General features: G+C 60.7%; 47 protein-coding genes (2 of these 47 cut by a window edge). 19 read left to right on the plus strand and 28 right to left on the minus strand.

All coding sequences use genetic code 11. The annotated features are described in order from the left end of the window. The 5 genes from ABAC402_RS27155 to ABAC402_RS27170 form a co-directional block, all read right to left on the minus strand. A protein-coding gene (locus tag ABAC402_RS27155; protein WP_023448857.1) for an NAD(P)/FAD-dependent oxidoreductase crosses the window boundary here: on the minus strand, positions 1 to 622 show its 5' portion. 392 nt of this gene lie to the left of the window's left edge; 622 of the gene's 1,014 nt are visible here — the first part of the coding sequence; it begins with the start codon at positions 620 to 622; its stop codon lies beyond the left edge, outside the window. A gap of 1 nt (position 623) precedes the next feature. Then, positions 624 to 914 (minus strand): twin transmembrane helix small protein, encoded by a 291-nt coding sequence (locus tag ABAC402_RS0119945; protein ID WP_023448858.1) that lies wholly within the window; start codon positions 912 to 914, stop codon positions 624 to 626. 69 nt (positions 915 to 983) lie between these two features. After that, positions 984 to 1,415: a BLUF domain-containing protein gene (locus ABAC402_RS27160; protein ID WP_031235351.1), complete on the minus strand. Its 432-nt coding sequence runs from the start codon at positions 1,413 to 1,415 to the stop codon at positions 984 to 986. Positions 1,416 to 1,422: 7 nt separating this feature from the next. Further along, the gene (gene folE, locus ABAC402_RS27165; protein WP_023448860.1) at positions 1,423 to 2,136 is read right to left on the minus strand and encodes a GTP cyclohydrolase I; all 714 of its coding nucleotides are present in this window, start codon (positions 2,134 to 2,136) and stop codon (positions 1,423 to 1,425) included. Between the two features lie 244 nt (positions 2,137 to 2,380). Then, on the minus strand, positions 2,381 to 4,525 hold the full coding sequence (locus ABAC402_RS27170; RefSeq protein ID WP_031235352.1) for a S46 family peptidase: 2,145 nt from the start codon (positions 4,523 to 4,525) through the stop codon (positions 2,381 to 2,383). Positions 4,526 to 5,086: 561 nt separating this feature from the next. Here ABAC402_RS27170 and ABAC402_RS41185 point away from each other — a divergent pair. After that, positions 5,087 to 10,924 (plus strand): polysaccharide lyase family 7 protein, encoded by a 5,838-nt coding sequence (locus ABAC402_RS41185; RefSeq protein WP_162148510.1) that lies wholly within the window; start codon positions 5,087 to 5,089, stop codon positions 10,922 to 10,924. A gap of 39 nt (positions 10,925 to 10,963) precedes the next feature. Here the strand turns inward: ABAC402_RS41185 and ABAC402_RS27175 are convergent, their stop codons facing one another. Beyond that, positions 10,964 to 11,518, minus strand: coding sequence for a DUF924 family protein (locus ABAC402_RS27175; RefSeq protein WP_023448863.1), 555 nt, complete (start codon positions 11,516 to 11,518; stop codon positions 10,964 to 10,966). 194 nt (positions 11,519 to 11,712) lie between these two features. On the opposite strand from ABAC402_RS27175, the gene ABAC402_RS27180 reads away from it, so the two are divergent. Beyond that, the gene (locus tag ABAC402_RS27180) at positions 11,713 to 12,324 is read left to right on the plus strand and encodes a D-Ala-D-Ala carboxypeptidase family metallohydrolase (RefSeq protein WP_023448864.1); all 612 of its coding nucleotides are present in this window, start codon (positions 11,713 to 11,715) and stop codon (positions 12,322 to 12,324) included. A gap of 162 nt (positions 12,325 to 12,486) precedes the next feature. Here ABAC402_RS27180 and ABAC402_RS27185 read toward each other — a convergent pair whose 3' ends face one another. Then, positions 12,487 to 13,455, minus strand: coding sequence for an alpha/beta hydrolase (locus ABAC402_RS27185; protein ID WP_082179877.1), 969 nt, complete (start codon positions 13,453 to 13,455; stop codon positions 12,487 to 12,489). 403 nt (positions 13,456 to 13,858) lie between these two features. Here ABAC402_RS27185 and ABAC402_RS27190 point away from each other — a divergent pair, with 403 nt between their 5' ends. The 3 genes from ABAC402_RS27190 to ABAC402_RS27200 all read left to right on the plus strand — a co-directional run bounded on the left by ABAC402_RS27190 (position 13,859) and on the right by ABAC402_RS27200 (position 17,831). Further along, the gene (locus ABAC402_RS27190; RefSeq protein ID WP_031235356.1) at positions 13,859 to 15,358 is read left to right on the plus strand and encodes a TolB family protein; all 1,500 of its coding nucleotides are present in this window, start codon (positions 13,859 to 13,861) and stop codon (positions 15,356 to 15,358) included. Positions 15,359 to 15,408: 50 nt separating this feature from the next. Beyond that, a complete protein-coding gene (locus ABAC402_RS27195) occupies positions 15,409 to 16,407 on the plus strand; it encodes a hypothetical protein (RefSeq protein ID WP_023448867.1) in 999 nt (332 codons plus the stop codon). A 188-nt stretch (positions 16,408 to 16,595) separates the two neighbouring features. Continuing rightward, the gene (locus ABAC402_RS27200; protein WP_023448868.1) at positions 16,596 to 17,831 is read left to right on the plus strand and encodes an ROK family transcriptional regulator; all 1,236 of its coding nucleotides are present in this window, start codon (positions 16,596 to 16,598) and stop codon (positions 17,829 to 17,831) included. Between the two features lie 136 nt (positions 17,832 to 17,967). On the opposite strand, the gene ABAC402_RS27205 is transcribed toward ABAC402_RS27200, so the two are convergent. From ABAC402_RS27205 to ruvC, 5 genes are all read right to left on the minus strand, one after another. After that, positions 17,968 to 18,606, minus strand: coding sequence for an NrsF family protein (locus tag ABAC402_RS27205; RefSeq protein WP_023448869.1), 639 nt, complete (start codon positions 18,604 to 18,606; stop codon positions 17,968 to 17,970). Continuing rightward, positions 18,599 to 19,153 (minus strand): sigma-70 family RNA polymerase sigma factor, encoded by a 555-nt coding sequence (locus ABAC402_RS27210; protein ID WP_023448870.1) that lies wholly within the window; start codon positions 19,151 to 19,153, stop codon positions 18,599 to 18,601. The genes ABAC402_RS27205 and ABAC402_RS27210 overlap by 8 nt, the downstream gene beginning before the upstream one ends. A gap of 454 nt (positions 19,154 to 19,607) precedes the next feature. Beyond that, complete coding sequence (ruvB, locus tag ABAC402_RS27215) at positions 19,608 to 20,642, minus strand: Holliday junction branch migration DNA helicase RuvB (RefSeq protein ID WP_031235358.1); 1,035 nt, start codon at positions 20,640 to 20,642, stop codon at positions 19,608 to 19,610. Between the two features lie 2 nt (positions 20,643 to 20,644). Next, positions 20,645 to 21,250: a Holliday junction branch migration protein RuvA gene (ruvA, locus tag ABAC402_RS27220; protein WP_023448872.1), complete on the minus strand. Its 606-nt coding sequence runs from the start codon at positions 21,248 to 21,250 to the stop codon at positions 20,645 to 20,647. Next, complete coding sequence (gene ruvC / locus ABAC402_RS27225) at positions 21,250 to 21,792, minus strand: crossover junction endodeoxyribonuclease RuvC (RefSeq protein ID WP_031235359.1); 543 nt, start codon at positions 21,790 to 21,792, stop codon at positions 21,250 to 21,252. Before ruvC ends, ruvA begins: the two co-directional genes overlap by 1 nt. 231 nt (positions 21,793 to 22,023) lie before the next feature. Here ruvC and ABAC402_RS27230 point away from each other — a divergent pair, with 231 nt between their 5' ends. From ABAC402_RS27230 to ABAC402_RS27240, 3 genes are all read left to right on the plus strand, one after another. Further along, positions 22,024 to 23,787: a M48 family metallopeptidase gene (locus ABAC402_RS27230; protein WP_023448874.1), complete on the plus strand. Its 1,764-nt coding sequence runs from the start codon at positions 22,024 to 22,026 to the stop codon at positions 23,785 to 23,787. A gap of 104 nt (positions 23,788 to 23,891) precedes the next feature. Next, complete coding sequence (locus ABAC402_RS27235) at positions 23,892 to 24,323, plus strand: response regulator (protein WP_023448875.1); 432 nt, start codon at positions 23,892 to 23,894, stop codon at positions 24,321 to 24,323. A 102-nt stretch (positions 24,324 to 24,425) separates the two neighbouring features. Next, positions 24,426 to 24,602 (plus strand): hypothetical protein, encoded by a 177-nt coding sequence (locus tag ABAC402_RS27240; RefSeq protein WP_155847340.1) that lies wholly within the window; start codon positions 24,426 to 24,428, stop codon positions 24,600 to 24,602. 64 nt (positions 24,603 to 24,666) lie between these two features. On the opposite strand, the gene ABAC402_RS27245 is transcribed toward ABAC402_RS27240, so the two are convergent. Beyond that, positions 24,667 to 25,122, minus strand: coding sequence for an Lrp/AsnC family transcriptional regulator (locus ABAC402_RS27245; protein ID WP_023448877.1), 456 nt, complete (start codon positions 25,120 to 25,122; stop codon positions 24,667 to 24,669). A gap of 110 nt (positions 25,123 to 25,232) precedes the next feature. Between ABAC402_RS27245 and ABAC402_RS27250 the strand changes: the two genes are divergently transcribed. Continuing rightward, a complete protein-coding gene (locus ABAC402_RS27250) occupies positions 25,233 to 26,513 on the plus strand; it encodes a S41 family peptidase (RefSeq protein ID WP_023448878.1) in 1,281 nt (426 codons plus the stop codon). Positions 26,514 to 26,610: 97 nt separating this feature from the next. Here the strand turns inward: ABAC402_RS27250 and ABAC402_RS27255 are convergent, their stop codons facing one another. Next, on the minus strand, positions 26,611 to 27,585 hold the full coding sequence (locus ABAC402_RS27255; RefSeq protein ID WP_031235361.1) for a DNA polymerase beta superfamily protein: 975 nt from the start codon (positions 27,583 to 27,585) through the stop codon (positions 26,611 to 26,613). A 170-nt stretch (positions 27,586 to 27,755) separates the two neighbouring features. Here ABAC402_RS27255 and ABAC402_RS27260 point away from each other — a divergent pair, with 170 nt between their 5' ends. From ABAC402_RS27260 to ABAC402_RS27275, 4 genes are all read left to right on the plus strand, one after another. After that, the gene (locus ABAC402_RS27260; RefSeq protein ID WP_031235362.1) at positions 27,756 to 28,100 is read left to right on the plus strand and encodes a PadR family transcriptional regulator; all 345 of its coding nucleotides are present in this window, start codon (positions 27,756 to 27,758) and stop codon (positions 28,098 to 28,100) included. Positions 28,101 to 28,102: 2 nt separating this feature from the next. Further along, the gene (locus tag ABAC402_RS27265) at positions 28,103 to 28,663 is read left to right on the plus strand and encodes a DUF1700 domain-containing protein (RefSeq protein ID WP_023448881.1); all 561 of its coding nucleotides are present in this window, start codon (positions 28,103 to 28,105) and stop codon (positions 28,661 to 28,663) included. Between the two features lie 21 nt (positions 28,664 to 28,684). Next, on the plus strand, positions 28,685 to 29,461 hold the full coding sequence (locus ABAC402_RS27270; RefSeq protein ID WP_023448882.1) for a GIN domain-containing protein: 777 nt from the start codon (positions 28,685 to 28,687) through the stop codon (positions 29,459 to 29,461). 173 nt (positions 29,462 to 29,634) lie between these two features. Then, on the plus strand, positions 29,635 to 29,919 hold the full coding sequence (locus ABAC402_RS27275; RefSeq protein WP_023448883.1) for a hypothetical protein: 285 nt from the start codon (positions 29,635 to 29,637) through the stop codon (positions 29,917 to 29,919). A 267-nt stretch (positions 29,920 to 30,186) separates the two neighbouring features. Here ABAC402_RS27275 and ABAC402_RS27280 read toward each other — a convergent pair whose 3' ends face one another. The 3 genes from ABAC402_RS27280 to ABAC402_RS27290 form a co-directional block, all read right to left on the minus strand. Further along, positions 30,187 to 30,930 (minus strand): DUF1961 family protein, encoded by a 744-nt coding sequence (locus ABAC402_RS27280; RefSeq protein ID WP_023448884.1) that lies wholly within the window; start codon positions 30,928 to 30,930, stop codon positions 30,187 to 30,189. Between the two features lie 511 nt (positions 30,931 to 31,441). Next, positions 31,442 to 32,767: an L-rhamnose catabolism isomerase gene (gene rhaI, locus ABAC402_RS27285; protein ID WP_023448885.1), complete on the minus strand. Its 1,326-nt coding sequence runs from the start codon at positions 32,765 to 32,767 to the stop codon at positions 31,442 to 31,444. 160 nt (positions 32,768 to 32,927) lie between these two features. Then, positions 32,928 to 35,021, minus strand: coding sequence for a bifunctional rhamnulose-1-phosphate aldolase/short-chain dehydrogenase (locus ABAC402_RS27290; protein WP_023448886.1), 2,094 nt, complete (start codon positions 35,019 to 35,021; stop codon positions 32,928 to 32,930). 435 nt (positions 35,022 to 35,456) lie between these two features. On the opposite strand from ABAC402_RS27290, the gene ABAC402_RS27295 reads away from it, so the two are divergent. The 3 genes from ABAC402_RS27295 (at position 35,457) to ABAC402_RS27305 (ending at position 38,122) form a co-directional block, all read left to right on the plus strand. Then, the gene (locus ABAC402_RS27295) at positions 35,457 to 36,845 is read left to right on the plus strand and encodes an FGGY-family carbohydrate kinase (protein WP_023448887.1); all 1,389 of its coding nucleotides are present in this window, start codon (positions 35,457 to 35,459) and stop codon (positions 36,843 to 36,845) included. Between the two features lie 150 nt (positions 36,846 to 36,995). Continuing rightward, entirely contained in the window at positions 36,996 to 37,838 is an 843-nt protein-coding gene (locus tag ABAC402_RS27300) for a DeoR/GlpR family DNA-binding transcription regulator (RefSeq protein WP_023448888.1), read from the plus strand. A gap of 44 nt (positions 37,839 to 37,882) precedes the next feature. Further along, a complete protein-coding gene (locus ABAC402_RS27305; protein WP_023448889.1) occupies positions 37,883 to 38,122 on the plus strand; it encodes a hypothetical protein in 240 nt (79 codons plus the stop codon). Positions 38,123 to 38,484: 362 nt separating this feature from the next. Here the strand turns inward: ABAC402_RS27305 and ABAC402_RS27310 are convergent, their stop codons facing one another. After that, complete coding sequence (locus ABAC402_RS27310; protein ID WP_023448891.1) at positions 38,485 to 39,888, minus strand: HlyD family type I secretion periplasmic adaptor subunit; 1,404 nt, start codon at positions 39,886 to 39,888, stop codon at positions 38,485 to 38,487. Beyond that, complete coding sequence (locus ABAC402_RS27315) at positions 39,888 to 41,648, minus strand: type I secretion system permease/ATPase (RefSeq protein ID WP_162148511.1); 1,761 nt, start codon at positions 41,646 to 41,648, stop codon at positions 39,888 to 39,890. Before ABAC402_RS27315 ends, ABAC402_RS27310 begins: the two co-directional genes overlap by 1 nt. A gap of 553 nt (positions 41,649 to 42,201) precedes the next feature. Here ABAC402_RS27315 and ABAC402_RS27320 point away from each other — a divergent pair. The 3 genes from ABAC402_RS27320 to ABAC402_RS27330 all read left to right on the plus strand — a co-directional run bounded on the left by ABAC402_RS27320 (position 42,202) and on the right by ABAC402_RS27330 (position 46,378). Next, entirely contained in the window at positions 42,202 to 43,110 is a 909-nt protein-coding gene (locus tag ABAC402_RS27320; RefSeq protein WP_023448893.1) for a peptidylprolyl isomerase, read from the plus strand. 352 nt (positions 43,111 to 43,462) lie between these two features. Then, positions 43,463 to 44,122, plus strand: a complete 660-nt coding sequence (locus ABAC402_RS27325; RefSeq protein WP_023448894.1) for a methyl-accepting chemotaxis protein — start codon at positions 43,463 to 43,465, stop codon at positions 44,120 to 44,122. 300 nt (positions 44,123 to 44,422) lie between these two features. Further along, positions 44,423 to 46,378, plus strand: a complete 1,956-nt coding sequence (locus tag ABAC402_RS27330) for a bifunctional diguanylate cyclase/phosphodiesterase (protein WP_023448895.1) — start codon at positions 44,423 to 44,425, stop codon at positions 46,376 to 46,378. A 164-nt stretch (positions 46,379 to 46,542) separates the two neighbouring features. Here the strand turns inward: ABAC402_RS27330 and ABAC402_RS27335 are convergent, their stop codons facing one another. The 9 genes from ABAC402_RS27335 to murF form a co-directional block, all read right to left on the minus strand. Next, the gene (locus ABAC402_RS27335) at positions 46,543 to 47,046 is read right to left on the minus strand and encodes a DUF805 domain-containing protein (RefSeq protein ID WP_031235370.1); all 504 of its coding nucleotides are present in this window, start codon (positions 47,044 to 47,046) and stop codon (positions 46,543 to 46,545) included. Positions 47,047 to 47,101: 55 nt separating this feature from the next. Further along, positions 47,102 to 48,736, minus strand: coding sequence for a long-chain fatty acid--CoA ligase (locus ABAC402_RS27340; RefSeq protein WP_235079923.1), 1,635 nt, complete (start codon positions 48,734 to 48,736; stop codon positions 47,102 to 47,104). Positions 48,737 to 48,816: 80 nt separating this feature from the next. Beyond that, positions 48,817 to 49,920 (minus strand): AI-2E family transporter, encoded by a 1,104-nt coding sequence (locus ABAC402_RS27345; RefSeq protein WP_023448898.1) that lies wholly within the window; start codon positions 49,918 to 49,920, stop codon positions 48,817 to 48,819. Positions 49,921 to 50,360: 440 nt separating this feature from the next. After that, positions 50,361 to 51,512: an undecaprenyldiphospho-muramoylpentapeptide beta-N-acetylglucosaminyltransferase gene (murG, locus tag ABAC402_RS27350; RefSeq protein ID WP_023448899.1), complete on the minus strand. Its 1,152-nt coding sequence runs from the start codon at positions 51,510 to 51,512 to the stop codon at positions 50,361 to 50,363. A gap of 84 nt (positions 51,513 to 51,596) precedes the next feature. Continuing rightward, positions 51,597 to 51,890 carry an antibiotic biosynthesis monooxygenase gene (locus ABAC402_RS27355; RefSeq protein WP_023448900.1) on the minus strand — a complete coding sequence of 98 codons (294 nt, stop codon included), beginning with the start codon at positions 51,888 to 51,890 and terminating at the stop codon, positions 51,597 to 51,599. Between the two features lie 53 nt (positions 51,891 to 51,943). Beyond that, entirely contained in the window at positions 51,944 to 53,101 is a 1,158-nt protein-coding gene (locus tag ABAC402_RS27360; RefSeq protein ID WP_023448901.1) for an FtsW/RodA/SpoVE family cell cycle protein, read from the minus strand. A gap of 545 nt (positions 53,102 to 53,646) precedes the next feature. Then, positions 53,647 to 55,074 (minus strand): UDP-N-acetylmuramoyl-L-alanine--D-glutamate ligase, encoded by a 1,428-nt coding sequence (gene murD, locus ABAC402_RS27365; RefSeq protein WP_023448902.1) that lies wholly within the window; start codon positions 55,072 to 55,074, stop codon positions 53,647 to 53,649. Between the two features lie 14 nt (positions 55,075 to 55,088). Further along, the gene (gene mraY / locus ABAC402_RS27370; RefSeq protein WP_023448903.1) at positions 55,089 to 56,204 is read right to left on the minus strand and encodes a phospho-N-acetylmuramoyl-pentapeptide-transferase; all 1,116 of its coding nucleotides are present in this window, start codon (positions 56,202 to 56,204) and stop codon (positions 55,089 to 55,091) included. A 281-nt stretch (positions 56,205 to 56,485) separates the two neighbouring features. Continuing rightward, positions 56,486 to 57,671 carry the 3' portion of a UDP-N-acetylmuramoyl-tripeptide--D-alanyl-D-alanine ligase gene (gene murF / locus ABAC402_RS27375; protein WP_031235372.1) on the minus strand. It continues 200 nt past the right edge of the window, so only the last 1,186 of its 1,386 coding nucleotides appear in the window; its start codon lies off the right edge, out of view — the gene reads right to left on this strand; its stop codon occupies positions 56,486 to 56,488.

Genomic DNA, 57,671 nt, shown 5'->3' on the forward strand with positions numbered 1-57,671 from the left:
CACCGCGATAGGTGTCGAGCGAAAACGCCAGCGGCGACTCCCAGACCGCCATGACCGTCCAGCAAGGCTCCGATCGGGTGGCCTGAATCCGTTCGAAAAGGGCCGGATCTACGAGGCATTGATCTGACACTCCGTCAATGTCGGCAAGCAATCCGGCGGCCTGTTCCGCAGGGGCTGCGATAACGACCTGGGCGTAGGGCCCGGAATCGACGCCCTCGCCGTTCAGTCGCCAGCCTGACGGGTCGCGTCTCAGCCCCGACACATGGGCCTGAAACGTCACGTCCAGTGCCGTACAGAGGGTCGCAACCGGGCGGTTCATGGCGGGGGTGCCGACCCAGGCCCCGGCACCGGCTGCCGGCCACGGTGCCACAATGCCGCGCGCGTGCCAGGCCGCGACCTGGGCACGGAATCCACTGTTTCGGGCGGTGAAATACTGCGCACCATGGTCGAACCGCACGATATCCTCCCCGACGGTTACGCTCCGGGCCGACATACGACCGCCGGGCCCGCGTCCTTTGTCGAACAGGCTGACCGATCGGCCAACGGCTTGCAGCGCAGTGGCACACGCCGCACCCGCCATGCCGGCGCCAATGACGGCGATGCGAGCGGTGGCGAATTCCACGTCAGACGCCAGACGTCCGGGTCTTCAGCCACATGCTGATCAGCAAGACGGCAATGGCGACGACCTGGGTTTTCACCCGCCACGCCATCATGCGGTTCAACAGCGCGCCGGCCTCCTTGCCGTTGCGCGCGAAGGCGAACATGCCGATCACAAATGTCGCCACGACCGCGAGCAAGGACACGGCGATCAAAACCGTCAGCAGAATATCCATAAAAGACCCGCCTTCAAACTGCGCAAATTGCTGCGGCCCTGCGGTGGCAAAAGCCGTCTTGTCCGAGATGGACACCCGCATTACGTCCCGTTGCGCCAAGGCGATCACGATAATGTCCGCAAAGTCCCGTGACAGGTTGACGCAGTCGAGCTAGCGCTTTGCCTGGCAGCCAATGGCACCGGTAGCGATCAGTTCCAGCAGCAGCGACATGGCGCTTTCGCCGGAACCGGCCTCGGGGTCAAACTTGGGACGGTTGGAATAGCGCAGCAGCAGGCCAGGGTTGACCGCGTCGACATTGACCTGCCCCATCGACCAGCCGGCAAAACTGCGCTCCTTGATCTCCTCGTAAACCAGGAGCGTAACGTTGCGGTGCCGCGTATCGCGCATCAGCCGCCCCAACAGTTCCGAGACCTCCGCCCGCCCGCCCTCAAGCACCTGGGCGAACACCTCACTGGTATGGCACAACAGACCTGTGATGCCGCGCGGCGGATTGTTGACGCGCGATTGCTCCAATATGCCGGCCAGGAGCGCGGGGCTCATGGGCTCGGCGACGTGACTTGTGTAAAGGCAGCGGACGAGCATGAAAGCCTCAGCGGTTAAGGTTGATAAGCGACAGGAATTCCCGGCGCAGGGCCGGGTCCTTGAGAAACGAGCCCCGCATGACGCTGTTGATCATCTTGGAGGATGTGTCCTTGACCCCACGCCAGTGCATGCAAAAATGGTCGGCCTCCATGACGATCGCCAGGCCGTCGGGCTTGACCTGATCCATGAAGCGTTCTGCCAGAAGGGTAACAGCCTCTTCCTGGATTTGCGGGCGTGACATGATCCATTCGGCGATCCGGGCATATTTCGACAGGCCAATCAGATTAGAGTGGCCGTTGGGCATGACCCCGATCCACAACCGGCCCATGATCGGGCAAAAATGGTGGCTGCAGGCGCTGCGAACAGTGATCGGGCCGATGATCAGCAGCTCATTCAGACTGGAAATATTGGGGAACTCGGTGACATCGGGCGCCGGGCGATAGCGGCCGGCAAAGACTTCCTGGATGTACATCTTGGCCACACGGCGGGCTGTGTCGCGGGTATTGTGGTCGTTGTTGATGTCGATGACCAGGCTTTCCAGTACGGCAGCAAATTTCTCCGCGACTTCGCTTTCCAGAGCTTCAGCGTCGCCAGGCTCCAGAAACGCCGAAATATTGTCGTTGGCCAGAAAGCGCGCCCGCGAATCTTGAAGGCGTTTGCGGATTCGCACAGATACGGGGTCGTCTTCGGTATCCGGAGCCGGCGTCAATGCGTCAGGCATGTTTGAGGTCTTTCGCAAGAGCGCAATCCGACAAAGTGTGCAGCACCCGCACGGGCGCTCCCGTTTTCGGTCAAATTGCGCGACAAAACAAAATTTAGCACAGATTCAGCCTGACGGCAGGACGCAGGTCGTTTTCAGCCTTATACGCTGCTGCTTAGGGTCTGGATGGCCAGGATACGCGACATAAATCTGTTCGAAACCGGCTTCGAACGCTTTGTCACCCCTGGCTTGATACCTTACCCGTTCAAGGTGCGACACCCATCTCCTTTAGCAGACGCTGGGCCCCGTCGACCTTGTCCATGGTCCACAGCATGTAGCGGCTGTCGGCATGGATAGTGCGGTTGACAGAGGCCTCGTACGACCAGTCGGAAATGACGCCATCCAGAGTGCCGTCAAAGGCCAGGCCGACAAATTCGCCCTTGGCGTTCAGCGTCGACGAACCAGAATTGCCATTGGTAATGTCCACCGTCGACAGGTAGTTGATCGGCAAGGTGCCCAGTTCCGGCGCGGCATAGCTGCCCCAGTCGCCGGCCTTGAGCTGGGCGATGAAATTGGCCGGTGCATTGAAGTCACCCTTGCCGGTCTGCTTGGCCAGAAGGCCCGCAGCCGTCGTGAACGGCGTCCAGATCTGCCCGTCCTTCTCGCGGCCCTTGATGTGGCCATAGGTGAAGCGCAGGGAACCGTTGGCGTCGGGATAGAGGGTGCGGCCCTGGCTGGCCTCATACGCAATCTGGCCGGCGACATAGACGGAGCGCGCCGCCTGGGTGCGGCCGGTACGGTCCTTGGCCTTCTGTTCGCGGGCGATGTCGGCCGGGTACATGGCCACGGCCAGTTGAATGAACGGATCGGTCGAGGCTTCGAACTCGGCCGGCGTCTTGTCCAGCCAGGCCAGGCGCGTGGCAGTGTCGGCCAGGCGCGTTTCGGCGTAGAGGCGCTCGATACCGATGGCGTCGAGTTTGGTCAGGAAGGCGGGGTCCTGTCCGGCCGACGAGGCCTGTTTGTATTCCACCAGGGCGGCTTCGAACAGGGCGCGATCGACGCGCGGCACATAGCGGCGTTCAATCGAGGTCAGGCGTTCGGTGAGTTGGCGGCGGTCGCGGTCCTGGTAGCCGCTTTCGCGGGCGGCGTCGGGCTTTTCGCGTTCCTTAGAGAAGCGGTAGGCCAGGCGTGCCGCCGTCAGCAGTTGCCCGCGGCTGATCGTGCCGGTGCGCATGGTATCCAGTTGCGCCGCCTGGTCTTCGGCGACCAGACTGTCGAGGTTGGTGATGGCGGCGCCATAGGCGGCTGTGCGCGCCGCGTCGGCCTTGACCCAAGCACGGTAGGCGGCTTCCTGGCGCTCCTTGCGGCCATTCAGGTCGATGGCGTCGGCGCCGGCGATTTCGCCCAGGGTCTTTTTCTTGTAGTTATCGGCGCCCTTGATGATCGAGGCATATTTGATCGTGGCGTCGGGGTCACCGGCCGTCACCTTGGCGATCAGGTCGGAATAGTCCGACAGCAGTTTCTGTTGCAGCGGCGAGGATTTTTCGAAGCTGAAACGGGCTTCGGCGGCGGTAACCAGACGGGTCGTCACGCCGGGGAAGCCGGCGACCATGACGAAGTCGCCATTCTTTACGCCGTCCCTGGCGATTTTCAGGTGGGCCTTGGGCTTATAGGGCACGTTCTCAGGCGCGAAGGCGGCGGACGAGCCATCCGGCGCAACATAGGCGCGGTAGAAGCCCCAGTCACCGGTATGGCGCGGCCACATCCAGTTGTCGGTCTCGCCGCCGAAATTGCCGACGCCACCCGCCGGGGCATAGACCAGACGGACGTCCTTGATTTCCAGTTGCTGCTGAAGATAGTAGCTGGCGCCGCCGAAATAGGCGCGCACGTCGCAGCGGCGGTTGGCCTGGGCCTCGCACTCGGCGATCAGCGCCTTGCGGTTGGTGTCCAGGGCCAAAAAGCGCGCCTGGCCGGACAGAGCGGGGGTGAGGCCCTGGTTCATCCGGGCGGTGACGTCGCGCAGATCCTCGATGACAAAGATCCGGGTGCCCGGCGCCGCCGGCAGTTCGTCCTTCAAGGTCTTGGCCAGGAAGCCGTTGGTGAGGTAGTCGGCCGCCGGGGTCGAATTGTACTGGATCGAACCGTAGACGCAGTGGTGATTGCTGGCGACCAGGCCTTCCGGCGACAGAAAGGCTGCCGAACAGCCACCCAGCGAGACGATCGCATTCAGCGGCGCGGCCGTGAAATCGCCCAGCTTGGTCGGGTCCATTTTCAGGCCAGCCTCGGTCAGTTGTTTGGCAATGCCAGCGGTTTGGTTCGGCAGCCACATGCCTTCATCGGCTTGAGCCAGGGGGGCGAAACCCGCCATTGCAAAGGTTAGTGCTGTCGTTGCCAAAAGGGAGAAACGCATGAAATGCCTCCTGTCACAAAAACCGTTATTTTGTAACGCATGGCATATCGTTTCTATTATGACAATCTGAAAATGCCTGCCGGCGAGGTCCATGCTCGGGCAAGGCCGGGTGAAGAGCCGCCGGGCGGGCGAGGTGGACGAATGAATAGAAGCTCTTTTTTCCGCGTTCTCGGCCTGGCGCTCGACCGACAATTGAAACATGCGGGACGCGCCTTTTGATTTTGCGTTAACCTTGACGCCCGTGCGGGCTTGCAAACTTTCGGATTGTGCTCGGGCGCCAAACCTCAAAAATAACAGACACGTCGTTCACATACAAACCATCGCAGCGAAAAAACTTCAATAAATTAAGGTGGTTAACGTGTATTTTTGACAATTGTGACAATATTAAATGGTCACTACCGCCACATGTCTATCCGAGCGCAAATCTAAAGTGTCACTTTACATAGAAAAATCTATGGACACTTTTATATTTATCATTTTATTACTTTTTGAATGATCGTGTTTGCGAAAAACCTATGGGCGTGCATCGAACTGTGAAAATCCGTCGCCGGGAGAATGGCTGTGTCCTTTAACTCAGACCATTTTGATCTGACGAAATGGAAGCTGACCGTTCCGGTCGACCGCCAGGGCAGCACGTCCGGCACGGCCGAAACCATCCACGACCTCACCCAGTATGCTGATCCGCTCTATTTTTACGTCAGTACCGACGGAGCCATGATTTTCAGCGCTCCGGTCGACGGCGCCACGACGCCCGGATCCAACTATGCCCGCTGCGAACTGCGTGAACTCATCGATGGCGAGCCGGCGGCCTGGCAACCCCGCGACGGCGGCACCCTGACCGCCACCCTCGCCGTCAACCGCTGCCCAACCCTCGGCGACGAACGCCTGGCCAAGGTTGTGATCGGCCAGGTTCATGGCACAAGCGATGAACTGGTGAGACTCTACTACGATTCCGGGACGGTCTATTTCGTCAATGATCGTGCCGGGGCGAACAACACCGAAACCCGGTTCGAACTGCGCAATGCGGCGAACCAGTCCTGCAGCATCGATATCGGCGAAAAGTTCAGTTACAAGATCGACGTCCAAGGCGAGTGGCTCACGGTAGAGGTCTATGCTGACGATCAAACCTATTCCATCACAACCGCCGTCAACAGCGTCTGGGAGAACGACGACCTTTACTTCAAGGCCGGCATTTATCTCGGCGCCAATGAAACGACGGCAACCGGCACCGGCGAGGTAGCCTTCTACGGACTGGATTTCGGCCATGCGCCAGGCGAGGGCCTGGAGGGACTGGTCAGCATTGCCATACCGCAAGCGAGCGTCGATCTGTCTGGCGGCGTCAACAACGACAATCTGAACGGCGGTATTGCATCGGACCTGCTTAGTGGCGATGGCGGAAACGACATCGTCAACGGCAATGGTGGGACCGACAGTCTGTATGGCGGCGACGGCGACGACTGGCTGAACGGTGGCAATGAGGCCGACTCCCTTTGGGGCGGCAGTGGCAACGATACCTATCTGGTCGATCATACGGACGATCGTATCACCGAAAATTCCGATCCAGACGGTGGCATGGACAAAGTACTGGCAACCGTCACCTACACCCTGGCAGACGATGTCGAAACCCTTGTCTTGATGGGCTCCGGCGACATCCATGCGACCGGAAACAGCCAGGACAATGCTTTGTTCGGCAATGCCGGGGCCAACAGAATGGAGGGCGGCCCGGGCGCCGACACGATGCGTGGCGGGGGCGGTCATGACACCTATGTCGTCGACGCGGCCACAGACAACGTAATCGAGTTGGCCAGTTCCGGCAAGGACCTGGTCATCAGCTATGTCGACTTGCAACTGGGCGACTATGTCGAAACCCTGTCCCTGACCGGCGACGCGGTCTCAGGCGTCGGCAACGGGCTGGATAACGCCCTGACGGGAAACTCCGGCAACAATAGGCTGAGCGGAGGGATGGGCGTTGACTCGCTCGACGGCGGGATCGGCGATGACGAACTGGACGGAGGAACGGGCGACGACCGGCTGGTCGGTGGTCAGGGCGATGACAGTTTCGCGGTCGATAGCCGCGGGGATGTCGTTGTTGAGGCGGCTGGGCAGGGCAGCGACACGGTTTTCAGTGCGGTCAGCTATGAACTGAGGAACCACGTTGAAAATCTGGTTCTGATGGGGGCAGCCGATATCGACGGCACGGGCAATGGGCTCGGCAATCTCATTGAGGGTAACGTCGGCCATAACGCCCTGACCGGCGGCAGCGGTGTGGATCGCCTCAGCGGCGGGGCCGGCGATGATCGCCTGGCCGGGCTGGGCAGTGATGATGTGCTGGACGGTGGAACCGGCAATAATGTGCTCGAAGGTGGGGCGGGCAATGACCGGTTTGTCTTTGAGTTTCATCCGGGTTCGGAAAGTTCGCCCCCTGCGATCGATGTGATTACGGATTTCGAAGGTGCCGGCCTGCCGGGCGGCGACCTGATCCACCTGCCGAGCCTCTACGACAACCGGCCCCTGGTGTTGAACCTGACGGAACATGCTGGTCCGTTTGCGGACGCGCCTGGCATTGCGGCGACGTTGCTGGCACCGGAATTCATCGGCGACCATCTGATTGATGTGTCATGGTATCAAAATGTAGCGCTAAGCCGGGTCGAGGTCTGGGTCGACGGCAATGATGACGGGCAGTTTTCGCCAGGCGATCTGTTAGTCTGTTTGAACGGTGCATCTTCACTGACGACGGGGGATTTTGTTGACAACCTTTTGGGATGGCGTGGCACTGCGCTTGGCGATGCGCAAGCGTTCAATGATCTGCCAAATTTGGGGTTCGGCGGCGGCGGGGATGATAGTCTGTCGGGCGGGCTTGGCCGGGACGCACTCTATGGCGGGGATGACAACGATCAGTTGAACGGAGACGCCGGTAATGATGATCTCCGCGGCGATGCGGGCGATGATACTCTGTCTGGCGGGGACGATGGCGACGATCTCTTCGATAACAGTGGCTTCAACAGCCTGAACGGCGGTGACGGGAATGATAACCTGTTTGGCACGGGTACATTGTCGGGAGATACCGGCGATGATGTTCTGGCGAGCGGTTGGGCCGACGGTACGCAACTGTTTGGCGGCGACGGTGACGATGTTCTGCAGGTAGGGACAGTTTCGTCGTCAGACGGCCCGTTCGATGGATTTCAAAGTGCTACGGGCGGCGCCGGGGCGGACCTTTTCTACGTCACGGGATGGAGCCCGGGATGGAGCCAGGCGCAGCAGATTGAACGGGTGCTGGACTTTAACAGCGCCGAGGGAGATCGGCTGGGTCTGTTCGGCATCAGCCATGGCATGACCATGGGCGGCGAAGACGGGAATCCTGAAACCCCCGGCCCCTGGGGAGTCGCAGGTGCGACGCTGCTGTTTCGCGGCCAGATGGATGCCTTGAATTTCGCCTACGGGGCGTCCTTGCCGGGGGATGATGTGGGATTAGGCTTTGTTCAGGCCTGGTATACGCATTTCGGCGGGGCAATGTATCTGGTGGTCGATGGCAACGGCAACCTGGTGTTCGACGAATCCGATGTGGCGGTTGAATTCGCTGGAAATTCGCAGACGACGCTTTCGCAGGGCGACTTTGTCGCGGACACGTTTGTTGCTGTAGCGCTCAGCCAGGCCTCCGACATGTTTGTCGCAACGGACGGTGATGACCGGGTCTATGGCGTGAGTGGCCATGACACGCTCGATGGCGCGGCGGGCGACGATGAACTTTTGGGCGGATCAGGTCACGATCTTGTCACGGGCAATCCTGGCAATGACGTGCTCCATGGAGCTGACGGCGACGACACACTGGCCGGCGAGGATGACCGTGACACCCTCAATGGCGGCGACGGCGATGATGTGCTGGACGGCGGGTCGAATGACGATCTGCTGAAGGGCGGTAATGGCTCGGATACGGCAAGCTTTGTCAGCGCGCCGTTTGCTGTGCAGGTCGATCTCAGCATCAACGGGGCGCAACCTACCGGCGGCGGGGGCAGCGATGCACTCGAGAGTATCGAGAACCTGACCGGGTCGGATTACAATGACAGCCTGACCGGCGACGGGGGCGATAATCGGCTCGACGGTGGCCTGGGCGACGACACCTTAAGTGGCGGCGACGGTAGGGATATCGCATCCTATGGCGCAGCGGGGGCGGCCGTCACGGTATCGCTGCTGCTGCAAAACCAGGCGCAGAACACCCTTGCCTTGGGCATGGACCATCTTGTCGGCATGGAGGGTCTGAGCGGCTCTGCCTACCACGACACCCTGACCGGTGACAGCGGAGGCAACTGGCTGGACGGCGGCGGCGGTGTTGACCGACTGATCGGCAGCGGCGGCAACGACACCTATTACGTCGACAACCCCGCCGACAATGTCGTCGAAAACCACCTCGCGGGCATGGACCTTATTGTCTCATCGATCAGCTATTCACTGGCCGGACGCGCGGTCGAGAGCCTGACCCTGACCGGCGAGGCCAACCTCAACGCCACGGGTAACGGCCTGGCCAACATCCTGACCGGTAATGCCGGCGCCAATCTGCTCGATGGCGGCCTGGGCGCGGACACCTATGCCGGCGGACTGGGCGACGACACCTTCGCGGTCGACCATGTCCAGGACCTGACCCAGGAAGTCGAAGCCGACGCTGGCATCGACACGGTTATCGCCTCGGTCAGCTACAAGTTGTTCGATACCGGAACGGAAGTGTTGACGCTTACAGGCGCAGGTAATTTGAACGCGACGGGCAATGTCGCTGGCAATACCCTTATCGGGACGATCGGTAACAACCGGCTGGACGGCGGTGCAGGTGTTGACACGCTTTCGGGCGGGCTGGGCAACGATACCTATATCGTCGATGTCACGGGTGATGTGGTTGTGGAAGGTGCTGACAGCGGGATCGATATCGTCCAGTCAAGCGCGACCTGGACCCTGGCGGCCAATGTCGAAAACCTGTTCCTGACCGGTGTGGCTGCGGTCGACGGCTTTGGCAACGATCTGGGCAACCTCCTGTTCGGCAACAGTGCGGTCAATACGCTGACGGGCGGGTTGGGTGATGACACCTATGTGGTCACTGACGGCGACCTGGTCGTTGAAGCGGCCGGCGCGGGTAAGGACACGGTCCAGTCCGGCCGGACCTGGACCCTGGCGGAAAACCTGGAGAACCTGACTCTGACGGGATCGGAGGCGGTTGACGGCTTCGGCAACGCGTTGAACAACTACCTGTCCGGCAACACGGCGGTCAATGTGCTGACCGGCGGGCTGGGCGATGACAGCTACAAGGTCCACACCAGCAGCGATGTCGTGGTCGAAAACAGCGGCGAAGGTACCGACACTGTCTTTGCCATCGCCAACTTTACGCTTTCGGCCAATATCGAGAACCTGACCCTGATCGGCATCAACCATGTCACGGCGACGGGTAATGGGCTGAACAATGTGCTGATCGGCAATACCGGCATCAACACCCTGACCGGCGGGTTAGGCGATGACACCTACTACATTCAGAATGCGACGGACACGATTATCGAGCAGCACCTGCAAGGGACTGACACGGTTTTTTCCAGCGTCAGCTATTCGCTGTTCGCCCGGGCGATCGAGACCCTGATCCTGCAGGGGACGGAAGCGCTGACGGCTACCGGCAACAGCCTGGCCAACAGCCTGACCGGCAATGCCGGCGACAATATCCTGATCGGTGGCGGCGGCAACGACACCTATACCGTCCAGAATTCCGGCGACAGCACGGTCGAGAACGCCAATGAGGGCATGGATACCGTGCTGTCGAGCATTAGCTGGACGCTGGGCAACAATGTCGAAAACCTGACGCTGATCGGCATCAACCATGTCAACGCCACGGGCAATGCGCTAAACAACGTCCTGACGGGCAATGGCGGCATCAACACCCTGACCGGCGGTTTGGGCGATGACACCTACTACGTCCAGAACGCCACCGACACGGTCGTCGAGCAGCACCTGCAGGGGACGGACCTTATCTATGCGACGGTGACCTATTCGCTCTTCGGACGGGCGGTGGAGGCTCTGATCCTGACCGGCGCCGCCGACCTGAACGCCACGGGCAATAGTCTGGCCAACACCTTGACCGGCAATAGCGGGGCCAACACTCTGGACGGCCGGGCTGGCAACGATCTCCTGACCGGCGGCCTTGGCGCAGACGTCTTCCTGTTCGGGACAGCCAGCGGCACGGACATGGTTGGTGATTTCAGCGCGACGCAGAACGACACGATCAATGTCAATGCCCATACGGGTGGGGTTGCCAATGTCGCCCTGGTCACTCAGGTGGGAATGGATGTCGTGATCAACCTGGGCGGGGGCAACATCATCACCGTGTTAAGCGCCACCCAGACCGATGTGATAAGCCAAATGATCTGGTAACGCTGCGCTGCCATGGATCAAATTCAAGGAAACCTATAGTCAGCCAAATGGATTGTTGTTTGCGGCGAGATAGGCCGTTTCTTCCGGCGTGGAGTCGCGGTCGAGGACGGAATTACGATGGGGAAATCGGCCGAACTGCTCCACGATAGCGCAATGGCCCGTCGCAAAAGCTAGCAGTTCATCGGCCCCGGCTTTCAGCGCCGTGAACTGCGCGACGCACAGACGTTGAAGGGTCGCGTCCTCGGCATGCATCAGCGGCATGTAGAAGAAATGGCGCTCGGCGAAGGTGAGGACCTTGTCCATTTCACGCGCGATGCCGTCGAGAGCCAGTTCCTGCGCCTTATCGTCGACGGCGTAGGACTCCGGCGAGCCACGGTGAATGTGCCGGGAGAATTGGTCGAGCACCAGGATCAGCGCCAGCCGGCCCCGTGGGGTTTGCGCCCAGTCATCGTATTGGCCCTGGCGAGCGGCCGCCAAAAGGTCGCCGAAGCGACGGCGCACCTCGTCGTCGAGGTCCGCTCCGCCGCGGAACCAGTCGTCCGGCGTCAGGTGTCTGAACCAGAAGTCAATAACCGAAGTCTGTTCGTTGGTCATGGTGGTACCTCCATTCGTGCCAAAAACTGACATAATTCAGACGGATCATCCATGCCAATCACGGTGTCGGCAGCAGGGGAAAGTAAAAGGACCCCTCCGTCTCGACGCGGTCGCCCCATGGCGGCTCCGTTGCTCGCTATGGCAAAGGGCCGCCCCACTCCCCATTGAAGAAATGGGGACGAGAAGGAAGATTAATGAAGCGTCTTATCATCGCCATAGCGGGCTGTTTGGTCGGGTTGTCAGCCAGCGCTGCGGCGACGCCGGAGGGCGATGTTTCCGAAGCCGCCTACCAGGCTTGGGTGACGGATAACCGAATGGCGGCGCAGGTGCAGGCGTTTGAAGCACATCTCGCCAGCAACGGAGTCGCGGGTGTTTTGCCGACCTATCAGATCTTACGGACCTCTTCGCGTTGGCAGGCATGCAAGGCAACGGCGTTTGAGCTGCCGCCTAGGGAACTGTGGCCCAATGTCTTACCCGTGCTGCGTTATATCCGGACCGAGGTTGAGCCGAGGATCGGCAGGGTTCAGGCCGTGTCCGGTTATCGCAATCCGGAGCTCAATGGGTGTTCCGGTGGCGCGAAGCAAAGTGCGCATCGCAATTACTTCGCGCTGGATCTGGTGCCGGAAGCTGGACTCTCGCGGGGTGAACTGATCAAGGAGATGTGCCAGGTTCATCGCGACAAAGGACAGAAAGGGCGTATCGGGCTGGGGTTTTACAGCGGCGTGCGTTTTCATCTCGACAGCAAGCGGTATCGGACCTGGGGTGCAGATGGAACGGGCGCGACATCGCCGTGCAACGGGGCGTGATGGTTTCCGCGGGTTCGGATTTGGAGGTCAGGCTCGGAGAGGGCAGCGTGCGCTGGTCCTTCAGCGAAGCCCCTCACCCGATCGCCCACGCTTCGCTTGGCTCTCGTCCTCTCCCCTCAAAGCGGTGGGGAGAGGGAAGACCGTAGGATTCCAAAGTTTCGGCTAGGCTTTCGGCTTCAGCAGGCCGTGCATGGCCAGCCAGCGGACATAGGCGTCGAACCAGCCGGTGCTTGTGGTTTCCTTCGCATACATGCCAAAGCCATGGCCGCCTTGTTCGTAAAGGTGGAACTCGACCGGGCGCCGGGCAGCACGCCAACTGTCGATAAGCCCGTAACCGCTGTTGGCGAAAAAGGGATCGTCGGCGGCAAGCGCAACAAACAGAGGCGGCGCGTCGGCCGGCACCGTCACAGGTGCCAGCGGGCCATAGATATCGGCTATAAAGGCGGGCTTCGCCTCCTGGCCGGCCAGGGTTGTCGCGATGGTGAGCATCGCGCCAGCCGAAAAGCCGATCATGCCGATGCGGTCGGGATCGACATGCCATTCCGCGGCACGGGCGCGGACCAGGGCAAAGGCTGCGCGCGCATCGTCGATCTGCGGCGTAAGACCGGCGACGGCCTCTTGTGGCGTCGCACGCGGCGGCCGCGCGGCGCCGGAAAACATCTCGCGCATCGAGGCTTCGAAACCTGGCATATCCTCCGGTGTCGGATTGAGACGGTATTTCAGCACGAAGGCCGCCACGCCTTTCTCAGCCAGGGCCCGGGCGACATCCCAGCCCTCGTTCTCCATAGACAGCGTGCGAAAGCCACCACCGGGTGCAACGATCACCGCGGCGCCCGTCGCCTTGGCCGGATCAGGCAGGAACGGCGTCAGGGTGGCGACCGTAACGTTGCGCGCGAAGACGCTGTTATACTGGCTGTGCCAGGATTCGGCAGCGGTCGCGCCCGGCAAGGGCCCGGTGCCCAGCATAATGGCGTTAGGTTGCTCGGGAATTGCAATCGGCGTCATAGTGTCGTTCAGCGCCAGGGCCGGCGAGGCGAGCGCGCAAGCCACGGCCAGTGCTACAGCGGCCGTCGCGGTGCGAAACAGGCGGGCAATGGGGACAAACCTATCCCCGCAGATTTGCGTTATCATGGTCATCTTCCCTTCACGTTTTTCTCTCACTGCGACGCCGCAGTGGCGCCGGAACCGGCAACGTTTCGTCCGACAATTACACAGTATTCGTGGGATGGCAATTGAAAATGTGAGCGGTACCATAAGGGCGGTTCGATTCCCAGCTACCGACAAATTATAGCAAATTTAAGTGTTTATATGCTCGTTCATGTGCCGGCACGGCACTGCGTGTCGGCCCGCCGCAGGGTTGCAGTTTCAACAGTGCGCGGCGGCCAGTCTATTCGGCTGACCGCCCCCGCTTCCTTTCATTTTGGTCGCATTCGCTCGCGCCCTTTCCTCATGTCGCCAGATCTGTTAACCTTCGTAATCGATTACAATAGCCGCGGCGTAGCATGATCGTGGCACGATGTGGGAGAAGACCTTCATGAAGTTCCATGCCCTGGCGGCAACGGCTGCCTTTGCCCTGTTTGCCACGCAAGCCATCGCCGGAGACACCCTCGGCGTCTTCGAAAAACACGTCGATGTCGGTGCCACCGCCCTTCCCGGCCAGGCCAGTTTCAAAGAAGGTGCCTACAGGCTGACCGCCAGTGGCGCCAACATCTGGGGCGCAGCCGACGCCTTCCTCTTCGCCGCCAATACCGTCTTAGGTGACGTGGTTATCGCCGCCGACATTGCCTTCGAAGGCCAGGGCGTCGATCCCCACCGCAAGGCCGGGATCATGCTGCGCCAGACCCTGGATGCTGGCAGCCCCTATATCGACATCATGGTCCATGGCGACGGGCTGGTGTCGTTGCAATACCGCGAGACCCAGGGTGGCGAGACCCATCAGGTTGTCGCTACCCGGGGTGGCGCCAAGCGGGTGAAACTGGAGTACCAGAACGGTTATGGCTGGATGTCGCTTTCAGACGCCGACGGTGAGATGCGCTATGTCGGCGGCGGGGTGCGCTTGCCGTTAAGTGGGGCATATCTGGCCGGGCTGGCCCTGAGTTCGCACAATAATTCGGTCGCCGAGACGGCCGTGTTTTCGAATGTCGAGTTGAGCGCCCTGCCCGCCCGCGCCACGCCGACACCACAGACGAAAACCGAAAGCACTCTGGAAGTGCTCGATATCAGCAGCCGTAACCGCACCATCGTCTGGCACACCAAGGACCTGATCGAGGCGCCAAACTGGTCGCGCGACGGCACTACCTTGCTGTTCAATGCCAAGGGGCATCTGTTCACGATTCCCGTCTCCGGCGGCATGCCGACACAGGTGAACACCGGCACGCTGAACAGAATGAACAATGACCACGGCTATTCGCCGGACGGCAAGTGGATCGTGGTCAGTGACCAAACCCATCCCGACAACCAGTCGCGCATCCATATCCTGCCGGCCGCGGGCGGTGAGCCAAGACTGATCACGCCGAACGCGCCGTCCTACTGGCACGGCTGGTCGCCGGACGGAAAGACCCTGGCCTACATCGCCAGTCGTGGCGGCGACTACGACGTCTACACGATTCCTGTCGAAGGCGGGGTCGAAACGCAACTTACCACTTCACCGGGGCTGGACGACGGTTCGGACTATTCGCCCGACGGTGAGTGGATCTATTTCAACTCGGTCCGCAGCGGCAATATGAAGTTGTGGCGGATGAAGCCCGATGGCAGCGGCGCGCAACAGCTGACATTTGAGGAGGGCACACGCGACTGGTTCCCGCATCCGTCGCCGGACGGCAAATGGATCGCCTTTATCTCGTTCGGCACCGATGTCGCAGTGGGCGATCACCCGGCCAACAAGGATGTAAGCTTACGGCTTATGCCGGCGACGGGCGGAGCGCCGGTCGTGCTGACGAGGCTGTTTGGCGGCCAGGGCACGATCAATGTGCCATCGTGGTCCCCCGACAGCACCCAGATCGCCTTCGTCAGCTACCGGCCAGCGGGTGATTGACTTCAGCCGACACACGGGGTTTAGCTTACTTTTTTGGGGGGATCTGACTTGTGCGCCGTTTTCTGACTCTTACCGCCTGTTTTGCGGCCTTGGTGGCCGGTCCGGCTATCGCCCAGACAGATGCTTCCGATCCCAACTATCATGAATTGCTGCTCAATATCGGCGAAAGCGGTCGGATGGTCCAGACTGCGAAAATCACACGCAACAGCACCAGAAAGGACCTGACCGAGACACGGATTACCGAGGAAGTAGCCACTCTGGACTACGCCCTCCAGGATGACGGCGGCTATGCCATCACCCGGAAAGTCACGCAGTTCAAAAGCTCCGACGGCGATCGGTTACCCCAGACGATGAGCGAACGGAGCAGTGCCGCGCTCGCCAAAGCGGCGAGCGACATGACTGTAAGCTTTACAACAGACGAAAACTTGCGTCCCGTCCGCATCGAAAATTGGCCGGCGTTCAAGGATTTTGTTTACGAAGTCTTCGCATCCGCCGCCGTCATTCCCGAGGAAAAAGCTAGCATGCGCGCCTTCGCCGATAGCGTTTTCGGACAAATGACAGATGAATCTGCCGCTCCGCTTTTCCTCGCCAATGAGGCCTATCTGGCCGTGCCTCGAAACACGGCCCTGGTGTTGAACGAGCCGATCTCCTGGGACAGTCAGATTTCCATCCCGATCGGCAATGCCACCCTCGATGCCCGGGAAGTCATCGTGTTGACAGAATGGCGAGAGGCGACAAATACAGCCCGCCTGACCTACGATTATGCGCCCACGAGCGACTCCATGAGGGCCTTTCTGGCGGGTTTTTTGCCCCGCTTCATACAATTACTTAACCTGACAGACACGGCCCGCACCGAAATCGAACAACAGCTAGCCGCAGGAATGGAGTCAAGCCTCGTCGATATCAGTACGCACTGCGATTATAGTATGGCGATCGACACTGGCATCGTGAAGGAAGCGACCTGCGTCAAAACGGTTGCCTTCGCCTTCGGCCCGGAGAGCCGGAAGAAAGTCGACCTTTACGAGTTCAGCGAAATCCTTGCACAGTAAAGGCTTTCAACCGGTTGCGAATTTTTCTTACCTTTTATCGCGATACGACCTATAGGTAGTGCTGGCGAAATGCCCGTCGGGACAGGAATGGCCTGACGAATCCGCCAAAGAACCCAGCAGGCGCAGACCTGCAAAACGATAATAACCCCCGCAAGGGGGCGCAAAGACGTCCCCAGGAGGGGGTTTACATGGCTGACGAACGGAACGGCTCACCCCGCAATGAGCCGCGCGTCCATGCCCTTGGCGATTCTCTGTCCGGCACCAATCTCGAGCGCGCCGGCGATCATAACCAGCGTGTGACCCTTCAGGCCGTGCGCGCCGCCGGCGCGCCGATCACCCGCGCTGACATCGCCGACCTGACCGGCCTGACCGCGCCGGCCATAGCCAACATTACCAAGCGTCTGCTCAATGACGGCATGATTCTGAAGGCCGGCCGCCAGCTGGGCGGGCGCGGCCAGCCGGCGACCAAGCTGGTCGTTAACCCCGACGGCGCCTTTTCGATCGGGCTGAATATCGACCGCGACCACATCGCCATTGTCGCGCTCGACTTTGTGGGCCAGGTCCGCGCCCGGGTCTGCCGCGAAGTCCACTTCGCTATGCCCCAGGACGTCATCGCCTTTTTCAAGGCCGAGGTCGACAAGATCGTCTCGAGCCGCGCTATCGATATCGATCGCCTGATCGGCATCGGCATCGGAATTCCCGACGATCTGGGCCGCGTACCGGTTACCAACCGCCCAGACGCCTACGAAATCTGGTCGACCGTCGATGTCGCCTCGCTGGTTGCCGACGCCTTGATGGTTCCGGTGCCGGTCTATGTCGAAAACGACGCCGCCGCCGCCTCGATCGGCGAGATGCAGTTCGGTCACGGCCTGCAGACTCGCAGTTTCATCTACACCATCATTTCGGCCGGTCTGGGCGGCGGGCTCGTTATCGACGGCCATTATTACCGCGGCGCCGACGGCCGTTCCGGCGAGATAGGTTTCTTGCCGGTCAAGGACGAAAACGGCCAGACCCGCCCCCTGGAAGACATGGTGTCCCTGTATGCCCTGTACGAATATCTTGGCCAGGCCGGTTTCCGCGTCTCGACCCCGGATGAGTTGGAGCATCTGCCGCAGTTGGCCATCGACCGCGTTGAAGCGTGGCTGGATCGCGCCGCCGACCTGTTGTTCGAGCCGTTGCTGGTGATGAACTGCGCCATTAATCCGGAGGCCCACTTCATCGGCGGCCGCCTGCCTGCGCGGTTTATCGAACAGCTGTGCACCCGGATAAACGCCCGCATGGCGACCATGGGCGACCGCATCAAGAGCATAGCCCCGGTCAAACGCGCCGAACTGGCCGTCGATGCCGCGGCGCGCGGCGCGGGAATCCTGCCATTCAACGATCGCTTTCTGCCCATTCGCGAAGCCCTGATGAAGACCAACTAGAGCGCAATCCGACAAAGTGTTACGCCACCGCACAGGCGTCCCCGTTTTCGGATTGCGCTCTGGCCCTGGCAAGAACGGCGTGGGCCCTGCAACCGGGCTACGCGATGTGGCTGTGGCTGCAGCGACGGTAGGGTGACTACCAGCGCAGCAAGCGACTGCCGATGATGGCCGCGGCAGCCGTGAGAATGGCCACCGCCAAACCATACACCAGCAAGAGATAGACGGGCGCATCCATGTCGCAGTGGAGTGAATAGGCCGCGGCCATGAGCGAACCGACCGCCAGGCCCGCCATGGCGCCCAGTGTCACCGGATGCGAGGTCGCCGTCCGCCTTAGCCACAGCCGCCACATAGCTATCAACCCGGCGGCGCCGCCGCACAGGATGGTGAGATAGCACAGTCCGACCCCGCCGTCCAAATCGGCGCGCAGGTCAGCCACGCCAGAACGCCCTATATCCAGCCCAAAGGCGCCAACCACCACGACAAGCATGGCCGCGACCGGCAGGACGTGGCGCCACTCCAGCCAGCCTTCCGGACGCGCCAGGCCCGAGACGGCCCACAGCGCACTTGTTCCCGTCACAAGAAAAAGCAGCGGCTTTCCGACTGACATGAAGGTCATCGGGGCGCCGGTAAATTCCGGCCGCATACGGTAGAAATACACCACATAAATCATGGCCAGGATCAGGCCGACGCCGGCCCCCAGCCATAGCGGCCAGGCGCGCAAGGGTTTTACGGGCTTCAGGTTTTGCGTCAGCGCGTCGATCAGGGTGTCAGTCATCGCTGCCTCCGGCGACCTTGGCCTTGATCCCGACCATGGCCTGAAGTTTTTTCAGTCCGCGATGGACGATGACCTTGACGGCGGAAGGCGACTTGCCAGTGGCGGCCGCCGTCTCCTCAACGCTCAGTTCGTTCAGTTTGTGCAGGGTAATGATCCGAGCCTGATCAGCGGGCAGGCGACCCAGCAGCACCTTGACGTCGCGCGCCGCCAGATCCGGTTGCAAGCCGTCATCGACGCCCATGGCCTCGTCCAGCTCGATATGGACATGGCGGCCCGCCTTTCGAACATAGTCGATCAGCTTGTTGCGCGCGACCGCCGCGATCCACGGCATGAAGGGTGCGGAAACGTCGAAGGTGTGGCGCTTTTCGTGTAAACTCAACAGGGTCATTTGTACCAGATCTTCACAGTCGCCGCCATGCAGCCGGCGGCGGTAATAGGACAGGAGCCATGGCCGCACGGCGGCCAGAAGCTTGCGGTAGGATCCTGCGTCGCCGCTAAGCGCCGCTCGCATCCATTCCTGCCATTCATCTGAATTATACGTGTTCATGACCGTAAAGGTTACACCATCAGGCCGCTTTTTAAGGCGACACCCCCGAAACGGCATTTAAGCTGTGCCGCACCGGTCATGCCAGCGAAAAATTATCGCACGCGCTTGTGAACCTTTGCGCACCGGCCGCACCGCAGGGTCGGCCCCGATGGCGCCTCGCATAGAGTCAAGGTCAGCGCGGCCAGAGCGCAAGCCGATAAAGTGGACGCCACCGCACGGGCGTTCCCGCTTTCGGAAAAATTGCGCGACAAAACAAAAACTTAGAGCGGGGCTTTGATTCCATCAAAGCGCATCCCGCTCTGGAGTAACATCCGTGCGGACAAAATCGTCGCCTATCAACAACATGGGCAAGTCGCGTTCTCGCGCCAGGCCGTGAACACGTTCACATTTGATGTTCAAAGGCCTGGCGTTCTTCCATCCTCCCTTGTTGCACAATAGGGCAAAAGTTCTCGATTTAGCTCTCAAACAAATCAGCTGGACCGGCCGGCGTTGCCGGCGGAGTCAAGCCCAGATGGAGATAGGCACGGGCGCACGCCATGCGGCCGCGTTGGGTGCGCTGGATAAAACCCTGTTGCAGGAGATAGGGCTCAATCATGTCCTCGACCGCGTCCTTGGCCTCGGCAATCGCAGCCGACAGGGTTTCAAGCCCCACCGGCCCGCCCCCGTAGTTTTCGATCAGCGCCTTGAGATAGCGCCTGTCGGAATGATCCAGTCCGACCGGATCGACCTCAAGCCGTGCCAGGGCCTTGGCGGCGGATTTCTGGTCGATCAGCACCACCCCATCCGCCGCCGCAAAATCGCGTACCCGGCGTAGTAGCCGCCCGGCCACGCGAGGCGTACCGCGCGACCGGGAGGCGATTTCCAGCGCTCCATCTTCCGACAGGGGGGCGCCCATCTTGCGGCCAGTGCCCATAACGACGCGCACCAGTTCCTCCGGCGTATAGAATTCCAAACGCAAGGGAATCCCGAAGCGATCGCGCAGCGGCGTTGACAGCAGGCCCGCCCGCGTCGTCGCGCCGACCAGTGTGAACGGCGCCAGGTCGATACGCACGGTCCGCGCCGCCGGGCCGTCGCCGATGATCAGATCGAGGACGTAGTCCTCCATGGCCGGGTAGAGGATTTCCTCGACAACCGGGCTCAAGCGGTGGATTTCGTCAATGAACAGGACGTCGTTAGGTTCCAGGTTCGACAAGATCGCCGCCAGGTCACCGGCCTTGGCCAGGACCGGACCGGAGGTCGCGCGGAATCCGACTCCCAGTTCACGGGCGACGATCTGAGCCAGGGTGGTCTTGCCGAGGCCCGGCGGACCATAGAACAGGACATGGTCCAGGGCCTCGCGGCGTTGCGCGGCGGCGGCGACAAAGACCTTGAGATTGGCCTTCAATGGCGCCTGGCCGACAAAGTCGTCGAAGGTCTGCGGCCGCAGGGCGCGATCTTGCGCCCGTTCTTCGAAGTCACCCTCAGATTCGCCAGACACTAACCTTGCCATACTCACTTACTCAAATTCTTTAACGCCGTGCGTATCACAAGCGGCAGGGCGGCATCGGCACCCAGGTCACGCAGGGCGGTTTCGACGGCCAAACGCGCCTGGGTTTCCGAAACTCCTAATCCCATGAGGGCCGCCACGCTTTCGCCGTTGACCGTTGGCTTCAGCGGTTCGTCAGGTCTGAGTGCGACGGGCTCAAAAACCGCCGTTGTCAGCGGCTTGCCTTTCAACTCCACGACAATGCGCAGGGCCAGTTTCGGCCCGACGCCGTTGGCGCGCCCAACCGAAGCCTTGTCGTCCTGAGCCACCGCCTGGGCCAGTTGTACCGGGGTCAGAACATCGAGCACGGACAGGGCCGCCTTGGGGCCAACGCCCTGGACGGTCAGCAGTATCTGGAAGGCCTGACGCTCGTCCTTGTTGAGGAATCCGTACAGCCGCGTACCGTCCTCACGCGTCTGGCTTTCAATGTGCAGGAGGATCTCTGCGTCAGGCTTGGGCATGGCCGCCAGGGTGCGGACCCCGCAACGCACGATGTAGCCGACACCGCCGGCCTCGACGATCGCGTCTTCGTCACCCACTTCCAGCAAAGGTCCGCGCAGTCGTCCAATCATCAGGCGGCGCCTCTGCTGAGCGCGGCTTTCAACCCGTTCATCTTGCGTTTGTGGGCGTGCGTGATGGCGCAGGCCAGGGCGTCGGCGGCGTCGGCGGCAAGTCCGGCTTCGGCCTTGCCGGCCATGGGAAGCAAGCGTTTGACCATGAACAAGACCTGATCCTTTTCGGCCCGGCCGGCGCCGACCACCGACTTCTTGATGTCGAGCGCGGCATATTCCGCCACAGCCAGCCCGGCTTTCGCGGGGGCCAGCATGGCCGCCGCCCGGGCATGGCCCAGTTTCAGCGTCGAGGACGGATTCATATTGACGAAGGTCTCCTCGATGGCCGCCTCGTCGGGCTGCCACTGCGCAATGACCGCATTCACCCCCTCGAACAGATTAAGCAACCGCACGGCCAATGCGTCACCCTGCGGCGGCTCGATCACCCCGTGCGAAACCCAGGACAGACGCGCGCCTTCCGCATCGATCACACCCCAGCCGAGTCGGCGCAGACCGGGATCGAGTCCTAGAATCCTGACACGCATACCTACTCTGTTCATCATATGTTCGATTTAGCCATATTTGGTGAAAGTGTCAGCAAGTTTTACAACAAATCATCAAAACCAGCGAGAAAGCACGCACGCAGTGCCGTAGCGGCGTTGGCCGGAAAGTTGCACAACAGTCGCGGCACGGACCTTATTTCATCATTCCGGCACAGGAATTGGAAGTTAAGATTGCCATAACGCCTAACCTCGGGTTAAGGTTTTATGAAGGTTACAGTTACGGGGGCCTGAATGAGCGGCACGAGTTCGACCCTGGAGGCTTATCCTCCGGTGAAGCGGAAGATAACACCTTTTATCGCCTTGATTATCCTGGCGGTTCTTATCTGCGCCCTGGCCGCGGTCCAGGGCGAGGCACCCATTACGACGGATGTCGCCTCCGACTGGTTCAGTTGGGCGCGTGTCGCCATAATGTGGGCCGGTGTCTTTGCCTGCGGTCTAGTTCTGCTGGCGATAGGCCTGATCGGAGCGGCCCTGAGTCTGTTGCCGCGTTCTGGCCCCAAGCCTGCCAAGACACGTACAGAGAAGACGCTTACAGAGAAGACACTGGCCGAGAAGGCGCCGCGCCAGGAGGCTGCCGCCGAAGTCCCCGCCGGCTTGGCGACCGTCAACGATTTTACGGCCTATCAACCGGAAGACCGCCGCGGCGATGATCACCTGCATGTGCCGACCGCCGAAGGCCTGACGGTCATGCCCCAAAAATCAGATGTGCGCGCCGATACCCGTGGTAGCCTTAAGTTCGACGCCCAACGCCTGAACGCCATCCAGACGCCGCCAGCCGACTCAGGTACGCGCGATGGCGAACCGGTGAATGCGCCGCTGTTTGCTGAGGCGCCGGTGGCCGAGATGCCGTCGCTGGAACCGGCAATCTTTCACGACAATGCGTCGGATTCTTTCATGAGCCGAACGCCTGCCGAGGCCCCGTCGGGCTTTGATCCCAATGCCGCCTTGTCCGAAGCTCATGGCCTGAACGTGGTCCGTGCCGCTACCGAAGGGGCTCAGGAAAGCGCCAAGGTCATCCCGATCCGCCCGGACATCACCGTGCCCGCCGCAACCGCGACGGCAGAAGCTGTGACGCAGGCGGTTCGCGATCCGCTCGAACTCGCCCTGCTGGCCGAGCCGACCGCCACGCTACGTCCGGCGCCCCAGAGCGATATCCATTCCGTCATCTCGTCTGCCATGCGATTTATCGATACCGCCCCGACCGAGGCAGCGCCTTCGATCAACGGCGAAGTGGAAATCCGCCAGGCCATCCAAACCGCCCTTTCGGTATGGCCGGATACCACGCGAACCATCGCAGCCGACGAGCTGAGCGTGCGGGTTGCGCACCTTTACTACGACAAGGACGCCCACAGCCGCAGAATTTTTGATTTGATCGCTTCAGGCGACCTTGGCGCTGCCGCCAGTGCGCTTCAGGTCCATGCCGATGCCCTGGCTTATGACGGCCATGGCGGTCCGGCCGCCGAGCTTTGGCGCGTCTACGGCGCTCTGCATATGGGTCGCGACGACAGCCGCGCCATGCAAGCCTATGCGCGCGTCTCAGAATTGGACCCGGAAGATGCCAATATCCATCTTTATTTGGCGCGGCGCTATCAGATGGCCGGCGAGACGGTCAAACTGCTGCCTGTCATCGGGCGGGCGCTGGGCGTGATCAGCGATCCAGCCATTCGCACAGAACTGCTGACGCCCTTTGCCGACCTTCAAATGAAGGCGGGGAATGTCGCCGGCGGTGCCGACGCTCTGGAAGAACTCAGCCGCCTGCACGAGACTACGGCCTATCTCAAGCCGGATGACATCGCTGCTCGCTCATCGCATGCGATCACCCTGGCCCGCCTGGCGCAGGCGCGGGAAATGCTCGGAGATTTCGCGCAGGCTGGCCCGCTGTACAAGAAAGCCCACAAGGTCTTCGCCGATCTGTCGGCGTTGAAGCCGGAACATCCGGGTCTCAAGGCCATGGCCGACAACGCGCTGAAGGATGCCAGCCGATTCGGCGCCTGAGAACGATGGGATGACGGTTCGGCGCCTGAACTGTGTTATAGCGATCTTAATCGATTGAACGATATGACTGGTACGGAGCATCTTCTTACCGGAGTCCCTCTTTTATGGACGGTGACAATCAGACCTGGTTAGAAGCGGCGCGTTTGTTGGTTGTTGACGATGATCCTATCCTGCGCGAGTTCGCCCATCATGAATTGTCCTCCGACCGGGTAACGGTAGACCTCGCCTGCCATGGCGCCGATGGCCTCGAAAAGTTGAAGGCGGGCGGAACCGATCTGGTTCTTGTCGATCTCGATATGCCGGTCATGGACGGCTTCGAACTGATCCTTCAAATCCGCGCCAACGAAGATCTGAGCGACCTGCCAATTGTGGTGATCACCAGCCACGACGACATGAAGGCCATAGACCGCGCCTTTGCCGCCGGCGCGACGGCTTTCGCGCAAAAGCCTCTGAACTGGCGGGTGCTTTCCTACAAGTTGGCCTATGTCCTGCGCAATGCCCGCGAAGACGCACGCCTCCGCGCTAGAGCGGGATGAGTTTTGAGGGAATCAATACCCCGCTCTAAGTTTTTGTTTTGTCGCGCAATTTATCCGAAAAGTGCTGCACACTTTATCGGATTGCGCTCTCAGGCCAAGGCGTTGCGTCAATTGGTCCGTGCCCAGGATGAGATCATCACTCTGTACGAAGACGGTACGACCCGGCTTGTGCACGCCCTGCTGGAACAGGCGACGCAGCCTGGCGTGGCCAGGCTGGCAACGGAACTGGACCGGTTGAATACGGCGATCCGGCAAAGGGCCGACACACTGCGGGCTTGAACTGGCGATCGGTAGCATAAGCCCGGTAGGGCCAACGCAAGTTCAATCTGGGAAATTCCGCCGCCTATTCGAACACGGGACGCCGAGTGGTGAACTTGGTCGTCGACCAGGCGACGTAGCTGTCGTAGCGGCGGATGGCCGGGTCGGCCAATAGGACGCGCTCGCCCCAGGCCTCGTAAGCCTCCAGGCTGAAAGCGGCGACCACCAGGATAAAATCGGCCTGGCCGGCGACTGAATAGCATTGCAATACATTCGCGTCACCGCGCATGCGGGCGCGGAAATCGTCATAGACGGCTGGGGTTTCGCGTTCGAACGCCACGCTGGTGATCACGGTAATGCCGGTTTGGGCCGCCGAGCCCAACACAGCAACCTCCGCAGCAATGACGCCGGAGGTGCGCAGAGCCGCCAAGCGCCGTCGTACGGCCGAGGCTGACAGCGACACCTGCCGCCCCATCTCGGCATGGGACAGGGTGCAGTCACTTTGCATGATACCAAGAAGTTTGCGGTCAAAATCGTCCATCGGCGCATTTCGCCACAGAACAAGCACTTGGCAATTAAATTCGCAACAAGAATGGCGAAAATCGCTGCGCATGGTCAATGGCTTTCAGGTAGGGTGGCGCCATGCTCTCCATGGCCCTGTTTCTTCTTGCTTCACCCTTTGCGAATGTCGCCCAAGCCCCCCAGATGTCGGGCGTCTGGCAGTCCCAGGGCTATGGCTATGTTCTGGACCTGAAACATGGCCAAACTAACCTGTATCACCAGGCAAACGGTATGTGCGTCAAAGACCCGCGCGGTGGCGATCCCGACGAACAGTTCCTTGTCTACCAGGAGGTCGCGGCGGATCGTGTGGCCTTCAGTGGCGAGGCCGGCGGCACGCGCTACATCTTTGACCGGATTGCCGCCGTGCCCTCCGCCTGCGCCGAGGGCAACCCGCTGACACCACAGCAAAAGCTCGACTTTGTTATCGCAAATTTGCGCGCCTGGTATCCGCTGGAAGCGCGAGGCATCGATCTGGACCAGGCTATAGATGATATTGGGCCGGTCACGAATGACACGGACCTGTGGAAGGCCCTGACTCAGGTCTATGGCGTCCTGGATGACACCCACAGCGAGGTCCATGCCGGCGAGCGCACATTCACGGCTGGCGAAGCTCTTACTCTGGAACGGATCGGCGACGGCGAGGCCCAGAAAGCATGGCTGCGTGGATATCGCGACGGTATCCTCAACGACATTCTGTTGGCCCAGGGGCATCACGTCGGCAATAAGCGCGTCTTCTGGGGCGTCAACGGTGATATAGGCTATATCAACATCATGACAATGGGCGCGTTCGATAGCGAGGCCGAAGACTATGATACTGGCGTGCTGGACACCATCCTCGACGAAGCCATGTCAGCTTTCCAGGGCCAACGCGCGGTCATTGTCGATCTGGGCAACAATCGCGGCGGCTACGACCGCGTCGCGCAAGCGATCGCGCCCCGGTTTGCGAACGAGCAAAGGCTGGCCTATACCCGGGGTCCGGCTGGCAGTCCTCAGACTGAGCCGCAAGCTGTCTATACGGTGCCATCGGAACGCTCGCGCTTTCTTGGTCCAGTCTATGTGCTGACCAGCGACATCACCGTCAGCGCAGGTGAGACAGGCGTATTGCAGTTGAAGGCCCTGCCGAATGTGGTCCAGGTGGGAACGACGACGCGCGGCGCCTTGTCCGACCAGATTGTCAAACCGTTGGGCGAGGGTTGGGAGGTAACCATGTCGGCGGAGATTTACCGGGATCCGTCGGGCTTTGTGCCCGAAGGCAAGGGAATCGCTCCGGATGTGGTTCTGGACCTGTATGGGCCGCAGGGACATGCAGCGGCGGTGTTGGGCTTGATGGAGCGGATCCGGGTGGGCGACCCGTCGTTGAAGACAAGATAAGGAAGCCCCTCAGGCTCGCCGCCCCGCGCCGATCGCGTTGACTTCGTTCCGCTCTCGTCCTCTCCCCGTAAACGGGGAGAGGTAAAAAATAGCCGCTTTATCCGGAAACAATCTGCTGGTGAAGATCAACGATGAAGTCGTCTATTTGGTCGCGGTCAACGGTTTCGGGCAAGGTTGTACGAGCCACCGCCATTTCGACCTCCGTCAGAAGGTTTTCGATCTCCTCGGCAACCGAAGCATAAGGAATCTCGCCGCGCTTGATCGCCAGCAAATGCGCCGCATTGGGGCGCGGAAAGGTAATCTGGCGGGTATCGAGGAACTCGATCGCCTGGTCGGCGATGCGGACCGCATGGGTCATGGCCTTCCAGTCGACGCCTTGATTGTCTTCCGCCGCGCGGGTGCGGGCGCCGAATTCGTCGAACAGGTTTTGCACCATGGTGCGCGCGCCCTTGATAGAGGCCGAAAAGATCGCCTTCTTGCCGGCAACGTCGAAATAGGTCGCCGGATTCCCGTCGGGATGCGGAAGCACGACGATATCCAACAGGTCGTGGGAGGCGGCAAGGTCGCGAATTTCGGCTTCGGCAACCCCCAGCTTTGTATTGGCGCCGTAGCTGTCCTCGATGGCGGTCAGGCCGTCCAGCGCCAGTCGGACGGCCGCCAAGCGCGCACCCTTAACGCCATACTTGCGCGCCTGTTGGCGGCAATAGCTGACGAAGGCCGTAGTCTTGCGGCTGAACAGGCGCGGCGCCAGGGCCTTGATCTCCGACCAGACCGGATCGGGCGTTGACAGCATCATGTCCGCCGGCGCGAACAGCATGTCCAGCGCCACGGTCTGGCCTTCGGCCAGGAGGTCTAGGAACTTGGCCGGACTGTAGGCTTCGAAGTCGATGTCTTCAGCCGTATTCTTCTCACCGCGGGACTTCTCACGAACGATGTTGACCGACGGCTTGACCCTCTGCAGCAGGATATCGCGCGCATCGGGCAGGTAGACAGCCTTGATATCCAGGTCCGACTGCGGCGTCGCCGTGCCGTACAGGTGCGAGCCGAATTTCATTTCAACGAGTGTTTTCATGGGCTTCTCCATGCCCGAACCCGCTGCAAAAGGCCATAGTTCCTTGCGGTACAAGCTACCTGTCAAAGCTTACTATCATTTAATGTACCAGTACCTTGCGTTGGAAGGTAGCTTGTTTTATACACAGTTCAACGCCGGGGATGGTCCCGGCTATAACGGATGGAGGGCCAATGCCTGAAACCATAGACATTCAAATGAAGAAAGGCGTGCTGGGCCTGTGCGTGCTGGCGGTGCTGGCCCGTGGCGAAAGCTACGCTTATGAGATCGCCTCACGTCTGTCCGATGCCATCGGCATGGGCGAAGGCACGATCTACCCGCTGATGCGGCGGATGCAGTCTGACGGCCTGGTCGATACCTACCTGGTCGAAAGCTCGGCGGGTCCATCGCGCAAATATTACCGCCTGACCAGCGCCGGGCACCGCGCGTTGCAGGACCAGAGCTCCGAATGGCGCGGTTTCACCGATGCCGTCGACGCCCTGCTGGACCCCACACTCACCGTCACCCAGGAGGCCTGAGAATGACGAAAGATCAATTCATTGAACGGCTGAAGGCCGGCCTTAAGGGTTTGAAGGCCGAGGCCATTGCCGACATCGTGGCCGACTATGAGGCGCACTTTGCCGAAGCCGCGGCGGCTGGCCGCAGCGAGGCCGAAGTGGCTGCCGCGCTTGGTGATCCGGGCCGCCTTGCCCGTGAGCTGAAGGCCGAGGCCGGCATGAAGAACTGGGAGTCGGCCAAGTCACCGTCATCCGCCGCTGGGGCAATCCTGGGCATTATCGGACTGGGCGCCCTGGATATCCTGGTGCTGCTGCCGATTTTGGGCGGGGTCGTCGGGACGCTGATCGGGGTGTTTACCGCCGCCATTGGCATCTTTATCGCCGGGGGCGTTCTGTTCGCTGCCGGGCCTTTCACTCCGCTGCCGGGTGGGGTTGCCGCCGCCATGTTGGGCGGGGTCGGCGTCATGGCCGGCGCTGCCGCGCTGGGCGCCTTAACCGCCGTCCTCAGCGTCTGGCTGGTCAACGGCCTGATCTGGTACGGCCGCCTGCACTACCGCGTGCTGAAGCCCGCACTCGAAAACTGAACCGAATCCGGAGGAAACATCATGATCCGCACTCTACTCCTCGTCACGGGCTTCGGCACTGCTATCGCCCTGGTCTGTCTCACCGCCGCGGCCAGCATCGCCGGCCATGACATTAGCGACGGCTATAGCCTTTCGTTCAGCGAGAACGATAACCACTTCGGGGTCCGCAAGGACGAGGCTGTCAAGCCGGAACCGGTCGAGACCCGCACCCTGGCCTGGGCCGGAGGCGAGGTCTTGACGATTTCGGCGCCGGTCGAGGTCGTCTACACTCAGGGGCCGACCGTGTCGGTCACTGCGACGGGCCCTAAGTCGCTGGTCGAGCGGCTGACCCTGGAAAACGGCCGGCTGTCGTTGAAGGACGGCCCGGGTGTCGTCAAGACGATCAGCCTCAAACTCAACGGACACGGCCTGGACATCGATGGCGGCGACGACAGTATCCGCGTCACCATCACCGCCCCTTCGGTCAAACAGTTCGAAGTTGCCGGTACGGGTGACCTGACGATCCATGGTTACGACCAGCCGAAGCTTGATCTGCGCGTTTCCGGCGCCGGTGAGGTCGAGGCCTTTGGCCGGACCGATGCGCTGGAGCTCGATATCTCGGGCAATGGCGACGCCAATCTCGAAGCCTTGAAGGCTGTGGATGCCGATATCAGCATCAGCGGCGCGGGTGATGCCGATATCTCGGCGACCGGCAAGGTGGCGGTGGACGTGTCGGGCATGGGCGACGTGACGCTGAAGACGAAGGCGGCCAGCGTGAGCACAGATATTTCCGGTGCCGGCGAGGTCCACCAGGAATAGCGCTGACGCGTTACGGGATTTGGGGTTTGCGGTTTGGGGCCCCAAACCCCGTCGCGCGTCAGCGCCCTTGCGGTTGATCATAACCTTACGTAAGCAGTGCCACTAGGGCAGCGCGATTTTGCACCAGCTTCCCTAAGCTCACTTCGTCACTATCCTGTGAAGGAGTACGCATCATGGCTAACACCGGCTACAACAACTCAACCGAAAACGGCAACGGTACGGCGATCATCGTGCTGGCGCTCGTCGTATTGGCAGCGCTGATCATCGGCGCGGTCTTTTTTATGAACAACCCGGTCACCACAACGTCCGAAACCAATACCAGCACGACCGACCGGACCATCATCGAACAGGTTCCGGTCCTGATTGCACCGGATAACGCCGCCAATCCGCCAGCACAGACGGCTCCGGCAACAGAGCCTGCCCCCACGCCGGTTCAACCCATTACGCCAGCGCAATAAGCAATCCAGCAAGAAACCGCCTAGAAAATCACTGATTTTATTAGATTTTTCCAGTCAGGAAAACAGGCCTGCCTCATCCAAAGGGGAGGGCCAAAGGCCGGTGAGAAACTAGAGCGCAATCCGATAAAGTGGACACCACCGCACGGGCGCTCCCGTTTTCGGAAAAATTGCGCGACAAAACAAAAACTTAGAGCGGGATTTTGATTCCATCAAAACTTGTCCCGCTCTAGCCCGGCGCTTGAGTTGAAAAAACGCAAATACCAAGCGTCATTCTTTATGAGGGTTGGTATAAGTGACTCGCCGGACTTCCAGATGGCTGTAAAGCGCTTCCAGCGGCGCCATTTGACGAAAGCCCACACTGCCCCCCTGTGGCATGGGCTTTTCGCCGTCGTCCCGCCATGCCACAACCGGCAAATCGTTGATTGAGAACCATACACCGGTCTGAGTTTTCAGCAGTTTCATGCGATAGGGCTCGTCCGTCATGTCCTTGACATCCGGCAAAGGATCGGCGCCCTGAGCCAGCAGTTCGAACCCCGGCGCCCGGCGCAGATTGCAGACATGGAAGGCGCGTTCTTCCGGCCACCGGCGGCGAAAATAGGCGATCTGCAGGGCAGCGACATCCGATTGCGTATAGTGTTCATAGATGCCGGTACGCGCTTTCAGAGAAGGATCGAGTATGTGCTGGCCACCAACGCCGGCGGCATGGAAGAACAGGATGGCCAGACCCGGTTCGGCCAGCGGACGAAAGGTCCAGCTAATCTCAACATCACTGTCGAAACGCTCCGGGCACCAGAAGACGAAGTTAGACGCCTGGCCCTGGTCGGGGGTAAGTTTGTTTTTCAGGCGCATCCTGCCCGTGTCGAAATCGACCAAGGCCTCACCTTCCAGCTTCCAGTTGGCGACATCGGAGGGTTTGGCAAGTGGATTGGCGTAGATCACGCTGCCGGTTGCAAACGCGGGTTGGGCGGCGAGGACAGTGCCTGCGATCACAAAACTCCGACGATCCAGCATAACAGCGACCTCTACAAAAGCGGTGGTCAGTGATATCTAAAAAGCTTGTCTGAGGAAAGCGCCGCGGGTCCATAAAAAAGGGAGCAGGACCCGCCTTAATCAAGCGGCGTGCCAAAACCTGCTGGCGCAGGCGTTTTTGTGCCAGCCTTCCCACCCGCCATGCCCTCTCCTCCCAAAGGTCAATTCTATATGATACCAACCCGCGTAAGTCTTGACACACTGCGGGTTGGCAAGGCCGCCAGCGTACGTTTCTGGCCGCCCGAGCTTTTGCGAGGAGCCAGGGGGGGCGCCTAGAGCGCAATCCGATAAAGTGGACACCACTTTTCGGAAAAATTGCGCGATAAAACAAAAACTTAGAGCGGGATTTTGATTCCATCAAAACTCATCCCGCTCTAGAGCGCAATCCGATAAAGTGTGACGCCACCGCACCGGCGCTCCCGTTTTCGGAAAAATTGCGTGACAAAACAAAAACTTGGATCGGAGTTTTGATTCCATCAAAACACATCCCGTTCTAGACGATACCGCCGGCCAGTTCGGTGCGCGCCTTGCGAGTCTCGGCCTTGTGCGCCCGGTAGCCGCTTTCGCGATAAGCCGCGATGGGGTCGATAGCGCCGCCCATTCTCACCCGCGCCATGGCCAGAGCAGCGCGGACGTCGGACTCAAAGGCCTGGCGCAAGCAGTTGTGCGCCATGATGACGTCGTTGTCTTCCTGATAGGCGCGCATGCCGTCACGGTCGACGATCAGCGCCTTGACATAGGCGCCGGCAATGGCGCGCGCGGAGTTTAGCAAGCTTTCGATCGGATCGGTGACATTGTGCGACTGATCCATCATGTAGGACGGCGTAAAGCGCGTGCCGTGCTTTTTAGCACGCTTCTCGGCCGAAACCAGTTCGTTGAAAACCAGGAACAACTGGAACGGGTTGATCGATCCGGAATCGAGATCGTCGTCGCCGTACTTGGAATCGTTGAAATGGAAACCGCCCAGCTTGCCGAACTGAGCCAGGCGGGCCACGATCATCTCGATATTGACGTTGGGCGCATGATGGCCCAGATCGACCAGACACTGCGCCTTGTCCCCCAGAGCCTGGGCGCACAGGATCGAGGTGCCCCAGTCCTGGATCACCGTCGAATAGAAGGCCGGTTCGTACATCTTGTGCTCGATCAGCAACCGCCAGTCGTCCGGCAGAGCACCATAAACCGTGCCCAGGCTTTCAAGGTAGCGCTCCAGCGTGTCGGTGAACTCGACCTGGCCGGGGAAGTTCGAGCCGTCGCCGATCCAGACTGTCAGTGCCTTGGAACCCAGCGTCTTGCCGACCTCGACGCATTCGAAATTGTGTTCGATGGCCTGCTGGCGGGTCGCCATCTGCGAATGCGACAACGAACCGAACTTGTAGGACCGCTTTTGACCGCTCTGGTCCTGGAAGGTGTTGGAATTGATGGCGTCGAAACCAATGCCCAGGGTTTGGCCGTACTGACGCAGGGCGTCGTAATCGTCGCACTTGTCCCACGGCAAATGCAGCGACACACGCGGCGTCAGGCCTGTCAGTTGATTGACCACCGAACAGTCCTCGACCTTTTCGAAGACATTGGTCGGCTCACCCGGCAGTGGAAAGCGGGCGTAACGCGTGCCACCGGAGACCATGCCCCAGGATGGCAATCCGACCGAAAAGGCTATCAGCTTCTCGACGACAAGCTCGATGTCGATGTTCACCCGAGACAGCCGGGCAGCCAAAGCGTCGTAATCAGCCAGGTGGGCATCCATCAGTTTGGCATTGGCGCGTGCAATGGCGTCTTGCGGTATGATTGCGATGTGCTTGTCGACGGCCAGAAAGCCCATGTCAGTCCAATCCCGATTTTTGCCCGTTTTTTTCAGACCATCGCGCGAACTCGGCTTTTCGTCAATTCAACACCTTTAATGTGGTTACGCTACCAAAGGTTCAGACCACCTGTACCGTTACACGGATGCGACATTGCTCAGTTAACGCCCACGTTTGTCGTTAACGGGTAAAGGCCATGGCGTTGCCGGCATCGACATTGAGAATATTGCCCGTCGACTTGGACGCTGCCGACGAGGCGAGAAAAACGACAGCTTCGGCGACATCTTCGGGAAGAACCGAACGCTTAAGGAGGCTGCGATTGCGGTAAAAGTCCTCGATATCGGCGTCTTTGAGATTGTAGGCGGCCGCGCGCTCTGCCCGCCACGCGCCGTTCCAGATGTGCGAACCGCGAATGACCGCATCGGGGTTGACGACATTAACACGGATACCGTGTGGTGCACCCTCCAGAGCGAGGCACCGCGCCAGGTGGAGTTCCGCCGCCTTGGCCGAACAATAGGCCGAGGCATTGACCGACGGCGCCAGGGCGTTCTTGGAGCCGACGAAAACGATCGAACCGCCTAACGGCTTCATGGCCTTGAAGGCTTCACGCACAGCGAGGAAATAGCCGTCACTCAAGACGGCGAAGTTGCGCCGCCACAACTCCAAAGTGGTTTCCTCGATCGATGCCGCGGAAGCTATGCCGGCATTGGCGACGAACAGGTCAACGCCGCCGAACTGCGTCGCTGTGTAGTTAAAGGACTCTAAGATCGCAGCTTCGTCGGTCACATCGGCTTCGAAGGCACGCACCCGGTCGGCCGAATGCGCCGCCGCCAGATCTGAGCGCAGGGCTTCCAGCCGGCCGCCGTCAATATCGGTTACGACCACATGGCCGCCGCGCTGTAACACGGCTTCGGCGATGGCTCGGCCGATACCACCCGCCGCGCCGGTGATGTAGGCGACCTGGCCGGCGAACAGGCCGGGCGTGGGCTGGCGGCGTAGCTTGGCCTCCTCGAGCTGCCAGTATTCGATGTCGAAGGCTTCCTGCTCGGGAAGGGCGACATAGCGGTCCAGGGCTTCGGCGCCGCGCATCACCTGGATGGAATTGACATAGTATTCGGCCGCGATCCGTGCCGTCGCCTTGTCGGCGGCAAACGTCAGCATGCCGTAGCCCGGCACCAGTACCACCACCGGAGTGGCGTCGCGGATAGGTGGGCTGTCGGAGCGTTTGCAGCGCTGATAATAGGCGCGGTAACCGGCGCAATAGGCCTCAAGCGCCTGATCGATGGCAGCGTCGTCGGCGTCAGCATCCAGCACCAAAGGACGGATCTTGGTGCGCAGGAAATGGTCTGGACAGGAGGTCCCCATAGCCGCCAGACGGTCGAGGTCGTGCGAACAGACGAAGTCGAGCACAACGGGGCTGTCGCTTACATGAGCTAGTTTCAGCTGTGAAAAACTGAACTTGGCGCGCAGCACCGGTGTCAGCCGGGTGAACAGGGCGGCGCGCTCGGCGGCCGTATGCGGGCGAATCCGGACGCCGCCGAAGACCGGTCTGGCAACTGCGCGTGCGTCGATATAGTCCTGGGCGCGGCGGATCAGCCTGAGGCTGTTGCGATAGCAGGCTTCCGAGGTGTCTCCCCAGCAGATCAGACCGTGGCCGGCCATGACCATGCCACGCCATTGAGGATTGGCCGCAACTGCGTCGCGAATACGCAGGCCAAGATCGAAGCCCGGACGTTGCCAGCCAATCCAGCCCAAACTGTCGCCATAGACCTGACGCGTCAGGCGTTCGGAGTCTTCGGCAGCGGCGATGGCAATGACGGCATCGGGGTGAAGATGATCGACATGGGTATGGGGCAGGAAGGCATGCAGCGCCGTGTCTATGCTGGCCGCGCGCGGATTGAGGCCGAAACCGCAATGGAGCAGCAGGTCGACCATCTCGTCTTCATGAGCCAGCCCGCGATAGCGCTTTTCCAGGCTGCGTACGCGATCGAGATATAGGGTGGCGAAACCATCGAGCTTCATGGAGCCGAGATCGCCGCCGGAACCCTTGACCCACAGGACTTCGACCGGTTCGCCCGTCAGCGGATCAGGCTGAACGATCTTGGCGGAGGTGTTGCCCCCGCCGAAATTGGTGACGGTGGCGTCGCGGCCGAGCAGGTTGGAGCGGTAAACCAGGCTTTGCGTCGGCGACAGGCCGGCATGATAAGCGCTATTCCATACCGCGACGTCCTTCGGAAAAACGTCTACCTGCGGTGCTACCCGAGACACACCCATGCCTAAAATCCCAACCCGTATCTGTGCCCTTCCTACTTAGATACAGTCTCAATCGCTTACGATCAATCGCAAATGATGACCGAAAGCGGCCTGTTTCTGCATTTTTTGCCACATTGTGGGATGAATTGCGCACATTTGAGAACTTTCGTCAAAGTCGATCAAGCTGATGCGAATCCTACCTACCAGATGCTGCGTCCCACGGCCGCACGGTTTTCGCCGGAGGCCGCGCAGCGAAAAAGTGATACGCGGCAAAGTGATACGCGGCATAGAGAATACGCCGCCGTTACCGAAATGGCGCACTTCGCCTCTGTGGTGTCACCGGTGTCACAAAGGGTTGATTTACGGCACACTTAAGATATAGTCATACAAATAAAAAAGCCAGGCGTGGACGGGGCAACCCGCAATGACCATGGTACAGGGTTGAAACGGGAAGACATGCCAAAGAAGCATCAGGGCAAGTGCGTCGTTTTCGATGTTGGCAAGACCTTCGCCAAGGTCAGCGTGGTCGATGTCGAAGGCGTGGTCTGGACCGAGCGCCGGCGCGCCATCCCCCACTTCGACGCCCTCCTCTATCGCGCCTTCGCTGTTGACACCCTGCATGACTGGCTGATCGAGCAATTGCGTGACCTGGGCAGCCAATACTTCATCGATCGGATCATTCCCGTCACTCACGGTGCCACCTGTGCCTTCCTCGACGATGAACACAAGCTGGTCCAGCCGATTCAGGACTACGAGTCCGCTGTGCCGCCGGAATATGTCCGCGCTTACACGCGCATCCGCCCTGGCTTCGACGAGACCCAGTCGCCGTCACTGCCGTTGGGCTTAAACCTGGGCAGCCAGATCTTCTGGCATTCCCGCCGCGCGCCGGAGATGTTCGGCAGAGTGCGCTGGATCCTTAACTATCCACAATACTGGGCCTGGCGGCTGAGCGGCGCGCTTTGCAACGAAGTCACCTCCATGGGCTGCCACACTGACCTGTGGTGCCCGGAACGCAAGGATTTCTCGTCGCTGGCCGTGAAACAAGGTTGGGCCGACCGCTTTCCGGAAATGCACCCCGCCTGGGAGCCCGTCGCTACCCTGCGAAGCGATATTGCGGCGGCGGCAGGCCTGCCGCCCTCGGTAAAGGTCTGCGTCGGCGCCCACGACACGAATGCCGCCCTCGCCAGCATCATAATCGGCAGCGACACCGATCCGCCGGCCCTGTTGTCAACCGGAACCTGGTTTATCGCCATGGCGCCTGGCGCCTCGGCGGACGACCTGGTGTCGCACCGCGACTGCCTGGCCAATGTTGACGTCTTCGGCCGGCCGGTACCCTGCGCCCGCTTTATGGGCGGCCGCGTTTATGACAGCTTTATGGGCAACGGAGTCGTGGTCGATGAAGCCGCCCTGTGCGCCGTGATGCGCAAAGGTACGTCTGGCCTCCCGGTCTTCCTGGAAGGGCCTGGCGTCTGCCCCGGTCTGAACGCCACCCTTCCTTCGCTTGGCGAAAGCGCGGAGGAACGTGCGGCGCGGGGCCTACTCTATGTCGCCCTGATGACGTCGGCCTGTCTCGATCTGGTCCGGGCCTCCGACCAGCTTCTGATCGAAGGTCCGGCGGCAGGTAATGCCCTGCTTTGCGGACTGATCGCGGCCTTGCGCCCCGGCCCGGTCGTGGTCGAGGACCGCCGCAATGCCGTGTCCCTTGGGGCAGCGCGTCTTGCCTTCTACGACCGCCCGGCGCCCCAGGCCCGCATCCGCCAGTTGGTAACGCCCGTCCTGCGCGACGACATACGTCGTTTCCGTGAGCTATGGCGAGGCCGGGTTTCCGCAGAACTCGCAGCCTGACGCTTTTTCTCATGGCTCAAATTGTTTCCAAAAATTGGCAATCCACTTTTTGGCATCCGGCTTTATCGACAAATCTCTTGGACTTCCCTATAAATCGATCAATATCGATCATCGCGCGGACCGATTCGCGCAAACGGGGTTCAGGGACGCATGCATTTTCAGGATCGCTGGAAGCGGATAATCGACGAACTCAGCCCTGACCGCGTCACCTCGGTCGACGAGTTGACCGAGCGTTTAGGCGTTTCGCCGGCCACCATCCGCCGCGACCTGAACGAGCTGGACGGCCTGGGCTATCTCTTGCGGGTGCGTGGCGGCGCTATGCGCGCAGAAAGCAAGGCCTACAAGCAGGCGGCGGACGAACGGCGCAGCGAGGGCCTGCAAGGCCAGCCGGGCTTCCTCGATACCGTTATCAGCCACGCCCCGGCCAAGCGCGCTATCGCCCGCACTGCCCTGGAATTCCTGACGCCCGGACTGTCAATGATCATCGACGGCGGCACCACCACCTATACCATGGCATCGATGATGCCGAACGAGCCCTACCATGTGCTCACCACCTCGATCGCCATCCTGCAGGGCCTGATCGCCCGGCCGCGGGTGCGGGTGACCTTGCCCGGCGGCGAGTTCTTCCGGGAACAAAGCATTATCCTCAACCCTTACGAGGACGGCATCTTGCAGCATTTCACCGCGGCGCGGATGTTTATCGGCTGTCAAGCGATCACGCGCAACGGCTTGCTGCAAACCGATGGCCTGCTGGTCCAGTCCGAACGGCGGCTGATAGAGCGCGCCAACGAAATCATCGTGCTGGCGGACTCGAGTAAGATCAATGCCTCGGGCTCACTCGCCGTATGTCCGCTGAGCAAGATCGATGTGCTGATTACCGACGACGGCATTGCGCCGGATGCGGTGGAGTGGCTGAAGGCGGCGGGGATCGATGTACGTATCGCCGAGCGCACGGCCGAAGACCGTAATACGCCGGTGCCGTTGCCGCGGTAGCTATTGGTGACGCGGGCGTCACCGTTGGATCAGGAGCTGATAGTATGCGCAGCGTGATCGTGCATTTGATAGAAACCACGGAAGCCGAAGTCAGCGCCTTCCTTGAAACGCAATATCCCACTCAGGCCGGCCCACCCTGGGTCGCGTTGTCTAACAATGACCCGTGTTTATACTTCAATTTCTATACCTATCTTCTCGAAGAGGCCGGACCCGACAAACTTTCAGAGTTGGAGCGTCGGCTGGGCTTGATGCCTTCTATTAGAGCGCAATCCGATAAAGTGTGACGCACTTTTCGGAAAAATTGCGCGACAAAACAAAAACCTAGAGCGGGATTTTGATTCCATCAAAACTCATCGCGCTCTAGCGTTATCGCTGATATTTCCGGACGGCACTCCGGCGACCTTGAGGTTGAAGCGTTCACTACGGTCATGCTAACGAAGTTCAGCGGCGTGGCCGAGGATGACTATACCGCGCGATATTGGACCCTGGACGAAATCATCTCTGCCGGAGACATACAAAACGGCCAAAGGTTTTTTGACTACCGCTGGCGATCGCGGCTTCATTGAAGAGCCAGTTTAGCAAATTTGCGAACAAAAAAATCCCGGACGAACCATCCGGGATTTTTGTTGGCTCAATGTTATCAAGCTTACGACTCTCGGAATGTCTTCCACAGCGACTGGTTCAGCGGCTCGAGGATGTACTGCAGCACCGTGCGCTCGCGCATTGGAACCACTACCTCGACCGGCAAGCCAGGCTTCAACTGCTCGGTTCCCATTCGCGACAGGGTCGCGAGGGTTTCCGGGCTGATCTGAACCCGCGCCGTGTAGAAGGTGTTGCCGCTTTCCTTGTCGGTAAAGGCATCGCCCGACACATCGAGTACCTTTCCCTCCAGGATCGGCGCGCTGTGCTCATGTAGCGAAATGAAGCGAACCTGGGCGATCTGGCCCGGATGAATGTCATTACCGTTCCGCGCCGGGACCATGGCCTTGATGACCAGCGGCGTGGCTTCGGGCACGATGTCCAGCAGTTTCTGGCCGGGCTGGATCACACCGCCGACGGTAGAGACCGACAGGCCCATCACCTTTCCACTGGCCGTGGCACGGACGTGCAACCGGTCGTAGGCCGCGCGGGCAGCAACCAGTTGCGGTTCCATTGTCTTGAGGCGACCCTGGGTGTCGTTCAGGTCGGTCATGACGTTGTCGATATACTGCTTGCGGATACCGACGGCCTGCATCTGGGTCTCGCCGATCTGGGCCTGGGCGCCGGCAACCTGGGCTCTCAGGGCGCCATACTCGCCTTCCATGCCAGCCACCGATTCCTGCAGGGCACGCACACGCGTCGTCGGCGCATAGCCGCGGGCGTTGAGGTCCTCGACGCCTGTCAACTCCTCCTTGGTCAGGGCCTGGCGGGTCTGGTTCGCCGTCATCTGCTCCTGGTTGCCGACGATCTGTTGCTCGCTTTGCTTGACGCGCTGCTGCAGGACCGACATCTGCGACGCCAGGAAGGTACGGTTCGACGCCATGGTCTTGCGCTGAATGTCCATCGTGTCATTGATCAGCGGACGGAAGGCTTCCGGCAGGTCGGCAAACTCGACGGGCTCAGAGAAACCGGCACGCTGCCCCTGTTCGGCAAGAAGGCGCGCCTCGCGCGTCTTCAGGTCGATATACTGCCCCATTAAGGCATTGGCATTGGCTTCGGTTTCATCGCCGGACATCGTGATCAGCTCCTGGCCCTTGCGGACCATTTCGCCTTCCTTGACGTGAAGGGCGGCGATAATGCCACCTTCCTTGTGCGCCACTTCCTGGAGGTTGCCGACGACAGCGATCTGGCCGGTGGCATAGACAGCGGCGTCCACCCGGGCAAAAGTCGCCCAGCCCATCAGGACCACGAAGAAGATGAAAACGACCGCCATACCGAAACGAATGTCCCTGCTGGGATCGTCGGAGCCGGACTTGCCAAAGCCGAGCAGAGCGCCGATGCCGCCACCGGCGGGCGGCTTGGAATCGTTCTGTGGTTTATCCATCGTATCGAAGTTCGAGCTATCGGGCATCAGTTGGCTGCCTTTCCGCCGGTAATCGGCGCCAGGCTCGTCGGCGTGGCGTTAGCGGTCTGTTGTTTCTTCATGGCCTCAGCATATTGCGCCGGTGTCCCCAGGAAGGCGACGCGGCCGTTGGCCAGCATCATCAGGCGGGTAACGCGGTCCAGGACCATGGCGCGGTGGGCGATGACAATGACGGCGCCGCCACGGGCGCAGACGCCGTTCATGGCGTTGATCAGGGCGATTTCACCGGCCTGGTCCTGATAGGCATTGGGTTCATCCAGCACCAGGATTGGTGGGTCGCGGTACAGGGCGCGCGCCAGGGCGACGCGCTGGGCCTGGCCGCCTGACAGCCCCTGACCGTTCATGTTCAGCACAGTATTGTAGCCATTGGATAACTGCAGCACCATGTCATGGACGCCGGCAAGTTTGGCCGCCGCGATCACGGCCTCGTCGATCTCATCTGAGTCGCCGGGCTCAAAGCGGCAGATATTGTCGCGTACCGTCCCAGGGAACAGGGTTGGATCCTGGGGCAGATAGCCGATATACTTGGCCAGGACCTCGGGGTCCCAGTCCTTGCGCTCGGCACCGTCGACGCGGATCGCGCCAATTTCGTAACCGTCGCAGCCGACCAGGACGCGGGCCAGGGTCGACTTGCCAGCGCCGGACACCCCGGCAATGCCCAGCATTTCACCCGGCCCGACCCGGAAGGTAATGTTCTGGAGGATATAGGCCTTTTGCTCGGTATGGACGATGCTGAGGCCTTCGACCTCCAGAACGGCTTTGGGGCGCGGCAGGCTGGTCACCGACTTGGTGGGGTCTTCGGCCAGGGCCTTGTCGATAGTGCGGAAAGCGTTGTAGCCACGGATCAGGCTGCGCCAGTTGCTGATAACCTGTTCCATCGGCATCAGGGCACGGGCCATCAACAGCGAGGCAGCGAAGATGGCACCGGCTGAGATTTCCTGCTGGACGGCAAGGTAGGCGCCGACACCGAGCGAAATCGACTGCAGCAACTGGCGCAGGAATTTCGAGCTGGTGGCATAACCGCCGACGCTCAGATTGGCCTTGACCTGGTCCTCAAGTGCCGAATGGCGCTCGTCCAGTTGCTGGTTGACCAGGGCCCGGCGCATACCCAAGGCGCGGACGACATCGGCGCGCTGGGTGGTGGCTTCCTGGCGGGCATAGGCCTTCTGCATGTTTTCGGCCGCCTGGGTGATGTAGCGGTACGAAGCACGCTCGCTGAGCCAGGTGATAATACCCAGAGCGACACCGCCGCCGACCGTCATCCAGCCGAGCACCGGGTGCAGGATGAAACACAGGCCGACGAAGAGGATGATCCATGGCAAGTCGAACAAGGCAACCATGCCCTGTCCCGACAGGGTCTGCTTGAAGGTGTCGAATTCGCGCAGCAGGGCAGCGTTGGTTGCCTGACGGCCGTTGCCGATACGGGCATACAGATGGTTGAGCACGTCGCCGGCCAGGACCTTGTCGAGCCGCATGCCCGACCGCATCAGCAGTCGCGAGCGCACACTGTCCAGAAAGGACAGCGCAATCAGCGAAACGATCAGCATCAGCGTAATGTAAAGAAGGGTGGTCATACTGCCCGTCGACACGACACGGCCGTAGACCTGAAGCATGTACAGGGTCGGCGCCAGGCTGAGCATGTTGATGAAGAAACTGAACACGGCCGCATTTATAAAATGCGCGCGGCACTGTTTTAAGGCGCCGGCCATGATCGGGTTGATCTTGATTCGGGAGAGAGCTGAAATCATGGCGACCGTTATATCAGTTGGGTACTGGAAATACAGCTTCATAAAAGGTGAAAGTGTCATACCTGATAAGACGGTGCCTGTGCAAGCTTCAACAGGGTGTAGTTTTTGTTACAATCAGGGGCGGCAACGCTTTGGGATAGAAAGTCTCCCCCTGCATCGATACACCGCTACCACGACCAAACGACGTGACTTAGGAAATTCGGTCCCACGGGCAAGGTACTGAGCGGGTAAGGTACTGTTACCAACCCGCGAAGATCTTGACTCATCGTGGGTTGGCAAGCGCGCCAAAGAACGTTCTGGCGCGCCCGAGCTTTTGCGAGGCGCCATGGGGGACGCCTAGTCCGGCGCTTGAGCTGAAAAAAAGCGAACACCAAGCGTCATTCTTTATGAGGCTTGGTATGAGTAAAAAAGCTGGAGGTTGGCCGTGTAATTAATGTGCCGCGCTTAAGTCGGTCAACGATGACAGAACGGCGTCATGGCGGAGGCCTCGACTTTTTCAGCTTGCGTCGCGCGTGCTGAGGGTTAAACTGCAGATGAACCGCAGGAGGCTGGCATGAATATCCGGGCAGGCAAGACGTTCTCGGCAGTTCTTATTGCGGCGCTGGTGCTGGCGGGGCCGGCGACGGCACAGGACAAGCCGAAGGAACCGCCCGCGCCGCAGGACATTATCGATGCCTCGGGCCCAGCGGCATGGCGCACCATCGCCGCCGAGGACCTGGTGATCATGACCCTGGCCGATGGCGGCAAGGTCATCTACCAGTTGGCACCCGATTTTGCGCCGGTCCATGTCGCCAATATTCGCCAACTGGTGCGCAGCGGCTATTTCGACGGCGCCGTCATCCTGCGTGTTCAGGACAATTACGTCGTCCAGTGGGGACGCCCCGATGAGGACCCGACCAAGCCCACGGGCATCGACGAAAATCCCCCAGCGGAATATGACCTGCCGCTGAAGGGATTGAAGTTCAAACCGCTACCATGGCGCGACACCTATGCCAAAAAGGCCGGCCATGTCGCCTCCTGGCCGGTGGCGACCGACGGCAAGGACGCCTGGCTGGTCCATTGTTACGGCCTGATCGGCGTGGCGCGCGACGTCGCCCCCGATACCGGATCGGCCACCCAACTCTACACCATCATGGGCCACGCCCCGCGCCATCTCGACCGCAACCTGGCCGTGGTCGGGCGCATCGTCTCGGGCATGGAGTACCTGACGGCCCGGCCGCGTGGCAGCGAGGCGCTGGGCTTTTACAAGAATGACAGCGAGCGGGTAAAAATCGTCTCAGCCCGCATCGCCGCCGACCTGGCCGCAGGGGAACAGCCGCGGTGGCAGATCATGGAAAGTCACACCCCGACCTTTGATGCCTGGCTGTCGGCGCGGGCCAATCGCAGCGGTGCCTTCTTTGTCCGTGCTGCCGGGGCGCTCGATCTGTGCAATGCATTGCCGCCGGTGCGGACGGCCCCTTAATACAACTCAAAGTACCGTGGCTTAACCTGTCCCATGACACCGTGTGTGGACTTGAACCTCTCCTCTCAAGCGGAAAATGTGCAATACTGCGCGAGTTTTTCCATCTTAGGAATGTAGAAGTAAAAACTTTTCTACTGTTCAGTGGCTAAATCATCAGCTGGTTTCGTCGAGACCATTCCTGTAAAATCACAGGTCATCTCAAATCAGTTCGAGCTTCCGATAGAGCTGAAAAAATTGTTGGACACCTCAAAAAAAGCCGATCAACCAGTTGTTAACCAAAGTCTTTTACCCCTTAACCTCGGGAGGCTATGAATCGCCTGTGAAACACACGCTTCCTGTTACGGGGAAGTGCATGTTCTTCAAGAAGGCCGACTCCGATCAGCACGCCATTCTGGACGCGTTGAATGCCACCCAGGCAGTGATCGAGTTCACGCCGGAGGGCCGCATCCTGACGGCAAACCCCAACTTCCTCCAGGCCCGCGGCAGCGTCGAAGGCGTCTTTCGCCACGCCGAGACCGCCAGCGCCTCGGCCGGCGCCCTGAATCGCTCGGCCGCCGCCATGACCAATATTGTCACTCTGATCCAGGACATTGCCGGCCAGATCAACCTGCTGGCACTGAATGCAACGATCGAATCCGCCCGCGCCGGAGAAGCCGGCCGCGGCTTAGCTGTCGTTGCGTCAGAGGTCAAGAATCTGGCCAACCAGGCCGCCAACTCGACCAAGACCATCGCCAGCGAAATTGCCACCATGCAGTCGGTTACCAGCGAAGTCGTCGACACGCTGGGCCTGATTTCGGGGTCATTGACCGGCGTTCTGGACAATGTCACCTCCGTGGCCGGTACCCTGGAACAGCAGACGGCGGCAACGCACGAGATCACCCACAACATGCAGGTCGCCGTGGGCGCCGTCCGCGACATCAACGACAGCCTCGACACCATTTCGGCCACCTTCGCCGAGGTCGTGCAGGAATCGGAGAAGGTCAAGCGCGAGATGGACAATCTGGCGGCTTGATTCAGCTCAAACGCCGCATGGCTCCTCGCATAGGCTCGGACGGCCGCTTGGCCTTGCCAAACGCTTTACGTTCGGAATTAGCTGAAGCGTGAGACTGGAACGGGATGCGTTTTGATGGAATCAAAACCCCGCTCTAAGTTTTTGTTGTGTTGCGCAATTTATCCGAAAACGGGGACGCCCGTGCGATGGCGTCAACTTTATCTGATTGCGCTCTAACGGAATATATACACTGTTTTGATAGTTTCGTTTTTTGGCACGGAGTTCCGCGCCTCCGTGATCTAACCCTGTCGGGATTCGCGTTTGAAGCGCCTGTTCGTTGCCTTTATCAACCTGTTCCGTATCCCGACCGACAACATGCCGTTGGTGCGGGCGCAGTTCGACGCTTTTTCCAAACAGATCCCCCTCCTCTACTTTATCCTCACCACCAATTCTCTGGCCGCCGCCTGGACCTTCACGCGCTTCGCTCCGGACTGGCTGGGCGTGTACTTTCCGAGCGCCCTGTGTACTCTGTGCGGTGTGCGCTGCGTCTGGTGGTGGCGCAGTCGACACAAGGTGTTCAGCGACACCTACATCATCAAGGCCATGCGCGCGACCACCGGACTGGCCGTCGGATTGACACTCGGCTTCACGATCTGGGCACTGCTGCTGTATCCCTATGGTGACGCCTATGCCCGCGGCCAGGTCGTGTTCTGCCTGGCACTGACGGTGATCGGCTGCGTCTTTTGCCTGATGCACCTGCGGCCGGCCGCGCTGGCCGTGACCTTGTTTGCCAACATTCCCTTTGTCCTGTTTTTCTTCCTCGAAGGCCACGACAGCCTGAAGGCCATTTCGATCAACCTGGCCCTGGTCTCCGTGGCCATGATCATGATTCTGATGGTCTATTCGCGCGACTTCGCCCGGTTGGTCGAATCCCAGGCCGAGACCCGGCGTCTGTCCGACGAGAATTTCCGCATCGCCAACCTCGACAGCCTGACAGACCTGCCCAACCGGCGCTGGTTCTTCACCGAACTGGAACGCTATCACGCCGAGGCCGTCGCCAGCGGCCGCAGCTTTGCCGTCGGCATTATTGACCTGGATGGTTTCAAGCCGGTCAACGACACCTATGGCCACATGACCGGCGACCGCGTCCTCGCCGAGGTCGGTCGGCGGCTGAGCAGGACCGCCGGCAAAGACCTGACCCTGGCGCGTCTGGGCGGCGACGAGTTCGGCTTCATTATGGCTAACGATCCGACCGAGGACCGTTTGAAGGCCTTCTCTACGACCCTGATCGAAGCCATCCGCCTGCCCTTCGCCATTGGAGGCAGTAACGCTCATCTCGGCGCCTCGATCGGAGTCGCGCGCTATCCGGACACGGCCCAGTCGCCGGAATCGCTGTTCGAACGCGCTGACTATGCCCTCTATCACGCAAAGCGTACCCAGCGCGGGCAGGTGGTGGTCTTTTCCAGCCGGCACGAGGAACAGATTCGCAGCCACGGCGTCATCGAACAGGCTCTGCAGGCGGCCGACTTCGACAACGAAATGTCGCTGGTCTATCAGCCGATCGTCGACACCCGCACGGGCCGCGCCTCGACCTTCGAAGCCCTGGCACGGTGGAACAGTCCGATCCTGGGGGCCGTCGGTCCGGGTGACTTCATACCGGTGGCCGAACGCAATGGCCAGGTCCGCGCCCTGAGCCTGATCCTCCTGGGCAAGGCCTTGCGGGCAGCGGCGCAGTGGCCGCAAACCGTGCGTATCTCGTTCAACCTGTCAGCCCATGATATTTCCCAGGCCGAGAGCGTTATTCAGATCATTGCCCTGATCAACCAAAGCGGCGTCTCGCCCAAGCGGATCGATTTCGAGATCACCGAGACCTCGATCTCCTATGATTTCCAGCAGGCGCGCGCGGCGGTCATCGCTTTCCGGGCGCTGGGGGTGGGAATCTCGCTCGACGATTTCGGCACTGGCTATTCGTCGCTGAGCCACGTCCACCGCCTCGCGCTGGACAAGATCAAGGTCGACCGCAGCTTCGTCGCCGACGTGACGACGAACCCCGTGTCGCACAAGATCGTCAAGTCGCTGAGCGCTCTTTGCACCGATATGGGCCTGGACTGCGTGCTGGAAGGCGTCGAAACGGCGGCGCAACTGGAGGCGCTGACAGATTTGGGCTGTACCTTCGTCCAGGGCTATTACTTCGCCCGTCCGATGCCAGAGGAGGACGTCCAGCATTACCTGGAGTCAGAGGACAAGCTGCCGTCGCGCCGCCGTATGGGGAAGTGATACCAAGCCTCATAAAGCATGACGCTTGGTATTCGCATTTTTTCAGCTCAAACGCCGGACTATGCGCCCCCCAGGGCTCCTCGCAAAAGCTCGGGCGCGCAAGAACGTTCTTTGGCGCGCTTGCCAACCCGCAGTGAGTCAAGAATTTCGCGGGTTGGTGTAACTCAGGTTACAGAGGGTGCCGCGGAACGACCCTTGGGATCGGGGCCGAAGCGGTTGTCGCCGCGAGTGCTGTCCTGAAGCAGAAAGATGAGAACCGGCAGCAGAAGCGCGGCGATAAAGGCGAAAACGCCAAGACTGAGCACTTCCTTGGACTCATCCGCCGGAACGGCACCTCGTGAAGTAAACAGAACGGCGTAATACACAATCGACGAGGCGTACTGAATTACTACCGGCACCACGACGAGATAAATGACCCACCCGCCCGATCGATTGGTGTCGTGCATGCGGCGAACGGCAACCGCCAGGCTCGGAACCACGAGCGCTAGCGGCACGATTATGCTCAGGATGCCAAATACAATAGATATCGGCTCCGGCACAGCCAGTGCGAGTACCAAAATGCCAATACATACCAATTGAGCGAAGACAAGCCATTGCCAGAACTCGGCGCGCCTGGCCCGTCCGGAGAATTCGGTATATTTCCGCAAAGGCAGCAGAAAATAGGTCATGGCAAGGCCCCCTCTGCTCCAGTCTACGATCAGTCTAAGAGCCTGGCAAGAAAACCTACAGCTTCTGCGCCAGGGGATGATGCTCCATACCATAGAGCTCGCGCAGCTTGGTTTTCAGGATCTTCCCCGTCGCCGTGTGCGGAATCTCGTCGACCACGATAAAGTCCTCCGGAATCCACCACCGGGCGACGTGCGGTTCGATGACCTTGCGCAGGTCTGCACCCGTGATCGTCTTATCCGGATGCAGGGCCAGGATATAGCGTGGGCGCTCGCTCCATTTCGAATCCATCCGCGCAATCACCGCTGCCTCGCGCACGCTGGGGTGCTGCAGGGCCAGGTTCTCCAGCTCGATCGAGCTGATCCACTCGCCGCCGGTCTTGATAACGTCCTTCGAGCGGTCGACAATGTTCATAAAGCCTTCGCGATCGATGGTCGCAATATCGCCGGTACGGAACCAGCCGTCCGCCGTAAACTGGTCCGTATCGGCGTTGTTGTAATAGCCCGAAACGATCCACGGCCCGCGCACCTCCAGTTCACCGCGCGCCGTGCCATCCCACGGCAGCGCCTTGCCATCGGCTCCCGTGATACGCATCTCGATGCCGAAGGGCGCCCGGCCCTGCTTCAGCAGCAGCTTCATCTTGTCGTCGGCGCTCAAACCGTCGTGGTTCGACGACAGGATGCTGACCGAACCCAGAGGCGAGGTCTCGGTCATCCCCCAGGCATGGACGGCCAGCGCCTTATGCGCTGCGAAACGTTCGATCAGGACCTGCGGACAGGCTGCGCCGCCGATTACGACGCGGCGCAGCGGCGCCACCGACTGGCCGACCTGGTCGCAGTGGTTGAGCAGGTTCATCCAGATGGTCGGCACACCGGCCGAGACAGTCACGCCCTCAGCGCGAATAATTTCCAGCAGGCCCGGACCGTCAAGCCGCGGTCCCGGCAGGACCAGGCGGGCCCCGGCTATAGCCGCCGAATAGGGCACGCCCCAGGCATTGACGTGGAACATCGGTACCACCGGCATGACTGCTTCGTCCGACGTAAAGCCGAACAAGCCGGGCTGGTTGAGCACCATGGCGTGCAGCACTGTCGACCGATGGGAGTACAGGACGCCCTTCGGATGACCTGTGGTCCCCGAGGTGTAGCACAGGCCCGCCGCTGTTCGTTCGTCGAACTGGGGCCAGTCATAATGGTCGGGCTCGCCGGCGATGAGGTCTTCGTAACACAGGGCGCGATGCAGGATATTTCCCGGCATCTGTTCGCGGCTGCCCATCACAACCACACCCTTGACGCTGGGGAGGTTGATGATCATCGCCTCGACCAGCGGCGCAAAGCATGGATCTGTGAAGATGTACTGATCCTGGGCGTCGTTGATGATGAATTCTATCTGTTCTCGGAACAGGCGCGGATTGACCGTATGGCAGATGAAACCAGCGCCGGGTGCCCCGTAATACAGCTCGAAATGGCGGTAATTGTTCCAGGCCAGGGTGGCGATGCGGTCGCCCGGCACAAGACCCAGTTTCTTCAAGGCGTGGGCCAGCTTGGCTGCCCGCTTGCCGGCATCGGCATAGGTGTACCGGTGCAGGGTCGAATCCTCGTTGCGGGAAACGATCTCCTTGGCGGGGTGATACTTGGCAGCATAGTCAAGAATAGCGGAAATGAGCAGAGGCCCATCCATCATCAATCCGAGCACGGCGTTTCCCTTTCTAGTTTCATTGTTGGACCCAGCCTAACAAAACTTGACGCGGAGGGAAAGCGGATTTGTCGCCGGATTCAGGCGGGCTTGCGTCGGCGGGGTTTCGGCGTGCCGGATTCTGGAGCAGACTCTGGGGTGGACTCCGCGACAGATGTCGTTGCACCTTTCTTCTTGCTTAAGTCTTCGCCCCTATAAAAGCGCATGACCAGAGTGTAGAGGACAACGGTCAGCGGCATGGCGTAGAGGATGCCAATGGGCCCCAGCAAGCCGGCGAAACCGACCACGGCAAACAGGGTCAGCACCATGGGCACCGATGAGATGCGGTTCTGCACGGCCGGCGTGATCAGATTGCTTTCCAATTGGGATACCCCGACATAGAGGATCAGGGCATAGAGGAACTTGTCCAGACCGGCTGCGCTCGCCAACAACAGGCCCGGCCCGGCCGAGATCACGGGACCGACGATTGGGACGAACTGGGCCAGTCCAGACATCATGCCCAGCGCCAACGCCGACGGAACGCCCATAACCCAAAGACCGACACCGGTCATGACGCCCACGACGATCATTGAGACGAACTGGCCGAGAAACCACAGCTGCAGCGCCTTGCCGGCGATATTGAGCGAGTCCTTTACGCGCGACTTGTAACTGTCGGGGAACAGGAAGACGATGCCATCGCGGTACTGGCCGGGATGGATGGCCAGCAATATGCCGGCGATCAGCGCGACAACGAAATTGGCCACACCCGACAAAAGGTTGCCTGCCAACTGAGGGATCTTTGAGGCGACACCGCCGGCTTGATCACCGAGCGCGTCGATCTGGGCCTGGACTTCGTCGCTTAAGCCCGCCGCCTCGAGCCGGGTCTGTAATTCCGCCCACGCAACAGGCAGTTGCTTGGAGAGGATCTGGACCTGGGCAACGATATCGCGGCCGAACAGGTAGAATGTGGTGGCAACAATGCCGATGACAAGCAGCACCGCAGCAAGGACCGCCAGGGAAGCATTGAGTTTGAAGACGTTCATCGTGGGTTCGGCGATACCGCGCAGGACGACGGCAATCACTATGGCACCGAAAATGATGATCCACAGGTTCATCAGGTGGTAGGCCAGAAGGGTCCCCGCCACCGCCAGGATCACAAACCCGACCCTTTGCATGAACCCTCGCGTCAGACCATCGTTTGCCATGCGTTTTCCAAACCGTCTCGATTCTAGAGCGGGATGAGTTTTGATGGAATCAAAACTCATCCCGCTCTAAGTTTTTGTTTTGTCGCGCAATTTTTCCGAAAAGTGGTGTCCACCCTATCGGATTGCGCTTTAAGCCCCACGCACTACTCCTCAGAGCGTGTAAACTTGCAAGCGATAAGTCGCCTTAAAGAGGGACGTCAGGGTTACAGCTTAAGGCATCGATGCTGATGCTGTGCTCCAACTTCGGTGGGGGGATTAAATTCTCCGGAAGGGCAGCTTACACCAACCCGCGAAAATCTTGACTCATCGTGGGTTGGCAAGGGCGCCAGAGAACGTACTTCGGGCGCCCGAGCTTTTGCGAGGAGCCATGGGGGGCGCCTAGTCCGGCGCTTGAGCTTAAAAAAGCGAATACCAAGCGTCATTCTTTATGAGGCTTGGTATTAGGCAGGACCTTGCCTGATCTTGCCTGCGGTGCGTTCGACCAGATCGGCCAAGAGCTTGGCAGCATCCGGCCGGGCGACCGACTTAGCCGCCTTAGCGCGCATCGGCAGCAAGGCCGCGCCTTCGATCATCGTCCGGATCTCCTCAGCCAGGCGTTCGACCGTGGCATCGTCCTCGGGGATGACAATGGCCGCCTTGCCCTCCTTAAGCACCTCCGCATTGTAGGTCTGGTGATCGTCGGCAGCGATCTTGAGCGGGATCAGGATGGCGGGCTTTCCGGCCACAGCCAGCTCGCAAACGGTCGAAGCGCCGGAGCGGCCGATGACGATATGCGCCCGGCCCAGGCGCTCTGCCATGTCGGAAAAGAAGGGCGAAACCTCGGCATGGATTTCAGCGTCGCGATAGACCTTGGCGGCGGCTTGCGCCTGTTCGGCACGGGCCTGTTGTTCAACCTCAAGATTGATGCGGATCGAGATCGGTAGCGACGCCAGGGCCTGCGGCACCCTTTCAGACAAAATCCTGGCCCCCTGGGAGCCTCCGGTAACCAGGATACGGATGGTCTTGTCGATTGCCGGATAGGGTTCGTCATACAAGGCCTGGATATCCGGCCGTACCGGGTTGCCGACGACCTGGACCTTGCCTTCCAGCTCCGGCGGCGCCATGCGCAGCACCGGGAAGGCGCAGGCGACGGCGTCGACCTTCTTGACCAGTTGCCGGTTGGAACGGCCCAGCACCGAATTCTGTTCGTGGATAAGCGTGACATCCTTCCTGCCCAGCGCCGCCAGCAGCGCCGGATAGGACGGATAGCCGCCGAAACCGATGACCGCCCACGGCTTCAGCCGGGCAAAGGCTTTGCGCGCCTGCAATGTACCCAGCGCGATCTTGATGGCGGCGCGCGCCATGCCGATGGGATCGCCGGCCCTGAAGGTCGCCGCTTCCAGCGACAGGCGCTCGATGGCCGGGAACTTGTCAGCATAGGCGGCGCCGCGGGCATCGGACGCCAGCACGACTTGCCAACCGCGGGCGATCAGTTCACGCGCCAGGGCTTCGGCAGGGAACATGTGCCCGCCGGTACCGCCGGCGGCCACCACGGCCAGGGGCGTTGCGGCAAAGGACGAGGCCTTGCGGCGCGGTTTTGGTGGCTTGGCCAAGTTATGTCTCACCGGAACTGGAAGTTGCGCTGTTGTAGCCGGGAATCGCGCTGCGCCGCAATTGCGCCACCGGCCTTTCCGCCGCTATTTCAATGCCAGCACCACCGGTCCGGACACGGCATCGGTGACTCCGCCGCCTTCCAGGGTCTCCAGGGTGTCGCGGAAGGAATCGAGAGTCGCGATCATCTGTGGCCGGGCGGCGGCCATGGTGTCCAGGCTCTCCCACTCGGCTATGATACAGTAGGTGCCTTCACCGGTCCTGATCATATTGGCGTGACGCAGACCCGGCCAGGCGGCAACCGTGGTGCGGTGGGCTTCGAGGAACGCTTCCTCGCGGCCGGGCTTAACTTTGAAACGCACAGCATTGAAAGCCGTCATGTGGGGCCCTCCGGAAGATGACAGCATCATTGTACGCCGTCACGCCGGACAAGTCACCACTTGGTAGGATCGTCCAGGGGCACCTCTTCCTGACGTTTGCGCGTCAGGGCCAGGATAAAGCCAAAGGTCACGCCCATGGCCAGCATCGACGAGCCGCCGTAGGAGATGAACGGCAGGGTCATGCCCTTGGGCGGAATCAGGCCCAGATTGACGCTGACATTGATGAGCACCTGCATACCCAGCATAATGTACAGGCCTGAGGTGGCGATCTGGCGGAAGGGATCTTGCATGGCCATGGATTTCAGCAGGCCGCGCACAATCAGAAAGCCGAAAATGCCAATCAGGATCAGGGTCAGCCACAGGCCGTATTCCTCGCCGACCACCGAATAGATGAAGTCGGTATGCAGGTCGGGAATGCGCTTTTTCATCACGCCTTCGTTGAGCCCCTGACCCCACAGCCCGCCATTGGAAATGGCCGCCTTGGCGCTGTTGACCTGGTAGCCGCTGTCGGCGTCGGGATTGAAAAAACCCAGCAAGCGGTTGCGAAAGTGCGGCTGAAGAAAGAACAGCCCGACCAGGCCGGTGACGGCAGTGGCCAGCATGCCGATGATCCAGCGGAACGGCACGCCGGAGATAAAAAAGCAGGCACCGAAGACGCAGGTGATCAGGATCGACTGACCGACATCGGGCTGGATCAGCAACAGGCCGATAGCGACGGAATAGAGCAGGAAGGCGACGGTTACGCCAGGCACGCCCTTCCCCTTCTGGCCTTCGGAGAACATCCAGGCGATAAGCACGATCAGGGCCGGCTTGAGAAATTCCGAAGGCTGCAGGGCAACGGGGCCGAGATTCACCCAGCGCGTGCCGCCCTTGGCTTCGTGACCGATGACCGGCAGCAGCGCCATGATGCAGATGGCGCCGGCAAAGAACAATACACTGACCCGCTTGACGCCTTTCAGCGACAACATCGACACAAAGATCATGCCGACGGCCGTCAATATGGCGAACACGAAGTGGCGCTTGGTGTAATAGAAGGCGTCATACGGATCGGTATGCGGGGCGGCGACCGGGCTTGACGAAAACGAGAAGAAGAAGCCCAGCATCAGCAGGATCAGGACGAGCGCCAGGGTGACACGGTCCAAGGTCCACCACCACATGGCGGTTGGCGAACGGTCGGTCCGGGTAAAGGGGTGGGCATAGGCCTGGGTCATGACGCTACTTGCAATTACACGAACAGACGAAGGTCAGGATTCACCGCATCAGGGTTAAGATTGGATTAAGAAACATGCGCAAGCCAATGACCCTGAGTCTTCAGCCTCAAACCAAGTTCAACAGTTAAGCGGTCTCACGGTTCGCAGGGGGGCGGTCAAGCCGGGCGCCTGGGCGACGAAATTCGTGACGCCTTAGAGCGGTATGCGTTTTGATGGAATCAAAACCCCGCTCTAAGTTTTTGTTTTGTCGCGCAATTTATCCGAAACGTGCGTCACACTTTATCGGATTGCGCTCTAGTCTTTTCCTTCTGACCGTTTCTTCTCCGGGTGGAGGACGAGAGCCGAGCGAATCGCGATCGATCGGCGCGGAGCGACGAGCCTGAGGGGCTTTTCTGAAGTTTCGGAGGACAACCGAACATTCAGTATGCCCCTCATCGGCCCTTCGGGCCACTTCTCCCCGCACGCGGGGAGAAGGAGCTGTCGGCATTGACGGGTATTCCCGCCTGGGACACTTCTCCCCGCACGCGGGGAGAAGGAAGGCTCGCCTACGCCCCGATATCCTGGACGCCGGCAACAGCCACAGATTTGGATATCTCGTCGACCGCATCCCGGAAAGCATCGCCGCGCGCTTCGAAGTCAGCGAACTGATCGAAGCTGGCGCAGGCCGGCGAGAACAGCACGATCTCTTCGCGTCCGGATTTTTCCGCCTCGGCATAGGCCTGGGCAGTAGCCGTAAACAGCAGCCGCGACTGCGTGCACGGCGCCCCGCTGCCGATGGTTTTTTCGAACAGCTCCGCCGCCTCGCCGATCAGGAAGGCGTGTTTCACCCGCGGATACAGGTCGCGCAGTTCGTCGATGCCGCCGGCCTTGGCCTTGCCGCCGGCGATCCAGTAGAATTTGTCGAAGCTCGACATCGCCTGGCGCGCCGCGTCGGCATTGGTCGCCTTGGAGTCGTTGATGAAGCGGACCTTGCCGATGCGGCCGATCTCCTGCATGCGGTGCGCCAGACCCGGGAAGGATCGCATGCCCGTTACGATCTGGTCGGCCGTCAGGCCTATCGCCGTGCACGCGCTGAAGGCCGCCGCCGCGTTCTGCCAGTTGTGGCGACCGGTCAGGGTGCGTACTGTCTTAAGGTCAATGATATGTCGTGCCCGCGCACCGGTGGCGTCATACAACGCGCCGTTCAAGGCGTAGACGCCGTCGCCGACGACGCGACGCGATGAAATGCCGATCAGTTTCGCCGGATGACTGACCCGCATGTCCGAAATCAGCGCTGCCGAATAGTCGTCATCGGCACCGACAACCGCCGTCTGGCCCTTGTCCTGGTTCATGAAGATGCGTTTTTTCGCCGCGATGTAACCGTCCATGCCGCCGTGGCGATCCAGGTGATCGGGCGACAGGTTCATCAGGATGGCGACGTCGGGCTTGAAAGTCAGAGTCAGGTCGAGCTGATAGGACGAGGTTTCGATGACATAGATCGAACCCGGCTGCATCTCATCGAGATCCAGAACGCCGATGCCGATATTGCCACCGACATGGACGTTCTTGCCCGCCGATTTCAGGACATGACCGATCAGCGCGGTTGTCGTCGACTTGCCATTGGTGCCGGTAATGGCAATGGTCTTGGGCCGGTTACGCGCCGGAAACCGCGCCAGGGTGCGGGCGAACAGCTCGATATCGCCCAGGACCTGGACATTGGCAGCCTTGGCGGCCTTGACCGTCCAGTGCGGCTCCGGGTGGGTCAGGGGTACGCCCGGCGACAGCATCAGAGCGTCGAACTCGGCCCAATCGGCCTTTTTCAGGTCCTCAACCGTAAAGCCTTCCTTCATGGCGGCGGCGGTTGAGGCGACCTTGTCGTCCCACAGAACCGGTTCCGCGCCGCCAGCCTTCAGCGCGCGCGCTGCCGACAAGCCTGACCGGCCCAGGCCGAAAATGGCGACACGCTTGCCTTCAAAACCTTTGACAGGGATCACGCAACAGCTCCGGACTATCTGATCTTCAGGGTGGCCAGGCCAAGCATGGCCAGCATGGCCGCGACGATCCAGAAGCGGATCACCACGGTCGATTCCGCCCAGCCCAGTTTTTCGAAATGGTGGTGGATCGGCGCCATCAGGAAGACCCGCTTCTTCGTCAGCTTGAAATAGCCGATCTGGATCATGACCGACAGGGCTTCCATGACGAACAGCCCGCCGATAATGGCCAGGACGATCTCGTGCTTGATTGCCACGGCCACGGCACCGAGGCCGCCGCCCAGGGCCAGCGACCCGGTGTCGCCCATGAAGATCTTGGCCGGAGGGGCATTGTACCACAGAAAGCCCATGCCGCCGCCGATGATGGCCGCGCAGATGACGGCGACTTCACCCGAACCCGGCACGAAATGGATGATCAGGTAGTTGGCGAAATTGTAGTTGCCAACCAGGTAGGCGATCAGGGCGAAGGCGCCGGCGGCCATCATCACCGGCACGATGGCCAGGCCGTCCAGGCCATCGGTCATGTTGACAGCGTTTGACGCGCCAACGATCACGAACGCGCCCCAGGCAAGATAGAAGATGCCGAGATTGAACATGAAGTTCTTGGCGACCGGGAAGGTCAGGGTGGTTTGCAGACCCGGCAGGGCGTCGGGATGTTGAGGCGCCAGATAGACCAGGGCTGCGACCGCGGCGACGGCGATCAGGGCCTGGACGATCAGTTTCTGCGGCCCGGACAGGCCGGCCGAGGTCTGTTTGGTGACCTTGGCATAGTCGTCGATGAAGCCGAGCAGGCCGTAGGCCATGGTGACACCGAAGACGACCCAGGCGGCGACGGAGCGCAGGTCGGTCCACAACACCGTGCCGACGGCGATCCCGGCCAGAATCATCAGACCGCCCATGGTGGGCGTGCCCTTCTTGGTGAGAAGATGGCTCTGCGGGCCGTCCTCGCGGATCGGCTGGCCCTTGCCCTGCTTGGCGCGCATCCAGCGGATGAAGCGCGAGCCCATGGCGACAGCAACGATCATGGCCGTAATCATGGCCAGGAAGATGCGCACCGTCTGATATTTCATCAGATTGATCAACGGCCAGTGCTCGCCCGATGCCGCAAAGTGCTCATACAGCAGATAAAACATTCAACGCCTTTGTGAACGCCGTCTAAGAGCGGCTTGTTGCGACTCACTATCCCCCGGTGCGTCGTTTGACACCCCTTATCGCACAGGGCGCTCAGGCTCAAGCGCGGCGTGAGGCGGCATCCGCAAAACGCTGTGAATCCCCCTCTCCCCGTTCTTCACGGGGAGAGGTTAGGGTGAGGGGCGGGGCGTCTTCCGAGCACTCCATCCTCTGAAGGCCCCTCACCCGATCGCCCACGCTTCGCTCGGCTCTCGTCCTCTCCCCGCACGCGGGGAGAGGTATTTTAATACCCCTCCAGAAGTGCCTTCACGATCAGGCCGGCCTTGGAGCCGTTCGAGCCTTTCAACATGACCGCATCACCCGCTTGCAGGCCATCGATCACCGCCGGCAGCAGTTCCGCCGCCGTTGCCGCATAGCCGCCTTTCAGCGGTTCCGGCAAGGCGTCCCACAGATTCTTCATCAACGGCCCGGCGAGATAGACGGTGTCGACACCCGACGCCACCACCGCCTCAGCCAGACCGGCGTGCTGAGCGGCTTCGTCGACGCCCAGTTCCAACATGTCGGTCAGCACCGCCACCTTGCGGCCCGAGGTTTCGCACTGGCCCAGGCTGGCGAGGGTCGCGGTCATCGAGACCGGGTTGGCGTTGTAGCTTTCGTCGATAATCGTCAGCTCGCCGCCCTTGAACGGCTTGGTGATGACCCGGCCACGGCCTTCCAGGGTGGCGAAGGATTCCAGCGCCAGAAGCGAGGTGTCGAGATCGACGTCGAGCGCCTCCAGCATCAGCAGCGCCGCCAGGGCATTGACCGCCTGGTGACGGCCGGTGTGGGACAACGAGAATACGATGTCACGGCCATGGAACCGCGCGGCGACCGAAGCGCGATCACCATTGACGCGGTGTTCAATCAGTTGCGCATCGACCCCGCCGATTTCGCCAAACGCCGCAACCAGGGCGCCCGAACCGCGCGCCTTGGTGCTGAGGAAATCGAACCAGCGGTTGTCGGCATTGAGGATGGCCAGGCCACCCGGCACCAGGCCATCGAAGATTTCGGCTTTTGCGGCGGCGACGCCGGCCTCGCCGTCGGGGAAGTTTTCGGTATGAACGGCGCCGACCGTGGTGATGACCACGGCCTGCGGGGCGACGAATTCCGACAGGGGGGTGATCTCATCGGCATGGTTCATGCCGATCTCGAACACGGCACGTTCGGTGTCGGCCGGCATCCGCGCCAGGGTCAGGGGCACGCCGATGTGGTTGTTGAAACTCTTGATCGCCGAGTGGGCGCGGCCGGCCTGCTGCAGGCCCTGCATGACCATCTGGGTTACGCTGGTCTTGCCAACGCTGCCAGTGACCCCGCCTCGGCGTGTTTGGGGGGCGCGGTTACGGGCGAAGACGGCGATGTCCTCCAGGGCCGTCTGGACGTCGGGCACCAGCAGGCAGGCGCCGCCATCGATCGGCCGGCGGGTGACGGCC

The organism is Asticcacaulis sp. AC402 (assembly GCF_000495835.1).
In the GTDB taxonomy this organism is placed as follows: domain Bacteria; phylum Pseudomonadota; class Alphaproteobacteria; order Caulobacterales; family Caulobacteraceae; genus Asticcacaulis.

What these genes read in the sequence shown, in the direction of transcription:
- ABAC402_RS27360 (WP_023448901.1), bottom strand. Translation starts at nt 53,101, where the DNA reads ATGACCCAGGCCTATGCCCACCCCTTTACCCGGACCGACCGTTCGCCA.
- mraY (WP_023448903.1), bottom strand. Translation starts at nt 56,204, where the DNA reads ATGTTTTATCTGCTGTATGAGCACTTTGCGGCATCGGGCGAGCACTGG.
- ABAC402_RS27205 (WP_023448869.1), bottom strand. Translation starts at nt 18,606, where the DNA reads ATGACTGACACCCTGATCGACGCGCTGACGCAAAACCTGAAGCCCGTA.
- ABAC402_RS27260 (WP_031235362.1), top strand. Translation starts at nt 27,756, where the DNA reads ATGCCTGAAACCATAGACATTCAAATGAAGAAAGGCGTGCTGGGCCTG.
- ABAC402_RS27335 (WP_031235370.1), bottom strand. Translation starts at nt 47,046, where the DNA reads ATGACCTATTTTCTGCTGCCTTTGCGGAAATATACCGAATTCTCCGGA.
- ABAC402_RS27185 (WP_082179877.1), bottom strand. Translation starts at nt 13,455, where the DNA reads ATGATAACGCAAATCTGCGGGGATAGGTTTGTCCCCATTGCCCGCCTG.
- ABAC402_RS27265 (WP_023448881.1), top strand. Translation starts at nt 28,103, where the DNA reads ATGACGAAAGATCAATTCATTGAACGGCTGAAGGCCGGCCTTAAGGGT.
- ABAC402_RS27170 (WP_031235352.1), bottom strand. Translation starts at nt 4,525, where the DNA reads ATGCGTTTCTCCCTTTTGGCAACGACAGCACTAACCTTTGCAATGGCG.
- ABAC402_RS27245 (WP_023448877.1), bottom strand. Translation starts at nt 25,122, where the DNA reads ATGGACGATTTTGACCGCAAACTTCTTGGTATCATGCAAAGTGACTGC.
- ruvC (WP_031235359.1), bottom strand. Translation starts at nt 21,792, where the DNA reads ATGATGAACAGAGTAGGTATGCGTGTCAGGATTCTAGGACTCGATCCC.
- ABAC402_RS27210 (WP_023448870.1), bottom strand. Translation starts at nt 19,153, where the DNA reads ATGAACACGTATAATTCAGATGAATGGCAGGAATGGATGCGAGCGGCG.
- ABAC402_RS0119945 (WP_023448858.1), bottom strand. Translation starts at nt 914, where the DNA reads ATGCGGGTGTCCATCTCGGACAAGACGGCTTTTGCCACCGCAGGGCCG.
- ABAC402_RS27280 (WP_023448884.1), bottom strand. Translation starts at nt 30,930, where the DNA reads ATGCTGGATCGTCGGAGTTTTGTGATCGCAGGCACTGTCCTCGCCGCC.
- ABAC402_RS27255 (WP_031235361.1), bottom strand. Translation starts at nt 27,585, where the DNA reads ATGAAAACACTCGTTGAAATGAAATTCGGCTCGCACCTGTACGGCACG.
- ABAC402_RS27160 (WP_031235351.1), bottom strand. Translation starts at nt 1,415, where the DNA reads ATGCTCGTCCGCTGCCTTTACACAAGTCACGTCGCCGAGCCCATGAGC.
- ruvB (WP_031235358.1), bottom strand. Translation starts at nt 20,642, where the DNA reads ATGGCAAGGTTAGTGTCTGGCGAATCTGAGGGTGACTTCGAAGAACGG.
- ABAC402_RS27235 (WP_023448875.1), top strand. Translation starts at nt 23,892, where the DNA reads ATGGACGGTGACAATCAGACCTGGTTAGAAGCGGCGCGTTTGTTGGTT.
- rhaI (WP_023448885.1), bottom strand. Translation starts at nt 32,767, where the DNA reads ATGGGCTTTCTGGCCGTCGACAAGCACATCGCAATCATACCGCAAGAC.
- ABAC402_RS27190 (WP_031235356.1), top strand. Translation starts at nt 13,859, where the DNA reads ATGAAGTTCCATGCCCTGGCGGCAACGGCTGCCTTTGCCCTGTTTGCC.
- folE (WP_023448860.1), bottom strand. Translation starts at nt 2,136, where the DNA reads ATGCCTGACGCATTGACGCCGGCTCCGGATACCGAAGACGACCCCGTA.
- ABAC402_RS27295 (WP_023448887.1), top strand. Translation starts at nt 35,457, where the DNA reads ATGCCAAAGAAGCATCAGGGCAAGTGCGTCGTTTTCGATGTTGGCAAG.
- ABAC402_RS27270 (WP_023448882.1), top strand. Translation starts at nt 28,685, where the DNA reads ATGATCCGCACTCTACTCCTCGTCACGGGCTTCGGCACTGCTATCGCC.
- ABAC402_RS27275 (WP_023448883.1), top strand. Translation starts at nt 29,635, where the DNA reads ATGGCTAACACCGGCTACAACAACTCAACCGAAAACGGCAACGGTACG.
- ABAC402_RS27175 (WP_023448863.1), bottom strand. Translation starts at nt 11,518, where the DNA reads ATGACCAACGAACAGACTTCGGTTATTGACTTCTGGTTCAGACACCTG.
- ABAC402_RS27305 (WP_023448889.1), top strand. Translation starts at nt 37,883, where the DNA reads ATGCGCAGCGTGATCGTGCATTTGATAGAAACCACGGAAGCCGAAGTC.
- ABAC402_RS27230 (WP_023448874.1), top strand. Translation starts at nt 22,024, where the DNA reads ATGAGCGGCACGAGTTCGACCCTGGAGGCTTATCCTCCGGTGAAGCGG.
- ABAC402_RS27325 (WP_023448894.1), top strand. Translation starts at nt 43,463, where the DNA reads ATGTTCTTCAAGAAGGCCGACTCCGATCAGCACGCCATTCTGGACGCG.
- ABAC402_RS27180 (WP_023448864.1), top strand. Translation starts at nt 11,713, where the DNA reads ATGAAGCGTCTTATCATCGCCATAGCGGGCTGTTTGGTCGGGTTGTCA.
- ABAC402_RS27315 (WP_162148511.1), bottom strand. Translation starts at nt 41,648, where the DNA reads ATGATTTCAGCTCTCTCCCGAATCAAGATCAACCCGATCATGGCCGGC.
- ABAC402_RS27200 (WP_023448868.1), top strand. Translation starts at nt 16,596, where the DNA reads ATGGCTGACGAACGGAACGGCTCACCCCGCAATGAGCCGCGCGTCCAT.
- ABAC402_RS27290 (WP_023448886.1), bottom strand. Translation starts at nt 35,021, where the DNA reads ATGGGTGTGTCTCGGGTAGCACCGCAGGTAGACGTTTTTCCGAAGGAC.
- ABAC402_RS27250 (WP_023448878.1), top strand. Translation starts at nt 25,233, where the DNA reads ATGGCCCTGTTTCTTCTTGCTTCACCCTTTGCGAATGTCGCCCAAGCC.
- ABAC402_RS27300 (WP_023448888.1), top strand. Translation starts at nt 36,996, where the DNA reads ATGCATTTTCAGGATCGCTGGAAGCGGATAATCGACGAACTCAGCCCT.
- ruvA (WP_023448872.1), bottom strand. Translation starts at nt 21,250, where the DNA reads ATGATTGGACGACTGCGCGGACCTTTGCTGGAAGTGGGTGACGAAGAC.
- ABAC402_RS27320 (WP_023448893.1), top strand. Translation starts at nt 42,202, where the DNA reads ATGAATATCCGGGCAGGCAAGACGTTCTCGGCAGTTCTTATTGCGGCG.
- ABAC402_RS27310 (WP_023448891.1), bottom strand. Translation starts at nt 39,888, where the DNA reads ATGCCCGATAGCTCGAACTTCGATACGATGGATAAACCACAGAACGAT.
- ABAC402_RS27345 (WP_023448898.1), bottom strand. Translation starts at nt 49,920, where the DNA reads ATGGCAAACGATGGTCTGACGCGAGGGTTCATGCAAAGGGTCGGGTTT.
- ABAC402_RS27355 (WP_023448900.1), bottom strand. Translation starts at nt 51,890, where the DNA reads ATGACGGCTTTCAATGCTGTGCGTTTCAAAGTTAAGCCCGGCCGCGAG.